Below are 57671 nucleotides of genomic sequence, written 5' to 3'. Positions count from 1 at the left end.
GCGAGTCCGCGAGGTCCAGCATGCGGCCCCAGAAGGGGGAGAGCCCCTTCTGCGGGACGATCAGCGCGATCGCGATCAGCAGCAGCACACCCGCCGCGACCGAGGCGCCGAGCCACAGGGTGCGTACGTCGACGGGGCCGGTGTTGCCCTGGACCAGTTCGAGGATGATGTCGGCCGGGGGCGAGATCGCGAGGCCGAGGATCAGCAGACCGAGCGTGCCGACACCGGCCACGAACAGGCAGGTGACCTGGGCGGTGTACCGGAACAGGCGCGCCCGCAGCATCGCGGCGACGCCGGTGCACAGGGCGAGCAGCTGTGCCCAGCCGCTGTCGCTGAAGCCGAGCACCGCGCCGCCCGCGCCGACGATGACGGCGGCGCAGCCGCCCACCAGGCCGAGCAGCAGTTCGTGGCCGCGGCTGGTCTGGGCGACGATGCGCTGGACGTCGACGGCCTCGAGGTCGCCCTCCTGGCCCTCGCGACGGGCCCTGGCCAGGTCCTCCGGGTTGCGGAAACCGATCGGCAGCTTGGCGAAGCGGGCCGACCAGCCGGGCAGGAAGCCGACGACAGCCAGGGCGACGACCGAGGTGCCGGCGGCGATCTCCCGCGGCTCCGCCTCGGTGAGCACACCGCAGAACACGGCGAGCGTGCCGATCGCGGAGGCAAGCGCGGCGGCCACGAAGGGGGCGTCCCCCTGCGGCAGCAGCATGATCAGGATGACGGAGAAGAGCAGGACGGCGACACAGCCGACGAGGAACTGGATCCTGCCCGGGCCCTCCCCCGGGTCCTGGGAGATGACGCCGGAGCCCGCGATGAGGGCGTGCGGCAGCGCCGAGATACCGAGTGCGACCGCGCTGCCGCGGTCGTCGTACACCCGGGCCCGTACGCCGGCGAGTGCCGTCAGGGTCACCGCGGCGACGCCGGCGAGGATCCCCTGCAGGCCGTGCATGTCGTGCCGTACCGGGTCCGCGAACCAGAAGACGAAGCCGAGCATGACCAGCAGCAGAGCGCCGGAGACAAGACCGGCGATCCGCATGAGGTTGTCGTTCCAGCTGCGGCTGTCCTGCTTGACCGCGGCGGCGATCGCGTCCACCACGTCGTCGTGGACGGCCGGCGGCAGTGAGTCGGCGAAGGTGCGCAGCAGCAGCACCTCGCCGTCCCTGACCCTGTGCTCCAGCAACGAACGGCTCGCGTCGAGGACTTCGCCCTCGCGGCGTACCAAGTGGTAGCCGGCGGGGCTGGTGTCCGACTGGACCAGGCCCGAGAGCCTGACGATCTCAGGAAACAGGTCCTGGATCGGCAGATCCTCAGGCAGAGCCACATCGACTCGGCTGTCCGGCGCTGCGATGGTGATTCGGCAGAAACCTGTCGAAGTCCCCGTGCTCACCTGGTACATCCCCCTGTGGAAAAGGCTTCTTCGCGCCGTTCGTACGACGCGGAGCGCCACCATATCCGCTACGGCAGGCGCAACAGGGCCTGCCTCCCTCAATTCTCCCCGGACCCCCTCGGCATCTCCATCCTCCTGGCGCCCTGGCGCACTGCTCGCATCAGTAGGATCGTCGCTTACGCGGACGACGCCTAACGCGGACGAGAACACGTCGCGGTACACGGGGGCGTCACACCAGGACGTATCAGACGTAGACGTATCAGACGTATCAATCGCGAAGGATGAGTGCATCGGTGAGCGTCGTCATCATCAAACGGCCGCCGCGGATAGCGCCCCCGGTGGTACCGGACGGCGAGGTCAAACTGGAAACGCCGCCCGAGATCCCGCGCGAGGGCGACGAGAGCATGCTGATGAACCTGCTGCCCATGATGGGCATGCTGGGTTCAGTCGGCTTCTTCTTCATGCCCAGCCTGCCCTCCTACATGAGGGTGGTCGGTGGGCTGATGCTGGCCTCGACCCTGGCCATGGCCATCGCCCAGTTCGCCAAGTCCCGGCAGGGCGGCGGCGCGGGTATGGCCCAGGACCGGCGTGACTACTTCCGCTATCTCGAACAGGTCCGCAAGGACGTACACAAGACAGCTGAACTGCAGCGGCGCAGCCAGCTCTTCCAGCACCCCGACCCGGAGCAGCTGTGGGCGGTGGCGGCCGACGGCAAGCGGCTGTGGGAGCGGCGCCCGACCGACGCGGACTTCGCCTCCGTGCGGATCGGCCGTGGTATCCAGCAGCTGAACACTCCGCTCGTCGCGCCGGAGACGGCTCCCAAGGACGAGCTGGAGCCGCTCACCGCGGCGGCCATGAAGGCCTTTCTCGACGCGCACGGCAGTCTGTCCGACCTGCCCGTCTCCATCTCGCTGCGCGCCTTCTACCACGTGACGGTGTGCGGAGAGACCGACACGGTCTACGGCAACGCCCGTGCGTCACTGGCCCAGCTGGCGACGCTGCACTCGCCCGAGGACCTGATGATCGCCGTGGTGGCGCACCCCTCCGCGGCGGCCGACTGGGACTGGATCAAGTGGCTGCCGCACAGCCAGCACCCGAAGGCCAAGGACGGGGCGGGCTCGGCCCGGCTCCTGTTCGACGACCTCGGCGAGCTGGAGGAGGCCCTGGCGGACCAGCTGGACGACAGGCCCCGCTGGAACCGGGAGGCCAACCCGGTCTACGACCAGCCGCACCTGATCGTGGTGCTCGACGGCGGCACCGTGCCGCCGGACTCCGAACTCGCCAGCAGCGAAGGGCTCCAGGGCGTCACCTTCCTGGAGATCTCCCCCGGCGAACTGGAGGAGGAACTGCGCGCGGGTCTGACGGCCTACGTGAAGCCGGACCGGATGCGGCTGTTCGTCGGCCACGAGTCCGCGTACACCGGCAAGCCCGACGTACTGAACCCGGCGCAGGCCGAGTCCCTGGCGCGGCAGCTCTCCCCCTTCCGGGTCGGCTCCGCGGAGGAGGGCGAACCCCTCCTGTCCAACCTGGACTTCACGGACCTCATGGGCATCGGCGACGCGGGTTCCGTGGACGTCTCCCGCACCTGGCGTCCGCGCACGCTGCACGAGCGGCTGCGGGTGCCGATCGGTGTCGGCGAGAACGGCGAGCCCGTCATGCTGGACCTCAAGGAGGCCTCGCAGGAGGGCATGGGCCCGCACGGCCTGTGCGTCGGCGCCACCGGCTCCGGCAAGTCCGAGGTGCTGCGTACGCTGGTGCTCGGTCTCGCGGTGACGCACTCCTCGGAGACGCTCAACTTCATCCTCGCGGACTTCAAGGGCGGTGCGACCTTCGCGGGCATGGCGGACATGCCGCACACCGCGGCCGTGATCACCAACCTCGCGGACGACCTCACCCTCGTCGACCGTATGCGTGACTCGATCATGGGTGAGACGCAGCGCCGCCAGGAGCTGCTGCGCTCGGCCGGCAACTACGCCAACCTGAACGACTACGAGAAGGCACGGGCGGCGGGCGCCGCACTGGAGCCGATGGCCTCGCTGGTGATCGTGCTCGACGAGTTCTCCGAGCTCCTCACGGCCAAGCCCGACTTCATCGACATGTTCATCCAGATCGGCCGCATCGGCCGTTCGCTGGGCATTCACCTGCTGCTGGCGTCGCAGCGCCTGGAAGAGGGCAAGCTGCGCGGCCTGGACACGTATCTCTCGTACCGGATCGGTCTGCGGACCTTCTCCGCCGCCGAGTCCCGTACGGCGATCGGTGTCCCGGACGCCTACCACCTGCCGTCGATCCCCGGCTCGGGCTATCTGCGGTACGACACCGACACCATGGTCCGCTTCAAGGCGGCGTACGTGTCGGGGGCGTACCACGGCGAGGGCCCCTCGCGGGTGAGCCGCTCCACGCAGCTGCGGCCCGCGCTGTTCTCCGCGGAGCATGTGGCACTGCCCCCGCAGCCGGTGATCGAGGAGCCGGAGCCCGACAACCGGGTGGACGACGCCCTCGCCGACACCGTCCTGGACGTCCTCGTCAGTCGGATGATCAATCAGGGACCGCCCGCCCACCAGGTGTGGCTGCCCCCGCTGGAGGAGGCGCCCTCGCTGGAGCAGCTCCTCCCGCAGCTCGCCGTCACCCCGGAACGCGGCCTGACCGCGCCCGACTACACGGCGCTCGGCCGGCTCAACGTCCCGGTCGGCATGGTGGACAAGCCGTTCGAGCAGCGGCGTGACGTGCTCTACCGGGACTTCTCCGGCGGTGCGGGTCACGGTCTGTTCGTCGGTGGTCCGCAGTCCGGCAAGTCGACGCTGCTGCGTACGCTCATCTCGTCGTTCGCGCTCACCCACACGCCGTCCGAAGTGCAGTTCTACTGCCTGGACTTCGGCGGTGGAAGCCTGATCGCGATGGAGGACCTGGCACACGTCGGCGGCGTCGCCAACCGTCTCGATGCCGAGAAGGTTCGCCGTACGGTCAGCGAGGTCGAGGGCATCCTCAACGCGCGCGAGGAGTACTTCCGCGCGAACAACGTCGACTCGGTCCAGACGTACCGTCAGCGCCGGGCCGCGGGCCAGCTGCCGGACCAGCTCTGGGGTGACGTCTTCCTCGTCATCGACGGCTGGGCGACGTTCAAGACGGACTACGAGATGCTGGAGTCCACCGTCACGGAGATCGCGACGCGCGGCCTCGGCTTCGGTGTGCACGTGATCCTGAGCGCGAGCCGCTACACCGAGGTGCGGCCGGCGCTCAAGGACATGCTGCAGAACCGCATCGAGCTGCGGCTCGGTGACCCGACCGAGTCGGAGATCGACCGCAAGGTCGCGCAGAACGTCCCCGCCACCGTGCCCGGCCGTGGTCTGACCCCGGACAAGCTGCACTTCATGACGGCGCTGCCGCGGGTCGACGGCTCCTCGGAGACGGAGGACCTGTCGGAGGCGACGTCGATCCTCATCCGCGGCATCAACGACAACTGGCAGGGCAACCCCGCTCCGGCCGTGCGGCTGCTGCCCACGCTCTTCCCGGTGGACCGGCTGCCGAAGGGCTTCGAGCACCCGGACCGCGGTGTCGCCATCGGCATCGACGAGTCCTCGCTCTCGCCCGTCTTCGTCGACTTCGAGACGGACCCGCACTTCATCGTGTTCGGTGAGAGCGAGTCCGGTAAGTCCGCGATGCTGCGGCTGCTCATCAAGCAGATCTGCGAGCGCTACACGCCGCAGCAGGCGAAGATCGTCATGGGTGACTACCGGCGTGCCCACCTGGAGGGAGTGCCGGAGTCGCACCTGTCCCGGTACTGCGCGTCGGCGCCCGCCCTGTCGGAGACGCTGGAGGGCCTCGCCGGTTCGCTCAGCCGCCGTATGCCGGGCCCGGACGTCACGCCCGAACAGCTGCGCAACCGCAGCTGGTACAGCAGCCCGGACGCGTTCGTCATCATCGACGACTACGACCTGGTGGCGACCGGCATGAACCCGCTGTCCCCGCTCCAGGAGTACCTGCCCTTCGCCCGCGACATCGGCCTGCGCATCATCATCGCGCGCGCCTCGGGCGGTGCCAGCCGGTCGCTCTACGAGCCGGTCATGCAGCGCCTGCGCGAACTCGGCGCCCAGGGCATCGTGCTCTCCGGCGACCGCGCTGAGGGCGCGCTGCTCGGCAACATCACCGCCTCGCAACTGCCGCCCGGGCGTGGGTACTTCCACACGCGTCGGCGGGGTGGGCAGCTGATTCAGACGGGGTGGCTGCCGGCTCGGTTCTGATCGGGTGCGGGATCGGTAGTAGGGATTGAATTGAGAGGGGCGGCACCCGGGTGGTGCCGCCCCTCTCCGTTGCGTGAGGGGTGGGTCCGGGCCCGGTGTCCCCGCTAGTCTGGCGTTGCGACAGAAAAGGCGAGCCACGGGGGGCAGTTGTGTCGTCGGACTACACGATCTCCGATCCCAAGGTCCTCAAGGACGAGGGCTTCAACATGTTCACGGTCGGCCAGGACTTCGCAAAAGCCGCGAAGAGCCTGGAGGACGGACTGACCGCGCTTGAGAAGGGTGACACCCCGCCCTGGGGTGACGACGACATCGGCTCGAAGTTCGGTGTCGTGTACGAGGGCCTGCGTGACGGCATGTACGACTCGATGGGCAGTCTGGCGGAGCGGCTCGCGGGGATAGGGCTGGCTTTCACGAAGATGGGCGTGGCGCAGGAGAAGAACGAGGCCAGGGAAGAGGAGATCTGGCGGGCGACGACCGCCGAGTACGACGGTCAGGTGAAGATGCCGTCGGGCGTGCAGGCGACGCTGACGCCTCGTCAGGATCTCTGAACTCTCAACGGGTCTGGCGCGCTCAGCGGGTCTGGCGCGCTGCAGGAGGTCTGACGCTCAACGGCTCCGACGTTCAACAGATCTGACCTGCAAGAGATCTCCCTTGCAAGAGACTTGCGAGGGATCTGACTTGCAGCAGATTTGTGACAGCAACCCCCTGAAGTTGTCCGCGGGTGTGTCCGTACACTCTGTGCACTGCTGTGCTTCTGTCTGATTTTCCTTGTGAGTGGGGACAGTTGTACGGCCGTGTCGGCTGACGGGGGTGCTTTAGCTGTGTCGATGATGCTGCCTGACGAGCTCGAGTGGGTTCTCGAGATGCTCGGCTACAACTGGCCGACGGCAGACGAGGACAAGCTGAGAGACTCCGCTGAGCTGTGGCGGAAGTTCGGCGATGACGTCGCCAAGCTGCACGAGTCGGCGAACTCCGCCGCCAGGAACGTGACCGCGCACAACGGCGGCGAATCGATCGACGCGTTCACCAAGACCTACGCCAAGTTCGACAACGGCGGCGACGGCTACCTCGCGAACGCGGCACAGGCGGCGTACATCATCGCGAACGTGATGGAGGCCTGCGCCTACATCGTCGAGTTCGCCAAATGGGCGGTGATCGCCCAGCTGATCGCCCTGGCCATTCAGATCGCCGCCGCACAGCTCGCCGCTCCGTTCACCTTCGGCCTCTCCGAGCTCGGCGCACTCGGCGCCACGCAGGCCACCCGGCTGATCGTGCGCCGCCTCCTCGACGAGCTCAAGGACGCCCTCATGGAGGCGATCGTCGAGGCGATGAAGGAGCCCGCCGTCTCGGCGATCGAGGCGATCATCACCGACCTCGTCCGCCAGACGGTGAACGTCGGCTTCGGCGCCCAGCAGGGCTACGACCTCAGCCAGACCGTCAAGGCCGGGGCCCAGGGCGGCTGGGAGGCCGTCCAGCAGACCCCGCAGACCCTGGCCGAGGGCGTGCGCGACAGCCTGGGGTCGAAGGCGGGCAGCCATGCGCGCAACTCGGTCGAAAGCCGTGTCGATGGCTATGGCCTGGGGTCGGGCACGTCGGGTACGTCGGGGAGTGATGGCAGGGACGGGGGTTCGGACTCGTCTTCCACTTCGTCCTCCAGCTCATCCGGTTCCTCTTCCGATTCGTCTTCTTCATCCTCGTCTTCGTCTTCGTCCAACTCCGGCTCGTCGGGGTCGGACTCGTCTGCGTCGACGCGTTCGGGGAACGGCGCGGGCGTGAACATAGGTGGCGGGATATCCGCCGACGGCGGTGGTGGTGGCATAGGCACGCCGGACGTGGGTGCGGGTCCGAGCTCTGACTCAGGATCCGGGTCGGGGTCCGGGTCCGGCGCTGGGCAGAATTCTTCCGCCTCGGACGCCGCGTCTCCGAGGCCGACACCGTTGCTGTCAGGGCCGACGCTGTCGGACTTCGACGACCCCGCGCCCGGCGGAACGTCGTCCGGTGGCTCGAACTCGGGCGGCTCGTCCGGCACTCCGAGTACGTCCAGACCGTCCCACACCGGCGACGGCCCCTCCGTGTCGAGCATCTCGTCGCCGAGTCCGCAATCCGCGCCGACTGCCGCACCGTCCGGCGGTACGTCGTCCTCGTCGCCGGGTGGCGGAGCGATCGGCACCTCGATCGACAGCCTGGCCGCCACTGTCCCCACCCAGTCGAACGCGGCGCCCACGCCGACGGCGACCGATCCATCCTCCGCGAGCACCGGGGGCCGTACGGATGGCGGCTCAACCACACCGACATCTCCGGTGGCGCCTTCCACGGGGGGTGGTGTGTCCGGCTCGCACCAGGGCGCCAGCGCCTCTGGCGGTACGCCCTCCGCCACGAGCCCCACCAGCCCGGCCCCCAACTCGGGTGCGGCACGGAATCCTTCCGCCAGCACGCCCGGTACGCCCTCCCCCACTGGAACCGGACCTGCCTCCACTCCGAGCGCCACGTCACCCGCGACGACGCCACGGAGTACCCCGACTCCGACGCCGGACGGTCGCACGCCCGGTACGGATGGCCGTACTCCGAGCACTCCAGCCACGCCGGACGGTCGAATACCGACCCAGCGCACCCCTGGTACGGCCCCGGGTGACGGAACCACGCCCCGGAACACGCCCGGTACGACGCCGGGCGACCGCACTACGCCCCGCAACACCCCAAGCACCACGCCGGGCGACGGGACGACACAGCGGAACACCTCGGGTAGTACCCCGGGCGACCGCCCCTCGCCTCGCACCAGCCCGGACCCGACCGGCACGCGCACGTCCACGCCGGGGCAGAACCCGGGCACGAGCACCCCCACGACGACGCCCTCGACGTCCACCGGCACGGGGACCGGCACCGGCTCCGACCGGACCTCCACGCCGAGCAGCAGCAACCCGAACTCCTCGACACGGCCGGGCCCGGCGCAGACGCCCAGCACGCCCAGCACGCCCAGCACATCCAGCACACCGGGAACGCAGAACCAGCCGAGCGCCGGTACACCCGCCACTCCCACCAGGCCGCCCCAGCAGCCCCAGCAGCCCCAGCAGCCCCAGCAGCCCGCGGGCAGTACCCCCAACACGCCCAACACCCCGCAGCAGCCGGCCGCGCAGCCTCACACACCGCAGAACACCCCGCCCAACCCGCAGCAGCAACAGCAACAGCAGGTGACCGCGGTCCCGATCCACACGGTGGTCGCGACCCCGAGTTCCTCGACGTCACCGTCACACGCGGCTCCCGCCACACCACACCCGCCGGGCTCGCCCCAGACCACCCCCGGCGACCCGAACCACCAGCAGCCGCCGCAGCAGGACAGCCTGGAGGACATCCGCTCCGACCTGGACCACTACCCGGGAGGTCTGTCCGAACCGGACCCCGCCGACCAGCAGGCACTGGTCGACGCCGTTCCGCACAACGAGGACGGCACCCCGGAACGCTTCCCCGACCCCTTCGGCTCCTGGTCACAGCTCCAGAACGACGGCGGCATCACAGTCCCCGGACGCAGCAACAACTGCGCCGACTGCTCCCGCTCCTTCCTTGAGACCTGGTACGGAAACCCCCAGGTCTCGGCCGCCCGAACCCCCGACTACGACGAAAACGGCAACCACGACCCGTTCACCCCCGAGGACAACGCCAACGACAACCAGATCCGCTGGACAGGCGCCGCCCACACCTACGCCGGGCCCGGCGGCGACCCCGAGACCGCCAACAACATCGCGTCGGTCCTCCAGCAATCCGGCCACGGCTCAGCGGCCATCGTCCAGGTCGACTGGCCGAACAATGGGGGCGGCCACGCCTTCAACGTCGTCAACCACAACGGCAACATCATCTGGATCGACACCCAGAGCGGAGAGGTCAGCAGCCAGCCTCTCCACATCGACAACGCGGAACACGTCTGGCATATCCCCCTCGACGCGGACCGGAACCCGATAGACACCACCCAGTCCGGCGCGGAGGACTCCGAGAGCCACAACGACGAGACGCAGAACCAGAACGACGACGAGTCCCAGCCGGAGAACTCCGAAAACAACGGACAGCCGGAGAACAACCAGAACCCGCAGAACGACGCCTCGGGCGACACCTCAAAGCAGGGCGGCGACCCCGACACGGGTACCGGCTCTTCCAAGTCGGCGGACCCCAGCACACCTGATGCAGGTGATGGCCGGGAGCGCTCCCGGGACACCCAGGAAGGCCGGCAGCCGTCCCCGGACGACAGCGACGCTGATCCACGGCAGCAGCCTCAGTCGCAGCAGTCTCCCTCCCCCGAGACCACCTCGGTACAGAACCGCCCGTCAGCGGCCGAGACCCTGAACACCCCGGATCAGCAGTCACGCCCGGACGAGGCGACGCACCCCGACGAGCAGGACCGCACCCCCGACAAGGAGTCCGAGCAGCCCACCACGACGACGGAGAGCGCGTCCAGGCCCGACTCCCCTTCGGAGCACCGGGACCCGCCCACCCACACCACACCGGACAGCGCCGACAACGGCACGCCGGACAAGGGCACGCCCCCCACCCGGACCGCGACGGACGCCCCGAGCGACCCAACGACCAATCGGGACACACCTTCGCGGACCACCGCTCCCTCGGACCCCCGTACGTCCATTCCGCACCAGCAGACCCCGGACCCCCGGCCCGCCGACCCGCGCATTACGGACCCCCGCACCACGGATCCGCGCACGGCCGATGCCCGCACGTCAGACCCGCGCACGTCAGACCCGCGCACGTCGGACCCACAGCGGGACTCTCCGACGCAGAAGAGGCCGGAGGCCAACGAGCGCCCCTCCGGAGAGCGCCCGAGCACCCCGCCACGGCCGGACCAGACGCGTCCCGATCACCTTGAGGACCCGCGGTCGGAGACTCCGGACAGGGACCGGTCCGAGGCCCCGGACCAGACGCGTCCCGCCGGCCCGAACCAGTCGCCGGGCGACGACCATCGCGACCGCCCGCACGACATGCGCAGCGACTCGGCGGTCCCCACGCGCGAGAGCCTGCCGGACGGCAGGAACGCCGAAGCGGCCAATTACGTCAAGGACTCGGTCAACGGGAAGAAGCCGCTGTACGGCGACATCGCGGCCGAGAACCCGGCGCAGACATCCCGGCCGACGAGTCCGGAGCGACCCTCCGGTCCGGCGGAGCCCGCAGGCAACGATTCCACTGACGCCAACGAGCAGGCACGGCGCCGGAAGCGCGATCTGGCGATGCTCGCGCGCGCCAATTCGAGGGACCCGGAAGACAAGGACTGGTTCGAGAAGTGGTACAAGCCGAAGAACGGGTACCGCAGGAGCGCGACCAATCCGGCCGAGGACGGCCGTCCCGTTCCCCAACTGCATCCGACCGACGATCCTGACAAGCCGTGGATGCTGGCCAGTGATGTGCCGGACGCCGATCGGGAAGACTATGTCGACGGGAGCAAGAAGACTGGCGTCCGGGACGAAGGGATATCCGAAGACAACCAGAAGCGGCTGGACAAGGCCGCAGTGGCACGCCAGAAGGCAATCGACGCGGACCGACAGCCACACGTGGACCGGAAGGCAGCCAAGGACGCCTACGAGGCGAACGCGACTCCCGAGAACAAGAAGAAGTTCGAGGAAGCAGACGCGCTGCACAGCCCGCTGCACGGGAAGATGACGCGGGCCAGCGAGACGTACGGCGATATGGTCGCCGAGTTGCACGCAATGCCCGAGCACTTCTCGGAGTACAGCAGTCGCGTCGACGACCGCGGGACCGGAAACAACCGGTTCGACCAGATCTGGACGATTCCGGACAGTGACCCGCCCCAGTTCGTCGTTGTGGAGGCCAAGGGTTCACTGGACGCCAGTCTCGGTGAACGGCGAGGGCTCGCCCCGGAGGAAGGCTCCGGTCAGAGTCCATCACCCATCGACCCTAGTCAGGAACAGGGCGACGGGACCCAGGGTGATGCCGATCAGGACGATCCGCGTCCTGGTGTGCCGAAGGTCCGGCAAGGCACTCGCGCATACTTTGAGACGATCCTTCAAGAAATGCAGGATCGCGCGGACCGGAACGAGCTGAAGGCCAAGACCGACGCCGAACTGGAGGCCGCCAAGGCGGAGCGAGCGCTGGCAGAAGCCCTCGACGAGGCCCTGAAGGCGAATCCGTCGCGGATCAAGTACGTGCTCGTCAAGGGAAATGGCGAGGGTTCCCAGCACACTGGTTACGAGATCGCGCAGTTCGACATCAGAACGAAAGCGGAGAAGGAAAGAGATGCAGATTCCGCGACATGAGTTCCCGACGCGAAACGTCGCGTCGGTCCTGGAATCCAGGGGCAAGCGCTTCTGGCGCGACGTTGGAGCCCTCCAGGACGAACCCTCATGGTTCTCGAACGCTCTGGCTTCCGGCGTCCAGCTCTTCGGCCTGCACTGCTCCGTGGACCCGGGGGCCGACAAGCTCGAGACCTGGGAATCCTGCGTTACCGCGATGCAGGTCGGCTCCGCCCTCTTCGCGTCGGCCCAGGCCACGACCAACAGCATCGAGTACCGCATCGATCACGAGATGCGTCCCATCCGCGCCGGTGCCCTACCCCGGGCCCATGCCGGAAACTGGCTCACTGCCTTCTGGCTGGCATGCGTCTGCCGTGAGAAGAAGCGGATGACCGAGCTGTGCCAATTCCCGGTCTCACAGCTGCGGGAAGCCGACGGGGTTTTCGACGCGTACATCTACGACTGGGTGGAGGCGCTGCAGGCCTACTGGCTCAAACGCCCGGACTTCGGCGACAAACTGGTAACCGCGGTGGAGGGCACCGACCCCGATGTGCTGCGGCACGCACCGCGCGACAGCGTCCTCCTGATCATGTATCCCCCGATGAACCTCCTCACCCAGCTGGCCCGCGGAGACCAGGAAAAGTTCAACACTGAACTGGCCAAGGCCCTGGAGTGGCACAAGGACTACTGGACCCGCGACGAGGACCGCGAACTGGAAGCCCGTGGCCTCGTGGCTCTGGGCCCGCTGGCCGTGTCCTGCCTCGCCGTTCAGGCCGGCTTCACCATCAGCGTCGAGTCCGAATATCTCCCCAAGGCACTGCTCGACGGCAGCTGGGTCAACGAATTCCCCACGTAGCCCCCAGCCACGCACCCCAGGCAGCAGAGAGGAAGCCCATGGCTCCCGACACCCCCACCCCAGCAACCCAAGGCCCGCCCACCACCCCGGACGAAGCCGTCGACATCGTCCGCGCCCGCTACGCCCAGCCCAAACTCCCCGACGGAACCCCCGCCGAACTCCAGGTACACGAGTTCGACATCGGCTACCTCGTGTACCCCACGTTCCCGCCCCGCCCCGAGGCATCCGGCCCCCGCCAACCCGCCCCGCCCGGCGGAGCCAAGATCGTGGTGTCGAAGGAGACCGGCGAAACCGTCACGGTCCCCAACTACCCCACCGAACAGGCCATCGCGCTGTACCGGAAGAACCGCGCGCGGAACACCTGACGGCCGGGTGAGCCGCCCGCGCGGGCCCCACAACACCGCTCTCCCCCGACCGCCTCACCACTCCGACACAGGACGGACACTCATGGCCGGCGCAACCGATGCCTACGCACCGCATCCCTACGTAGGCGGCCGCACGGCAGTGTTGCGTGCCCTGGCTGCCTGGCGGGTGGAGTGGCCGGGCACCCCGCGCGTCCTGGTCATGACGGGAAACCCGGGCAGCGGTCGATCGCATCTGATCACCGGGTTCCTGATGCTTTGCGACCCGGAGTACCGCAAGCGGCTTCCCCTGGACGAGCTCGACCCGTCGACCGTGCCGCCCGAGCTGCCCGCACCTGCTGTGCCGGGGGCTGCCGGGATGACCGCGGCCCAGGTCGCTTGGCTCCTCGCCGATCATTTCGGTCTGGAGGCCGACGGTGTGTCGGAGGTGTTCACTGAGCTGGCCACCGTCGCCGGCCCCGTCGCCGTGGTCGTGCCGGACGTCGACCGGGCCGGGCCAGTACGCACTGCGGACGAACCAGCTCGGCTCACGCGAGAGGTACTCAAACCTCTTGCCGCCATCGAGACGGTCCGCCTGCTCACTGAGATGCCCCGCAACCTCGCGGAGGAGTTCACAGCCGACTTCCCCGCCGGCACCGTGCAGGTCATCGACCTCGACGCACCGCACTGGACGGACCCTCAGGGCCTGATACTGCAGGCCGAGGCGCTGCTGAACCCGCAGTTCGGCGCGCCGGAGGCGCCCTTCACCACCGACCCACCGGCTAGACGGTCACTCGCCGAGGCCATCGGACGCCAAGCCGGGACCAGTCCGCTCGTCGTGGAACTCGCCGTACGGAGCATCCTGACGAGTCCGGGCACTGTCGTCCCGCACGACGAGACGCACCTCCCTTCGTCCGTCGGAGAGGCACTCGACCTGCACGCCCGCCGCCTCGGAGCGGACCCGCAGATCCTGCGTCAGCTGCTGGCCCCCTTGGCCCTCGCGGAGGGCGACGGACTGCCCGTCGGCATCTGGGAGAGGCTCGTCAGCGCCCTTGCGGGCAAGGACATGAGCGGAGTCATCGCGAGCAGCGGTGCGCTGACCGGACCCTTCGTCCAGGCGCCTCAACCGGACGGGGACGGCAGCGCACGCAGGCTCCTCCAGTTGCTCCACCCGGCCGTCGGCGACGAGATCCGCGCCGGCCTGCCGAACGTCCGCGCCGCTCAGACACAGATCGCGGTGGCTCTGCTGGAGGCCGTGCCCGAGCAGGACTGGGCCCAAGCCGATCCCTACGTACGCGACCACATAGCGGGTCACACCCTGGAGGCGGGGCTACTGCCCCAACTCCTCACGGACCCAGGGCTTTTCGTGCACGCCGACCCGGTGCCGCTGCGAGCCGCCGTCGAGGCTGTGCCGACTGGGGAGCTCGCTGCGCCGGCCCGCACGTACCTCCGCACGGCACCCCTTCTGACCCGTACCAAGGCCCCCGCCACGCTGCGCGCCGCGCTTCTCGAGACCGCGTTCGTCGAGGACGGCCTGCCCGAGTACGCCGATGCAGTACAACAGCGGCTCGGCTTCGAACTGCCCTGGCTGACCCTGTGGAGCGTGCCCCTCCCTGGGATCAGCGCCGTGACCGTCGCCAACCTGCCCCGCCACGACGGGCCGGCCATCCCTGTGGCCGTTCTCGCCGTGCCAACGGACACGCCTGGCGCCCACCCGGTCGGCGAGACGGGCCCGGAGAACGAGGCGAGCCGTTCCGCGGTGCTCGTCCACGGCCTCGTACGACCGGACGACCTCGGCGAGACCGGCACCGCCCCCCACCCGACGCAAATCCTGCGCCCCTCCGAGGAGGAGCGTGCCGCCGCCCCGCTGGGGCTGAGCCGCGGCTCCGACTACGTTCGTGTCTGGGACCGGGCAAGTCAGAAGGTCGTGGCCGAGTTGATCTCCGACGTGCCCTTCACCGCTGCCGACCTGTCCCCCGACGGCATCCTCCTCGTCGGCACCGAGCGCGGCGCCAAAGCCCTCCGCATCCGCCCGACGGGCCCAGCGACAGCCTCGTAGACTCACGACACACGTCCCGTCAATGAGGTCCCTCGCCACTCGATCATCGTCGAGCAAATGTGGCACGGGGTGTGCTGACAGCGCCGGGGCGGCACGTCTACGGTCCGCCCCATCTCCCTGGCCCTGCCACCGCCGTGCCTCGTACCTGCCCCCAACGGCCTTCACGCAGCCCGCTCGGGCTCCGACGGGCCCCTCCGGAACTCACTGATAGCTTGCTGCCCCTGTCAGTTCACTCCAGGGGGATCGATGAGCCAGCCGCCGTTCCAGCCACCCCAGCAGCCATCCCAGCCACCGCAGCCGCCCCAGAACCCCTACAACCCGTACGGCCAGCCCGCCCCACCGCAGTACCCGCAGCAACAGCCGCCCCAGCAACAACCGGGGTACGGCCCGGCGCCCGTTCCCGGGCAGCCACCGATGCAGGCGGGCCCGCCCCCGGTCCCGGGGCAGCCACCTGTGCACCCGATGCAACCCGGACCGCCGTACCAGGCACCCTCTTTCGGGCAACAGCCGAACCCGGCTGGCGGGAACCCCGTCGGCGCGGTCCTCCTCGGGTTCTTCGCCTCGGTCGTCGTCTCCCTGATCTACAGCGGGGTCATTTTCGCCACGTACAAGGACCAGTCGGAAACCACGGCCCACACCTTGTACATCGCGCACGCGCTGCTCAACGGTGTCGCCGTGGGCGCCCTGGCCGGCCTGGTGGGTGGTCGCGGCAACGGCGCCCTGATCGGCGCGGCCGTCATCGCCCCCCTCGGGGCCTTCTTCGGCTACACGAATGCCGTTCCGCTCGTCATCGCCGACAGCCAAACACCCTCTGTCGTGTGGGACATGCTGGAGAACGAGCCCTTCTTCCCGGCCAAGGCCTGGTGGGGCAGCGCGAGCGACTCCACATGGATCTCACTGCTCGGTCTCGTGGTCGCCGCAGCCGCTGCCTGGGGGCTCGCCTACGTCGCCGGCAACAGGGGCCGCCGAGCCTGACGCGGGCTCCGACGCGGGTGCCGGGCGGAGCCACTGCCCGGAGGCATCTCCGCCACGTGCGTCGGAGCCCCGTACGTCGACACGTCGTACTCCGTGGTCTCAGTGATCTCAGTGATCTCAGTGATCAGTACAGCGAGAACCCACCGCTGTGCCGTCCCGGGCCCTTCTTGCCTGACTGCCCTGGCTGTCCTGACTGGCCGGGTTGACCGGACCGCGAGGACTCCCCCGTGGAGCGCCCCCGCTCGGACGGCGATCCCGAGGACGGGTCACCGCTCGCCGGCGTCTCTCCCCTCCTGATCCGCTCCCGTTCCTCCTCGGAGAGCGACTCCCACTGCCCGCGCAGGGACGCCATGCCGCCCCCGCCCAGGGTGCGTGCCACCGCGGGGTCGTCGAGGGCGTCGCGCAGGGCGAGGCGGCCGGAGAGCAGCCTCTTCGCCGCGTCCTGCATCTCCTTGCTCGCACCTCCGTCGGATGCGGAGAGCCTGCGCAGGGCGGAGTTCAGGGAACGTATCTGCTCCGGTTCCAGTGCTTCGTCCAGCACTCCGCGGTCCGGCGAAGAACCGTCCGGGTTCGGGGAGTTCTCGGGTCGCCTGGCCATCTCGCTTCTCCTCGTCTCTCCTCGCTTCGCGTCACCCGCAGTATCTCCCGCCGCCCCCGCGAGTCGCTGCAGTGGTGCAGTGGTGCACCAAAGACACACCCTCCCCGCCGTACTCATAGGCACGGGTGCCATGCTGACTGACCGCACCAGCCGAAGAGCAAGCCCAAGAGCAAGCCGAAGAAGAGAAGGACGGCATCGTCATGGCTCGAAAGGCTCGAAAGCAAGGCACCGGGACAAACAACTTCCTCGTCGGCCTCGTCAGCAGAGCCTTCGGCCGCCTCGGCCGCGCGGGCGGCCTGGTCTTCCTGGTCGCGGGCCTCGCCCTGAGCGGATGGGGCGCATACGAGGGGGCGTACGCGGCGGGGTGGACGGGCACGCACGGCACCCTCACGGTCAAGGAGTGCGAGGTGAGCTACCCGAACAACGCCTCGCGGAGCAGCCGTAAGAACCGCCGCCCCATCCGCTGCGACGGCACCTTCGTCTCCGACAACGGCAGGAGCGAGGACGCCAACGCCGCGGTGCAGGTCAGGCATCGGTACGAGCCGGGCACCGAACTGTCGGTGCAGCAGACGGACCCGCCGACGACGGATGGCGCCACGGACGGCGCCACGGACGGCGACTACATCCAGAGCGGCATGGACCGGGCCTGGCGCTTCCTCGGCGCCTTCTTCGGTGGCTGGGTCCTCACAGGCCTCGGCGTCTTCTGCCTCGTCACGGGTTACGCACCGTTCGGCCGGAGCCGCATCTCGTACAACGCGGCCTGGGAGGCGTCGGGGCGAGGAGTGACGCGCCCGGCCGTGCTCGGGATGATCGGTGTGGGCCTCGTCGGGGCCGGGGTGTCGTTCCTGGTCAGCTACTTCTTCTGACACTTCTTCCGACGGCCGCCGACACCGGCACCGACACCGACGATGTCATCACACGGGCCGCTGAACCTCTCCCACACCTCCGCACGGTCGAGGAAAGGTGCAGATCCTCTTCAGAGCCGGTGGAGGCGGTGGCGGCGGACACGGCGGTGGAGGTCGGGCCGCCGCTCAGAGACTCCAGCCACGGCCGCTGTGCTTGCCCGGCCGGTTGCCCGAGCCGCCCTCCGAGCGGCTGCGCTCACGCGCCTCCTCGTCCAACTCACCCCGCACCGCGTCGAGTTGGCGTCGGCCTTCTTCCTCGGCCTCGCGGCGCTCCGACTCGGACATCGCCTCGTAAGCGCGCAGGCCCTGCTGCATGCCGGAGCGCATGGCCTCGCCGTACGCGGGGACGTTGGCGGCGTCACGGAGACTCAGCCGACCGGACAGCACCTCACCGGCCATTTCACGCAAGGCCGGATCGTTGCTGCGATCGAGGATCGTCTGGAGTGATTTGCGCAGTTGACGCGCTCTGACCGGATCGCCGGTCATCTCCGTGAACTGCTCGTCAGGTTGTGGACTTGTGCTCATTTTGGACACGCTCGTTCATCAGGGCGTACGTGATGGCAGGCTATGGTATCCAGCCATCAGCGGGTCAGACAGGGGGACGGCGGCAGTGTCATTCGATGTGGAGCCGGACGACGTTCGCAGCTTCGGCAAGCAGATCGGGCGCGCTGCCGAGGACGCCCAGGAAGCGAAGAAGTACGCCAAGACACACGGCGACGCGGTGGGCGGCCAGTCCCAGGATGGGCTGATCCTGCACCTGCTGGGGCTGCACCCGTCAGCGGTGGACAGGGTCGACGACACGCTGGAGCGCGTCCGTAAGCTGCTGGACTCCAGCTCCCGAGAACTGGACCGCTCCGCCGGCCTGTACGAGAAGACCGACCACGACGAAGCGGCACGCCAGGACGCCACCTACCCGGCGTCCAAGCGCTGACCAGGGGAGCGCCCGTCCATGTCCTTCACCGACACCGTAGAGCCCACGTCGTATCTGAAGGCGCCGCAGACGAAAGAGCCCGAGAAGGGCCCCGTCAGCGACGTCATCGGTGCGGTGAGCGACCTGCTGAGCCCGTCCGCCTGGGCGGCGGAAGCCCTGAAGGCGGCCTTCGACTTCGACCCGTTCGAGGAAGTGGCGAAGTGGTTCGCCGGGGACTGGGAAGGCTATGCCAAGTGCGCCGACGCCTGGGCCAACATCGGCAAGCTCACCGCCGGCATCGCCAAGAACCTCGACAGCGGCAACGGCACCCTCGACCAGACCTGGAACGGCAACGCCGCCGACAGCGCCTTCGTCTACTTCGAGCAGCTCGCTGACAAGATCGAGGGCCTGCAGGACGACTTCGACCAGCTGAAGCAGCACTACGACGAGTTGTACGCGGCCGTGTGGGCCGGTGCCGACCTCATCTCGGGCCTGTGCAAGCAACTGTTGGACGAGGCGATCATCGCAGGGGTCGCGTTCGCGGCGGGCACGCTCCTCGCGGAGACAGGGGTCGGACTGATCGCGGGTTACGCCGTGGGGGCACTTGAGATCATCCAGATGATCAAGACGTGGGGCCGCATCACCGAGGCCTACAGCGCGTGCGAGCAGGCGGTGATGATCTCGGTAACGGCGTCCGGCGCCATCGTCGGCGGCCTCGGCACGGCGCTGCAGAACTTTCCCGAGGTGGGCGGGGCGTACGACCACCCGGGAGTGTGAGCGGGCGTCCCGCGCCGGGGCTCCTCCGGGGCTGCTTCCGGCGCGGGGCGGAGGCTACGGTCCCGCCCCGCCTCAACTCACGGTCACGTACGTGAAGTACGAGACGAGCATCCCCGCAAGCCCCACCAGCAGCAGCGCGTTGCGCACACGGCCGGCGGTCGTCCCCTTGATCCCGAACGTCACCATGGCCAGCACCCGCGTACGGTTCTCGCCCCGCCCGAACCAGCGCGGCTGAATCCCCGTCGCGAGGAACGGCACGGCCAGCGCCGAGAAGGCCAGCCCTCCGAAGACCGCCATCACGCCCTGCGCGAGACCCTTGCCACCGGACAGCTTGTAGGTCGCGCCGTCCTCGTGCACGTCGAGCTTCTGACCGACCGCGACGTCGGCGGCACCGCCGCCCCGGTACTCGGCGTTCTCGACCGGCTCACCGCCCCCGTCCGGCCGGAACGTCCCGGAGCAGCGCGGCTCGTCGAAGGCCTTGCCGCTGCGGTCCTGCTTCCAGCACCGCTCCACGGTCAGCGTTCCCTGCACACCCTGCACCCCGGCGGCGGTCAGCATCATGTTGACCCCGGCCGCGCAGATCCCCAGCGCGACGAGGAGCAACAGGACCCCGAACAGTCGCCCGCCCACACCGCGCTCAGGCAGCTGAGCAGGGTCGCCGAGCACGGTCTCCCTGAGTTCCGTCACAGCCCCTCGCCTCCCACCGAGCACACCCACGAAGGCGCCCATCTTCCCACGCATGTTCACGGCCGCAATCCATGTGGCTCGCACCACGTCCAACGCCCCGTGCCAGTAACTGCCACCCTCACAAAACCCCGCAGTATGCGCTGTGCACGGGCGGTGAAGCCTCTCGAACGAAGCGGTAGAGATCATTGACTACTGTGGATCTTGCCGTGAAGTTGAAAATCTCAACTGTCGGGACACGGGGGACCGAATGAGTCAGGGATTTGGCGTAACGAGCGAAGCGCTGCGGACGTATGCCCGCAACACCGAGCCGGACGTCGAGCGGATACAGCGGATACGCAACCGAATCCAGCAACTGGAGCTGTCCGACGGCACCTTCGGCAAGCTGCCCCAGTCGGACGAACTGAGCGCCGACTACGACACGAAGCAGCAGGACGCGGTCAAGGACCTGGGTGACGCGGCCGACGCCCTTCAGGGCATCGTCGACGCGGCGCGGGTGACCGCGGACCGCTACGACGGCAATGAGGACGACACCGCGGCCGGCTTCGGAGGCGCGTGATCATGGACATACTCAGCCGTCTCGGCGTCAGCATCAGCGGGCCGTTCTCCGACACCCTCGACGAGATCATCCGGGGGATCATCAAGCAGTTCGGCCTTGAGGACGACCTGGAGAAGGTCAGCGGCGACAACGAGAAACTCGTGGAAACGGCCGCCCAGTACCGGCAGGCGGCTCGGGACCTGCGCGGCGTCGTCCAGGACCTGGAGGCCGAGCGCAGGACACTCCTCAAGAAGTGGAGTGGTGAGGCCGCCGACGCGTTCCGCGCGAAGTCGCTGGCGTTCGAGAAGGCGCTGGACGGCGAAGCCGACGACATGGACACCATCGCCACGCTCCTCGAAACGGCTGCGGAAGCCTGTGCCATGGCCGAGCAGCTGATGATCGATCTCATCGTCGAGATCATTGAGATGGCGCTGGCCGCGGCGGCCACGACGGCGATTCTGTCGCTCCTGACGGCCGGCGCCGCCGCCGCGATCGGACCGCTGATCACGGCTGCCGGCATCGCCCAGAAGGCCCTGAAGGCCGTCAGGATCACCTCCAACCTTGCCGACAAGCTGAGCGACCTGGCGAAGAGCCTGAAGGCGATCAAGCGAGCCGAAAAGCTCGCGACCGAACTCAAGAAGCTGGGCGCGGGAAAGAAGAACGCCCAAGAGGCCTACCGCATGGGCCTGGACCGCTACCGCGGCAAGGTGGACGGCATCGCGGGCGGCAACCAGGCCGACCTCGCCCAGTACGTCGCGTTCCAGGCGACCAAGCGCGGCATCAAGAAGGGGATCGTCACCCCCATCATCGGCCAGGATGTGGGCGAGCCCATCCGGCAGGCGTACGACGAGTTCGCGCCCAGCGACGCGCCGGGCGTGACACCGAGGGAACCGACAGCCTACGACCGGCGGCCCGAGTCGCAGAGTTTCGACCAGCGGATGTCCATGGCCGAGACTGCCACTCAGAAGAAGGTACGAGAGGACTTCGGGTGACCTGCGGCAGGGTCGAGGTCGACGGAACACGACGAATGGAGGGGCTTGTATGACAACGGCCAGGACGGACGCCGCCCTCCGGGAGCTGGCGACGACAGCGCTCCAGGGCGACCGCGTGGTCCACCTGCAGCCGGTGGTGTCCCACTCCCGGGTGCCCAGGCCGCCGAGGCGACGACGGCGGCACCCCGGCGTCCTGCCCCATGGCGGACGCCGCCCCAAGCCCTCCGCCGGGGTGCGGGTGCTGGCCGGGCTGACCGGCTTCCTCTCGTGGGTCACCGCCCCGCTCGATTTCCTCGGCGACCTGCTCCTGATGCCCTTCCGGGGGCTGTTGTGGCTCTGCCGGAGCAAGGAGAAGCGCCGGCGGGAGAAGGGACTCAACGGCGGATGGGACAGTGCAGCCGGGGGCCTCGCGATCGCTGTGCACGTCTGGGGCGACCGCGTGCTGGCCGTCGGAGAGCGACAGGTCGGCCTCGTGTACGTCGGTGAGCGCGAGGCGGAGCTCGCCTGGACCGTCCCCCGGGAGGAGGTGGCCGGTGTGGAGCTTGCCGACTGGGACACCCACGACGAGCAACGGGCCACGCTCCGGTGGCACTTCCGGGACGGGTCCTGGTGTGACGTGGTGGCACAGGGCGCCGGGTGGAAGTACCTGGTCGACGCTCTGCCCGTGCGCTGAACGGCTCCGTGACGGTCGGGCAGACGTGGCGGTTCAGCCGAAGTCGTTCGTGCCAGGCGTGGGACGGGTGCTGATGGTCTCGTCGTACGTCGGCATGTTGGTGCCGTACGAGGTGCGCGGGTCCGGTAGCGGTGCGTCGCCGGACGGTCGGCCACCCGGGTCGAAGCCCGGGGCTGCGCCGCCCGGGTGCCCGATGGGGTGGTTCTCGCCCTCGCGCGGGCGCAGTGCTGCGGGCATCTCACCGGGGGTGGCCTGCGTCGCGGTGTCCGAGCCGGTCTTCTCGAAGTCCTGGGAGACCCGCTCTTCGTTCCACTCATGGCCGTCCGCCGACGACCTGAGGTTGTCCCCGCCGGCCTGGACGCGGGCGCGCAGGCCGTCGAGGGCGGGCTTCCAGCTGGTGGCGATCTCCGTCAGGGCGGGCCCGATCGACCAGCCGGTGAGCGAGCTGCCCGCAGTCCTGGCCTCCTTGACCGCCTTGTCGGCGGGGTCCTTCATGGTGCGGGCCATGCCGTCGCAGGCTCCGGCTGAGGCGCGTAGTTCGGCCGGGTCGACTTTGGTGCGCTCGGACACTTCCGTCTCCTCTCAGGCGTTCAGAACTGCTGCTGCTTGGCGCCGGGCGGGAGCATGCAGGGGGTGCGTACGGAGAAGGAGAGGGCTTGCGGCTCCTTCTTGCCGGAACCAACGGTGTCGGCCTTGATCCGATAGGAGTTCTTCTTGTTGCGGGCACTGAAGATCGCCGATGAATAGGCGTCCTGGAACTCCCGGTATCCGGTGACCTCGTACCCTTGCTCGGACAGTTCCCGGCGGAGCGTCCGCACGACGCGTGTGTGTTCCGTGACGGGAGCCGGGGAGTAGACGTAGTAGAAGAGGCTGTACCGCCCGTCCTCAGCCACCTCGTCGTTCTCCCCGATACACGCCTCGAAGTTCACCTTGGCCGTCGAAGGGGTGAGTTCGACATCGGTGAGCCGGGCCATATACGCGGTGTAGTCCTCGGCCCATTTCACCGCGGCGTCCTTTTCCATACGGGGCAGCGGGGCGTTGGGGTTGTCGCTCTGGGACATACAGCCTCCAGTCGAGAGCAGGGCTGCGGAGACAGCGACGGCCGTGCGGAGAAGGGGATTACAGCCCGGGGACAATGGTGGCCTCCGGCGGCAGGTCGCTGCCCTTCTTCGGAACCTCCCCTGGCCGCTTGCCCGCGATGATTCTTCCCTGGTTGTCGAGGGATTCACTGTCCTTGTCCCAGTAGCCGCTGTGGCCGTGGGTGTCGACTTCGAAGTTGTTGCCACCGAAGCCTCCAAGCATCGGGTCGCGGCCGAGGGTGTAGTCGGAGAAGTGGTTGATGATGGGGTCGTCCTCCGCTCCGCCGATCCAGACGTGTTCTGGATCCATCTGCAGATCGTCCGCCTCGTCCACCGTCATCCCCGGACTGCCGACCACCACGATGTCGTCCGCGCCCAGGCCGGAGCCTCCTGCGGCGGCGGCACCGACCACGGTGGAGCCGTAGCTGTGCCCGAGGACGGTGGTGTGACTCGGCGACCCGTCGTGCGAGGCCTGCGTACCCGCCACGAACTGACGCAGGTCCGGAGCGGCGTCCTCGGCCCGCCCGGTCCCGCCGACGCTGTTGAAGTCGGTCGACTTGGCCTCGGGAGCGTCGTATCCGAGCCAGGTGACCATCGCCACACTCTCGGCCTTGGACTGCTCCTCCGCCGCCGTCTGCAGCTTGCCGATGCGCTCAAGCTGACCAGGCACACCGGTCATGTCCGTATTGGTGCCGGGCACCAGGATCCCGGTGTGCGCGGCGGTGTCCGGGTTGCCCATGGCGATGACGGCCCGACCGTCGTCCTTGGAGTCGTAGCCGAGGAGGTACAGCTCCTTGCCCTTGGGGGCGCTGTCGCCGGCGTTGAGCCGGTCATTGAGCAACAGGGCGTTGTTCAGGCGTTGGTTGACCGTCTCGTCGCTCTCGCCCGGGAATCCCTCGTCGTAGTTGCCCTCCTGGAGCATGTTGAGCTCCTGGGCGAGGGCCGTGCGATTGGCGTCGTTGCGTACGTCCGTCGGCAGACCGTCGGTCGCGCCGATCTCCTTCGGATAGAGCGTGGTGTAGGTCTGGCGCTCCTCGGGGCTGAGGGCCTTCCACCACTCGGCGGCGGCCTTCGGGTCGTCCTCGGGGATCTGCGGGGGCTCCACGCCGAGAGCTTTCATCGCTCGCTCGGTGTCCTGGGCGGATTCCGCTGCCGCGTCATGGTTGAACGGATCGGTGAGGATGTCGCCGTTCAGCTCCGTCAGGGCCCTCACGCCGTCGTTGCTGGCTTTGTGCGCGTCGCTCAGGGCCTCGTCGATACGTGTGCGGTGCTCCTGGAGCAGAGCGCCGCGCTCCTCGGCGATCACCTGATTGCTGCGTGGAAGGTCCGCGATCACTCCATCGCTGATCCCACCGTCGGCGTCGACCTCGAAGCCGTCCTCCTCCGCACGCCGTACCGCGTTGCGGAGTTCCGTCTGGGCCTGCTCCATCCAGAACTTCGTGGATTCCAGGGCGGAGGCGATGGCCATGGCCTCCGTCTCGACCACACCGATCCGCGACTCGACGTCCTCCAGGTAGTAGAGGGCCGATTCGGCGTCGTCGCCCTGCCAGGAGTGGCGCAGCGGTCCGGTGACCTGCCGGCGGTGGCGGTCATTCAGGGAGTCCATCGTCGACGACAGTCCATGCCAGGCCTTGGCCGCGGCTTCGATGTCGGAGAAGTCCTGCTTCATCAGCCGCGAGAAGTCAGAGGCCACTTCGGCTCCCGCTCGACCTGAACCCGAGCGGTTCAGAGCATGACAAGCCGATTACGCTTCCCGGCGACATAGGACAACCCCCGTTGCTACTGCTCGCCCATGAGTTCGAGGCGCCCAGGCTAGCCGACATCGTCGCCGCAGAGAGGGCGTCCAGGTAATGACCTGGCAATGACGGACAGTTCGACCGGCAGTTCCGCGATCGCCCAGCGACCGGTTCCCGTTGTCGTCCGTGAACGCCGAGGCCTCCTCGCGGTGAGCCGGTGAAGGTCCTGCGAACACGAAGACCCTCGACGGAGCGTTCGATTCCTGCTGGATAACGTGTTGCGACAGCACATGATGCGCGTTGCGGGACAGGGGGATGCCGGCGCCATGGGAGCGGGCTTCAAGGTAGAGATATCGGAGTTGGACGGTCTCGTCAGGGAACTCCACCGGAGTCAGGACGAGATGCGCGCGGCGCTGAACGCGCTGCGCGACACCGGCCCGAAGACCACGGGGAGCAAGGAACTCGACAACGCGTGCGACGAGTTCCACGACAGCTGGGACGACGCGATCACGAAGATCGCCGAGGGCACGCAGGCCATCGAGGACGGCCTGAAGAAGACCCGCGACACCTACCGGGACGTCGAAACGGCCCTGCGTGACGGCTTCGCCGGAAAGGGCGGCACCCAGTGAGCAGCGACACCTACCCCGCGCTCGGCTTCGACCCGGCCCCGGGCAACCCCGGCAACGTCGACTCGCTCTCCGCCCGCACCAAAAAGGCCGCGGACGCGCTCGACAACGCCCAGAACAGCATCAAGCGCCTCACAGGAAACGTGACCTGGGCCGGGGACGCCGCCTCCGCGTTCTCGAAGAAGGTCGGAGAGCTGCCCCGCTATCTGAAGGACAGCCACGAGGCGATGCGCACGGCGTCGTCGGAACTGTCGAAGTGGCGCGAGGCGCTGACCGACTACCAGAGCACGGCGCGTACGTACGAGACCCAGGCCAAGGAAGCCAAGGGCCAGGTCGCCTCCGCGGAGAAGACCAAGAGCACCGCGACCGACCGCTACAACCAGGCGGCCTCCGATCCCGCGTTCCGCCTCAGCGGCCAGTACTTCACCGGCACCGCACTCCAGGACGCCCAGGCGAAGATCGACGCGGCCAGCACACGGCTGCAGCAGGCTGACGGCGACCTGTCGGCGGCCTCCTCGCGACTGGACCAGGCCGAGCGCGAACTCGAAGAGATCATCAAGCGGGCGGAGCGGCTGTACGAGGAGCACCAGGCCCAGGCCCGCGGCATCGCGAGCCACCTGCGCAAGGCGACCGACGGCGCACCCGACCCGGGGTTCTGGGAACGCCTGGGCGATCAGTTCCAGAAGCTCGGCCACGCCATCCAGGAGTGGTGCGCCCGCAACAAGGACCTCCTGAAGTCCATCGGCGACTGGCTCGGCAACATCTCCGCCGTCCTCGGCATCCTGTCGCTGCTGACCCTGTGGTGCCCACCTCTGTCGGGCGCCCTCGCCCTGGCCAGCGCGGGGTTCTCGGCGGGGGCGCTGCTTGCGCACGGGGCGGCGAAGATCGGTGGGGCGGACATCGGGCTGATGGACCTTGCGGGTGACGCGCTCGGGATCATTCCGGGGGCGGGGTTCGCGAAGACGGCCGTCACCGGGTCCGTGAAGGTCGCCGTACGCACGGAGCGGATCGGGGAGGCGATCGTCTCGAACGTCGACGACGTGCAAAGGATGGTCCGGTTGAACCGACTCGTCGGCGATGGAGTCGCGCAAGCGAGCGACTTCACACGAGAAGGCGGCCGTATCCTCCGCGCGGCTGAGGGCCAAGTCTTCAAGGCCACGGGCGGCATGGGGAACCGACTGCAGCTTGCCTGGGAGAACTCGGTCGCCAAGAACCTGGGCGCCTCGATCAGCGAAGGCGGGCTCGGGAAGATGATCTCCAACACCCCGATACTCAAGGACCTGGACTCCCTCAAGGCGGCCATCCGCGTCGACGGCAGCCTCGATCCGACCTCCTGGTGGTCCAAGGGTCCTCTGCTGGCCCAGTCGGTACCGGGTGCCGTGACCGGCATCTACGACAGCATCACGGGAGAGTAGGAATGGCTGCCGCACCGCACACCGAGCAATCCCCGGATCCGGTCCTTCGCCACCCGTCGCGGCTGGGGCTCCTCACGTGGTTCGTGGTGCAGTGGATCCTGATCCCGGTGGACTTCATCGCGCGGACCCTCTGGCTGCTCGTGCTCTTCTTCGGGGACGGTACCCCGGACCAGCTGTTGCGGCTGCTGGATCCCCCGTCGCGATTCCTTTCACCGGGCAAGCTCCTGGTGCGGATGTCGCACAACCCCGCCAAGCACGAGGCCTATCTGGACCGGGAGTTCGCTCGCCTGGCCCAGGAGATCGACCGAGGGAAGTTCAGCTGGCGCACACGGGTGTTTTACGGGGTTGCGCACGAGGTGCACTCCGACGGATACCTGTACCGCATCGGGGTGCATCCCCGCGAGTACCGAGGCGTTCCGCTCAGCACACTGAACCGCCTGGCTTCCCCGCACGCCCTCACCGTCGAGGCTTCATCGGACCTCAAGCACGGTGTGGCCCTTCGACCCGCACACGTAAAGGATTCTTGGTGACGCAGTCCGCAGCCGACGAGCTCCGGGGCGGAACGGATGAGCCCCGCTCCGCCGAACCGGAACTGCACCTGGACATACCCGGAGGGTTCAATTCCCTGGGCCTCGACCTCGACGGCGAGGAACGCCTGGAGCAACTCTGGTCCATCGCAGAGAAGATCTGGCCGACCGGCAGCGACTTCCAACGCGAGGTCGCCTTCCACTCCTACCGCGAGATGGCCGACCACGCCCTCGCCGAGAACTCCTTCTACGCCGGCTTCTGCCTGGACGAGGCACCGGACGGCCGCCTCACCACCGCCTCGCTGCTGGCCCGCCTCGACCCGTTGGACGAGCCGGACGCCGAGCTCTCGGCACGCGGCCTCTTCGAAGCGCTGTCCGCGAATGACAACAACACGGTCGAGGAGATCCGTGTTCCAGCTGGGCCAGGCGTTCTCGTCCTGTGCGGGCTGCAATGGCAATCGGAACCGGGGGACGACACCGCCCCGTCCCTTCCCCTCGCACGGGCCGATGTCTACCTCCCGCTTCCCCGCATGGGCCACCTCCTGGTCCTGAGCCTCGCCACCCCGTCGCTGCCTGATCTCCCCTTCTACGTCTCGCTGTTGTCGAAGTCCGCCCACGACCTGGTGGTGTCCGGCGGAGCAGGGGCCGGGCCCGGCCCGGGCAATGGGGGCGGCGAGGAGACGGGGCCGATCGCCGAGCATGTCAGGGCGGACTTCGGGTAGCAGGGCATCCGCACAGGTAGGCGTGCGTGTGGGCTCAGCAAGGAAGGACGGGTACGCAGACCCGGGCATCTGTCGATCAACCCACACGCAGGAAGCTCAGCGCCGACTCCTCGATTCGAGAGGCGCGTGCAGCACGCGCACTACGTGCATCACGCGCATTAGGCCACAGGAACACCCACGGGCTGTTCGGGGCTGCCTGTCAGTCGGCGACGCGCGCACCGATAGCCCGGGCGCGTCGGCGGGCTTCAGGGCTGAGGCCTTTGCGGCGGGGTGAGGTGCGAGGGTTGAACGCGGTGGGCTGTGCAGCGTAAGTCAGCGCCTTCAGGCCGGGTTTGGCGATGACGCAGGCGAAGCGGGCGTCGCCCGCGTACCACAGGTCACCGTCGAAGCCCTTGCGTGCGATGCGGTCCCAGGGCCGGAAGAAGAATCCGGAGATTTTCGGCGACACCGTCTTCTCCGGCCGGTCGGGGTCGGGCAGGACGAAAGAAGCCTTGCGCCCCCGTGCGTCGTACCGAACGCCACCCGGCTGCTGACGCCAGGGGTAGACCGTCAGGATCCGGCGCATCCGCCCGAATCTGCGCAGCTTGATGAGTGACATGACGGCGTTGTACATGAGCACAGCCAGCACGAGCGTCATGGGCACCACTGCCCCCACGGGCAGCAGCCCGACCGTGACGAACACCGCCCCCCACCACAGCGCCACCCAGCCGAGGAACCTGGTCAGCTGCCCTGCGGCCCAGCGGGACAGGGCACTGGCGGTGCCGGGACCATCCCAGGCCACGGGGCCGTCGAAGCCGCCCTTGTTGTTCAGGTTCAGGTTCACTCGTCACTCACCTCGGTCAGCCGAAGTCGGCCGTGATGCTGTCCTTGACGCCGGCGGTGCTTCCGTCCAGCTCGTCCCCTCGTACGGTCCGCTGGATGCCCGGGGGCGGACTGTGGAAGGCCACCGTCATCTGCGCGTTCTTTCTGCGTTCTCTGCGTTTGCCGTCATCGCAGCACCGCCCGCAGCGTGGCCTGGATCGGGCCGATCGCCCCGGGTGCAACGAAGATGCCCACGCGGCCGCTGTCGACAGCCATGGCACCGTCCCCCGTGCGCATCACGCACGGCCGGTCACCGCAGATGGCAGAGGAAGGCGCTCCATGCGCGGTGACCGAAGGAGAGCACGGGGCCAGTGGGGCGCTTACTGTCGCGCACGGGCAACACGCCGGACAAGCCGCCGGCAACCTCCACGCAGTTGCCCTGTCCGCCGCTGTAGCTGCTCGCACGCCATGCTGCTTCCGCGAGGGCGGTCGGTATGTGGTTTTCACGACTCATGGACGGTACTCCTTCGCGACGCGGTGGATCAGCGCGAGCGACTCCGTCGGCGGCAGCGCAGCAGTGCGTGCGTCGTCGAAGAGGCCGCGGTAATAGGCGACTTCGGACTCCCGCTCCACCCAGACATTGCCCGTAGGGGTCTCCGTCAGTACGAGATCGAGTGACGCGACCTGCGGGAAGCTCAGCACCAGGTACGGGCCGAACATACCGGAGTGCGCACCGCGCGAGAACGGCATGACTTGGACGGTGATATTGGACAACTCCGCCATCGTGAGCAAGTGCTCCAGTTGGGCACGCATCACGGATGCACCGCCGACGTGCTGGCGTAGAACGCCTTCGGCCAGCACGGCCCAGAGTTCGAGGGGAGTCGTGTCGGTCAGCCGTCGCTGTCGGGCGAGCCGCACCTCCACGAACTGATCGATCTCCGCGGCCGTCTGCCAAGCGCGTGAAGCGACCGTCACCGCGCGCCCGTACTCGGCTGTCTGCAAGAGCCCAGGAACCAGCTGGACTTCATACGTCCGAACGTGATCACAGATGGCTTCCAACTCAATCTGATCCCGGTAGGCATCGCCGAGAACGGAACTGTACGGATGCCACCAGCCGTCTCGGCGGCGCCGGTTGGCCCTCCGCGACAGCGCACTGAGGCGATCGCGGGTGTCAAGGTCCTCGATCTTGTAGGCGCGCATGAGGGCGTCCAGGTCTGGTGCGCGAACCGGCACGTGACCGTTCTCCAGACGACTGATCTTCCCTTTGGTGCAGTCGAGCGCCTCAGCTGCCTCTGCCATGGACACACCTGCGGACTCGCGGATTCTCTTGAGTTCGTCGCCGAGCTGCCTGCCGAGGACGGTGGATGGTTTCACAGAAGGCATGTGCAACTCCCTATCAGGCGCGCAGTGGAGGAAAGCAGGCGTTACTCGAAGGAGTGAACGGAGCTTCTGAGGCTCCGTGCAATTTTGCATGAAGCCTATGCTGCGAGTGCCGGAGTCGGTGAACGAGGCATGACTCTCTCACCGCACCGAGGGCAATCCGTCTCAGCCACGAACTTCAGGGGTCGCTTTGGCTATGCAGCCCGAGCTGTCAAGCACTCACGAGATCACTTGCCGCCTCCCCCGCCACCGCAGCACCGTCCCTAGAGCGCGGGCGCTACTCAAGGCCGTGCTCGGCGGCCGACACATCGATCAAGACTCCCTCGACACAACAGAGTTGGTGCTGTCGGAGCTGGTGACCAACGCCCTGCGAGCACGGGCTCCTCATGACCGCCAAGTTGGCGTGCGCATCGTGCACTGGGAGGAGGACGGGCTGCTGCGGCTGGAGGTGAGCGATGCCGGGGAAGGCCGGCCCGAGATGCAGAGCCCAGGAGAGGATGAGACGGACGGACGAGGGCTGCTCCTCGTGGAGGCGTTGGCCCACCGATGGGGCGTTCAGGAACGCGTGGGCGGCATCGGAAAGACGGTGTGGGCGGAGCTGAAAGCCCCGGGCATCGGGGCTGTTCCGGTCGAGAGGGAGATCGCGGCGGTAGCGCTCCAGCCCAGGGACGTGGTCAAGCTACGGGGGGCATGGCGGACGGTGCGGGGTGTCCGGGGCGAGCGTTCTCCCTCGGGCGGGTTCGTCATGGCGCTGGTGCTGGACGACGGCCTCGTGGTGCGGGTGGACGCGGCTGAACCGCTGACTGTACGGAGTGCAGGGCGAAATGGTCACTGTGGTGTGGCGGGACACCGTGAAACATGACTTGGCCCATCCACTCCGGTACTTCGCCACCTCAATGCGTAATGCCTCGGCATAACAACAGCGAACCAGGCAGGCCTTCCGGGCAGCGGCCCAACCTGGGGTGCAGCTCGATCAGTTTCTGTTTGCCACGCCTACGCGTGGGCCCTTGTCCACCGGCCCCGGCACCCTGGGCAACCAACCGCCGGACACCACCACCGAGCTTGACGACATCAATTGGAAGTAATCGACTCCACGAGATTAGCGACCCAGCCCAGGACGCCCACAGCGACGCAGACGAGGACACCGCCGCCCACTTGCTCGGCAGCCTTCTCGCGCCCCGAAGGCTCCCGGCTCCGATTCGGCTTGTCCGACTTGGGCGGCCTGATCACCAGGTACGCGAGCCAGCCGAGGGCGGCCACGGCAAAAGCGACCTGCCACAGTTCGCCCACGACACCCCGGATCCCGGCCCGCTGAATCGTCTGCGGCTCAAGCCCTTGCCGCGCGTCAAACTCGGTGCCGTCCGGGTAGTCGTGCCCGGTGCCCTTGAGGTGGACATAGACGGCGTCATCGGCCATGCCTCCGTCCGGCCTGAAGTCCCCGTAGCAAGAGATGTCGGAGTACTTACGGCGGGGGTTGGTGTCGTGGCAGCTCTCCACCTTGTATGTGCCCGGGGTGCCGTAGACGCCCGCGGAAAGGGCGAGATCAGCAGTCGCGGTGACGGCCCAGAAAGCGGCGACGAACGTGGCGATGCCTCCGCAGATCCAGAGGAACACCCGGGTCACGGGACCTCGGGTACGGGAGTCGGTGCGGGAGCCGGTCATGAGGAGCTAAATGATCCTTCGCGTGAGGTCGGCCTCCTGGGCCCGGGTGAGGCGGTCGGGGACCGCCAGCTTGCGGTCCCGCGCGGCCGTTTCCCAGTCCTCTGGCTGCATGAGGAAGAACGCTCCGGAACTCGGCACATAGCCGACCGCGCCGAAGGGCAGGTCTCCCGCGACGTACACGCCGCCCTCGATGCCTTCGGGCCATGGGTTACGCCACGGGGCGCGCCGTGGGACCGGGTTCATCCGCATCAGCGGTGACTCCTGCCCCTCGGCGATGCGCAGCGTGAGCGTCATGTTCTTGGGGCGGCCCTTGGTCGCTTCGGCACCGTCGACCTTGGTGATCTGCGGCCAGAACGTGTCGAAGGAGTACTGCGCGAGCGTCTTGCGGCAGCTGCGCGTGACGATGACCGCGACCGGGATGCTGTGGAGCGTGGCGAGCAGGCCGATGATGCCGACACCGGTGAACGGGGCGACGATGTAGACGAGCCAGGGCAGGCTGCTGTCTCGGACGACGCCGGTCAGGGCCGGTGCGCCGAAGGCCATGATCGCGTAGATCCCGCCGTTGCCGATACCGGTCCACCAGACCAGGCCGGTCACCTTCCGTCGCAGTGCGGCGGTGTCCAATGTCCCTGGTGCGTGGGCACCTTGAGTGTTCCCCGACACTATTCCTCCTGCAATCCGCCCCAGCCCAGCTGGCGCTATCCGAAGTCGTTCCGCATGGCAGCGGCGGCGCCTGTCAGCGCCTCCGGTTCCTGGTCCTCGTCGTCGGCCGCGGCTCGTGCGGGATCGGCGAAGGTCAGCGTGCGGGCGATCCCGAGCAGGATGTCCCGGTAGGCGTCGGCGGAGTCGAGATTCGGTGTCACCATCTGGAGGACGATGAGTTCCGGCGTGCTCGGTGCCGCTACCGCGACGGTTCCCTGCCAGATGTGACTCGGGGCCGCGTCGCTAGCTTCGGGCCGTCGGGACGACCGCGGGGCAGGTGACCGCTTCTCAGAGAAGAAACCGATACCGCACGGCAGCTCCAGCGGGCGCATTCCCTCGTCCCGACCGTCCGCGGCGCTGCCCGCGAGGCCAGCCACCACGAGTTTCGCGCTGTTGCCCGCCGTCAACATCGTCGACACGGTGAACACCGACGTCGTGAAACCACCGGAATCGTCGGGATGGACCCCGAGCGCGCACTCCTGCACCCGGTTCGTGTTCAGCAGACTGACGATGCCCGCATACAGGCGCAGGGCCCGGTCCGCCTCGTCCCGCTCCTGGTCGGGTAGCCCACGGAGCTGGTTGACGATTCCCATGAGCCGCTCGGCTGGCGGATGGAGGTCCAGGGACACATACCCGACGGGCAGCCCGTACCAGAAGGACGCCTTGCGGGTGTCCTGCGGTGCGAAGGTCACTTCACTCACGTTCATGCGTAGCCTTCACTCTCGCCGTGGCCGGTCACAGGAGGCCCAGCAATCCGGCGATGCCGTGCGCCGTCGCGGCGGCCTTCGTGCCCTCGGCGACGTTGTGCTCGGTGCCTTCCTTGTCCACGGCACCGAAGCTCTCCGCAGAGGAGACAGCGTTCGCGGCCACATTGAGGCCGTTGACACTGATCTCCGCCATCAGCAGCCCTGAGCCCTTGGCAGATTCACCGGCAACCCGCCAAGCGTCGTTGGTTTCGTCCAGCGCCGAGCGGCCGACGCCGAAGAACCCGCCCTTCATGCCGGCCCAGGTCTTCGAAGCGATGTTGGCTCCGTCGGCTGCGCTTTCGAAGCCCTCCTTGGCTGCGAGGCCCAACGCCTTCCCGCCTGGAATTATGCCGACCGCGTCACCGGCCAGCGAGGCCCAGGCTGCGAACTGATCCATGCCGCTGCCTCCGCCGAACAGATCACTCCGGAACTTGTCGTCGAGGAGGTTCTTGCCCATGGACACGGCGCTCGCCACGAGCGCGATGGGCGCCATGATCGGGGTCAGCACGGGAAAGAGGGCAAGTAGACCGGCAATAGCGCCGATGGTGCCCGCGTGCTCCGCCAGGAAGGCGCCAACGGACTTGAGGACGTCGCCGACCTTTTCCCAGAAGCCCGGCTCGGGGGCCTTGTTCGCCGAGCCCTCCAGAGCCTTGGCAACGATCTCGGCATCGTCGGTGTGCTCTGTCTCCAGCTCCTTAATTTTGCGGTTGAGAGACTCGTACTCGTTGTTGGCCTTCGTGAGGGCCGTGTTCGCCTCGTTCAACTCCCGCTCGGCGGTGCGCAGCCGCGCGGTAGCGGCGTCGGCCTCCTCCTGCGAGGGGAAGGTCTGGTTGGCGAGCTTCAGGTCCGGGTGCTGGGCGGCCTGGTCGTACGAGCTCTTGGCCTTGTCGGCTGCGGCCTGCTTCTCGGCCATCGCGTCGTCGTACTTCTTCGCCAGCCCCCGGTTGGAGGTCAGGTGCCCTTCCCACTTGTGCAGTTGGGTCGCGGCGGTACGCAGGGAGGAGGCGGCATCCTTGATGTACTTCGGCAGGTCGCCTTCAAGGGACTCGCGGAACTTCTCCGCAGCGTCGCCCTCCCAGTAGCTGCTCTCACCGGTGAGCTTCGCCAACTGCCGGTGCGTGTTCTCCAGCGCCGTCGCGGCAGCGGCCACCTTCTGCTGCAGCTTTGTGACCTCAGTGGGGATGCCCGGTACGGGGTTCCAGCCGATGTTGGGGTACGGGTTCGCGGCCATTACTTACCGCCCCCGTTGCCACCCGAGGTGCTCTTGTCCGCGATCTGCTTGAGGGCCTTCTCCAAGGCTTCCTCGACCTCTTCGTAGCCCTTCTTGTTGGACTGCACGCCCTCTTTGATCGCGTCGATCATTTCCTTGGTCTTGTCGGACCCGTACTTCCATTCCTCCTGGAACTTGTCACAGGCCTCATCGAGCCGGGCGGTACCGATCTGGTCGGCGCGCACGTGGTCAAGGGCGGACCGCGCCTCGTTCAGCTCGTCGACGCATCTCTCCAGACTCGTCAGGAACTGTTCGAGTTGCCCGATGTCCGTCTTGAAGTGGTCCCCCATGGGCCGGTTTCTCCCCGCTCGGCTCCGGATGCATCGGGCCCAGGCGACTCAAGTGGTCACCCAGGCCTCCCTGGCACCATACATGCACTGACTTTAGGCGTTCATTACCGAGTCCCTGCGGCCTCATGGCCGTACGGAAAACCGCCACAGGAGCGCCACGCGATCACCGCCTGCGTGTGACTGGGTCGACGCCCGGGAGCCGTCGTCAGGGCGTCCTACGCCGGCCCGCTTGCTGCGGCGGGTGGTCATGCGCATGCCGCGCCGAAGCGGTTCCAGGCCGGTTGATCGTCGTGATCGCGGCGATGCACACCGCTCATTCGGTTCTGCCGCTCCCGAGCGAACGAGTGCACCGCCTGCACTGCCTCCTGGTGCTCGGATGGATTCAATATCCACGGGCGGTCCAGGAGGCTCCAGGCCGCGGGGAGATCACCCCACCGGGGAAACCTCAGCTGACCACTCAGGCTGCAGCTCGCTGCCTTTTTCCCGTCCGGAACAGCAGCAGGCCGCACACCACGAGCAGTACGCCACCACCGGCTGCGCCGAGGCCGATCGCGAGCATCTCCATCTCCATGGGGGGATGGGAGATCTTGCTCGTGCCGGTCGGTGACGCGAAGTGCTCGGTGCCTCCCTTGTACGGCTTCGGCGCCGTGTCGATCTCCGGCGGGTTGGCGGCCGCTCGCAGCGCGGCCGCAGCGTTGATCTGGCCGGCACCGACGAGCGCGTTGTGCCCGCCGGCCGGACGGTCAGCCGTACGCATCAGAATCGCGCGGGTCTGAGCCGGGGTCAGATCCGGGTTCTCAGCCAGCAGCAACGCGGTGACACCGGCGGCGAGCGCACCGGCCGGGGAAGTTCCATTGACCGATTTGTAGCCCCCGTCCTTGTCGGCGCTGATGATGCCGACCCCGGGGGCGGCAATGGTGTTGTGGGTGCGCACCGTGGAGAAGTCGGCGCGCTCTCCTCCGGGCTGGGTCGCGGCAACGGAGATCACGGGCGCGTACCCAGCGGGAAAGTTGCCATCGTTGAGCTCGTCTCCGCTGTTGCCCGCGCTGGCCAGCAGCGTGACGCCCTTTTGCACAGCACGGGCGGCGGCGGCAACCTCCTCACCTCTCAGCTCGCCGAACATGCCTCCGCCGAGGGACAGCGAAATCACGTCGGCGCCGTTCTCCACCGCGAAATCGATGCCTTCCGCGAGTGGATTGGCGCGGTTCCCCAGTCGCTCCAGCTTCTCCTCACGGCTGTCGTTGATCACTCGAGCAGTGATGATCTCCGCTTTGGGAGCGACCTTGAGGACGTCCGAGACCATGGCTGTGCCGTGCTCGCCATAGCCCTCGTCTCCGGGCTTGAGGCCGTCCAAGTCGTAGAAATCGGGGCCGACCTTGGCCACCCGGCCCTTGAGCGCCGGGTGATCCGGATTGATACCGCTGTCCAGCACCGCCACGGTCACGCCTTCACCCTGGGTGACCTTGTGCGCCGCCGGCAGGCCGAGTGCGGCCGACTCCCAGCCGGCCGGGGCGTTCTCGGCGGCCGACGCGGAAACGGCACCCCAGGAAAGCCCCATACCCATCAGGACCGCCAGCGCGGCACCAGTGACGATGGTATTGCGCAGGGATCGGGTGCTCACAGCGGGTCTCCCATCTGCATGCGGTCCATGTGGACGAGAAAGATCTCGACGAGGTTTTCGGCGTTGGCGCTCCAGGACTCGCGGTCTACGTCGTTGCCGTCGATGTCACCCCACTCGCCGGGTAGATCGCCGGCGATGTAGCCGTCCACGGAGCCGCTGCTGGCGCCTACAACGTATGGCAGGTTCTCACCGGAGGCTGTCGTGAGGTAGGAGCCGTTGCGGGACTTCCACTTGGAGGCCGGAGTGCCGGACACCGCGTACGGAGTAACAGCGCCGTCCGAGAGGCGGTGGTCCTGGTATGCCGTGAAGATCTTCTCCTTCGCCCCGCCTGCGTTCGGGCCCTCGGGCAGCACCACGACCGCGACCGTCGCGACCATGTTCGCGGTGGTGTCGACGTACGTGGCGCGCAGGACTGCCTTGCAGCCGTTGTCCTTGGCAGCCTTGAGCGTGAAGCGAGTGAGGCCCTTGTCGCAGTCGGTCTCCGGTGAGATCCCCACGCGGTTCCACAACGCTTGCTTAGGGTCGTCGGGCTTGCTGTAGGCACCGGCGCCGCCGAGTGTGATCGGGAAGAACTTGTCCACCGGTTCGTCCCGCCACATCACATTGCCGTACTCGTAATTCCGGATCTCCTGCTGGGAATTACTGTACGCGTGCGCGGTGAGCGCGCCACCTGCGAGGAGCAGCACCGTTCCGACGACACCGAGCAACGAGCCGAACACCTTTCGACCCGTGCCACGTCCAGAAGCTCCGCCCTGTGGGTTCTGCGGCGGCCAAGGCGCCTGTCCATAGGGCGGGACGGCCGCACCAGGTGGTGGTGCCACCGGCACCGGCGGCTGCTGACCATACGGATTCGCGCCACCTTGCGGACTCTGCGCCGGCCAAGGCGCCTGTCCGGGAGGCGGAACGGCCGCACCAGGCGGTGGAGCGGCCGGCATCGGCGGCGGCTGGCCATACGGATTCGCGCTGCCCGGGCTGCCGGGCGGCGGGTACGACATGTGTTTCCTACTCCCCCATGCAGAGACCAACTCTTCTTACGGAAGCGGCCGACCGCCTTCTCGGCTGGAGCAACGCCCAACTCGTCGCTTCGGTCGCGCCGTGCTCGGCGCAGAATACGACAGGCCGTGGCAACCGAGCGTGTTGCCTTGACTCTTGCCTGAATGGGGGAAACCGGCGGGCGGTCCTGTGGGCAACGTTGGAGCCCCGGCCAACGAGGCGGCAGGCTGCGTCGTTCGCGCTCCGGTGACAGTGTCCGCCGGTGGCCTGGCCTCTTTATCGATGGAGGCAGCCGTGCGGGCCTCGACCCGCAGGGCGTCGATCACGTCCGATGGCGCACCCTCGCCACGTCACGCTCAACCCCCCGGCCGAATCGGCGCCACAGCCTGCGCGACCCATCCCCCGTTTCCGCTACTCCTTCACAACAGGGCCAGCAGTATCCACCGTTGGGAAACCGAGTGTCCGTGCTGCTTCGCGACTACGCGACAGGAGTCGTGAAGGGGTAGTGCGGGCAGGCCTCCGGGACCGATCCTGGTGATAGTGTCCGCAGGCTGGTTGCCAACGCGTGTGCGTACAGGCGGAGTTAAACAAAGGGATCTTGCTGTGACTGATCTCGAAGTGAGCCCCGAGATCCTCAAAAAGGGCGCTTCGAACATTCTGGAATGTCTCACGCCGGTGGAAAAGGTGGACCTGGAGCCGCTGGCCAAGCAGGGTTCCTCGCTCGGGGTTGATTCGGCCGCCGCGGCATTGATGACATTCTGCGCGACGTGGCAGTCGGGCGCCGGGTTCCTCGCCGACTGCGCGGCGACGCTGGCAGAGGGGCTGAACTCGGCCAGCAACAACTACGCGGCGACGGATGAGGTCATCCGTGACGCAGTGAACTCGGTCAATTCGGACTTGAGTTAAGAACGGGGAATCCGTATTCATGGCAGCCGCGCTCGGGGAGACGACTGACCCGAAGGAACTCATCCCGGGAGACGTCGAGAAGCTCGGCGAACTCACCACCGCCCTTACCAACTGGTCGGACAAGTTCGACGGAATCGGCGACGGCCTGCAGGGCCTGCGCATACCGGGCTGGACGGGTAAGGCAAGTGACGCCTTCTGGCCCACCTTGTCCACAGAGAAGACCAACTGGTACCTCGCTTCCGACGCGATGTCGGGGGCGGCCAAGGCAGTCACCTCGTATTCCTCCATGCTGAGCTGGGCGCAGCAGCAGGCCGCTACAGCGATTGCGCAATGGGAGAGCGGGCAACGCGATTCGGCGGAGGAGGTACTGAAGACCGCGCGCCAACAGCTTCAGCACGAGTCCGAGGCGTTGGCCAAGAAGCTCGACAACCTTGCGGGGGGTTCCTCCGACAGCCCCAGTTGGCTCGCAGAGGCCAGGGACTGGGTGGACGCCAAGCAGTGGGCCGACGAGCACGGGGTCGGCAAGACCACCCAAACCCACTGGAAGTGGGAGAACGAGAGGTGGCGGCCCAGAGGCGAAGACGGCCAGTGGCGCACGGACAAGGAGTGGGGCAAAGACGAGAACGGTAACTGGTATATCCGGGACAAGGCTCCAGGGCCCGAGGACGGGGATCCGGCGGATCCGGCCACTGGCAAGAAGGCGGATGTCAACATCAAGCTCGCCGAGTGGTCGGGCAAGGCCAGCGCCTGGTCGGCAGGCACTCCCCCGGGCGAGACGACGGTGGGTGGCGCCACGTTGAAGGGCACAGCAGGGGTTTCGGCGCTCGGGGTGGACGGATCTGCCACTGCCAGCGTCACCAACGGGCGAGTACAGGCCGGCGTTTCGGGCAGTGCCTACCTGGCGCAGGCGTCCGCGAACGGCAGCGTGCAGTACGGCATCGCCGGAGCCCAGGCGGAGGCAAAAGCCTTTGCGGGAGCCGAGGCCTCGGCGAACCTGTCGGCCGGCAAGGACGGACTGCACGCCGGGGCAGAGGCGTTCGCTGGAGCCAAGGCCACAGGGTCGGTCTCCGCCGACGTCGGCGGCGTCGGTGCCGGTGTCGGGGGCGAGGCCTGGGCGGGGGCGGGGGCTTCCGCCAGTGCCGACCTGGGCATGAAAGACGGCAAGTTCACCATCGGCGGAGAGGCCGGAATCGGTCTGGGTATCGGCGGCAAGGTCTCCGTTGATATCACCATCGATCCCGGCAAGATGATCGACTCGGCCGGTGACGCGGCTGACGCCGTGGGAGACGCCTGGGACAGCACGGTCGGCAGCTGGTTCTAGCCTGAGTTGACGCTCATCAAGGAAGTGGATTCACGATGACCACCACGTTGCCGATCAAGATCTCGTTCGCACTGCCGGACGGCTGGCAGGCAGCCCCGCCGGACGAGGTGGGGGCGCCTGGCGTGGCCTTCGTCGCGCTTCATCCCGCATCCATGGACGGATTCACGGCGAACATCACCATTGCCGGGCAGATGCGCAACGACAGCGCGGGCATTTGGCAGATCGCCGAGGAGTCGGTGCGGCGGCTGCAGCAAGCAGGGCCCGTAGAGGTCATCAAGAAGACCGAAGTGGGTACCCCGGACGCCCCGGGTCTGACGGATGCCCCTGGCGTGGTGCAGAACCTCCGACTCTCCACCACCCTGAGGGGAGAACCTCTGGTACTGCTCCAGAGCCAGGTCTACCTCGGCATGGAGGACGTCAAGGACCCGTCGAAGCGCGTCGTCATCGAACTCGTCCTCACCGCGAAGCCGAGCCAACTCGACCAGGTCATCGAGGACTTCAAGGAGTTCATCAGGACAGTACGCCCGGCCGAGGAATCTCCGGCGTAGCCAAACCGAATGCCCCTTGCCCCGCAAACCTTTCACTCCGGGGCAAGGGGCATTCTGGTTGCTCAGGCAGCAGTCCAGGCCTGGGCCGGAATCCGGTCGAGCACATCGCACAAGTAGTTCAACTTTTCGTCGACGGTCTGTGGTGACAGGGCGCCCGTGTACCACGTGATCAGTTCGTTGTCGCGGAACCGAAGTGGGGACTTCTTGGCCCGGGGGTCTGCGACTATGAAGGGCACTACACCACCGCTGAGGGCGTTCCGGAAAAATGCCTCGTCCTTGGCAAGGACCTTGAATTCCTTGTCGAACTCCGGTATCCCGACCCGCTTTCCGGGCCGCCCGTCCAGCACCGCCCCCAGCTTGTTCCTGCGAAGGATCTCCATATACGACCCCGAGCCAGGCGCTGTGACGATGAAGACTGCCTTGATGACGAGACGCCTGTGCTCCCCAAAGTCGTTGACGTCACCGTCCACCGTGGACCGTTTGTAGCGGTACTCGAAGTACGTGAAGGGACGGCCCCGGAACTCTCCTGTGGTGTAGTGCCAGGCGGCCTGATTCTCACCCTTATAGAGGATGGGGCCCATACCGCCATACTGATCGATCTGCCCTCGCGTACAGGGATGGTACGTCCAGCCACGTTCCGGAGCGATCTGGGCAATCTGCTCCCATTCATTCCTGATCCGTGCATCCTGCCTGCGTCCGCGCACGGACATGGTGATCACCAAGGTGAACATGCCCGCGATGACAGCGAAGAGCAACACCTTGACGAGGATCCCTACCAGCAGCTCCATGACCCAAGATTATCGCGGACATGCGACTGCAAATAGAACAGGGGGAATCCTGATCGCGGAAAATACGTGGATACCTGAGAGCCCCTCAGCGGCATCCTGCGGCGAAGCGTAACGGCCGCGAGGCCCTGGCGCAGACGTGCGTGAAGTCCCTGATGAGAACTGACCTGCCATGAACCCCTTCCGGAAGGTTCGAGTTGTCGCCGAGGTAGTTCACAGGGGCTCAAGCTCCACCATCCGTGTGGCCAGGGGCGCGTTCTGCGCCAAGCCGCTCGGACCGCCCAGCGAGCAACGGCGTTTTTGCTCAAGGCGAGCGCCTGGCCGGCGCGGTGCGGTGCGGCGCGGTGCGGTTGTGGGGGGGGCGTAGCTCGATCTCGGGTTGCCCTCACAGTCAGCGACTGACTTCCATCTGCCCTTCATAGGTGAAGACCGGCCGCAGGCAAAGTGAAGGGATCACGATGCACCGTCAGTTACACAGAGCGGCCTGATATTTAGTTGTGCTGACGCATGCCATCTCCTGAGCGCAGCGAGGGGCACTCCCGGGGCTTGCCGTGCTGGCAGGGTTTACTGATCCGGCTCAAGTCTGGAGCAGTTCTGTCGGGCGTGCTCCCGACACCTTGACTATCTTGATCACACGAAATGGAATCCATCATGGCCACAGCTCGCTTGTTCGGAGCAACTTGCGGCCTCTCGGCCGTAGCCGTCGGCGCGTTGCTCGTCGGCTGCTCGGCCTCGGTCAACGTTGAAAAGGCCGAGCCGAAACTGTCTGCGGACAAGCTATCCACCACTGTCGCCGAGAAGCTTGCCGCCACGACGGGCCAGCCGAAGCCCGACGTCACCTGCCCCAACGACCTCACCGGGAAGGTTGGCACCACCACCCGTTGCACACTCACAGCAGACGACGGCAGCACCCTGGGCGTGACGGTCACCGTTTCCTCCGTCGACGGAGACAAGATCAACTTCGACATCAAGGCCGACGACACGGCTTCCCCGGCTGCGAACTGACAAGCGGACCTTGCCGACCTGCTCCCGCGCGAGCGAGGATCGCGTACATCGAGATCACGAGCTGGCCAGCTGCCGCTTCCGTAACACCACCGCGGCAGCCCTGGTGAAGGTGCTGGTCGAAGCGGCAGGCGATAGGCAACTCGGCAGGACCAACGCCCGGTTGGCCGTGTCGACCTCTTGGAGATCGACGAACTCGGTAGCCGCGAACTCGACCGTCGCGGCGCCGCTGAAGATGTGGCGTGCATGAGGCGCCCGTCCAGTCGGAGGGTGATCGTGCGACTGGAGAGGGTGAGCCCGACCCGGTAGCGGCCCCACCAGGGCGGACGATCCCGTCGCGAAGGACCTTGCGGTCGACCTCAACCCGGCGGCGAGGATGACCGTGTCGCTGCCGGATCAAGGCAGGGCGACCGATGTGGGCTCGAGAGCGGGCCGGACGGGCACCATAGCGCATGGCCAGGTGGGCGATGTCCACCGGCCGTAGCCGGGAGTGGACCGTAGTGACCCGATGCCCGTCGAGGAGGAAGCGGATGCTGCGATAGTCCGCCCAGACCTGAGCGCCCCGCCGACTGGTGTCTGGTGGATGCCGACTCGCTGCCTGCCTGTCACCAGGATGATCTCGCGACTGGGAGGCACCCGCACGTCGAACACGACCGCGGTGTGACGGCAAGACCGACGGCGCGACAACAGCGACGGACAACTCCCGCCCGGCGACGGTCTGTTCAGGATGCGCGTCGACTCGGCTAATGCCGGTGTGGGGCCGGAAGAAGTGGCCTTCCGAATGACGGCATCAGTCACGACGTCGCGGAGGGCACCAAGGCGGGAGTCGCCCTATCCGGCGCGCCAGGCGCGCTGGGGACCTTCGGCACCGATATCGCTGAACTCGCAAGGAGCGTCCGGCTGTGAACAATCACCTCGGCGTCGCGGGCTCCGAGTCGAAGCCGGTTTTCTGGCACGGCGCTCCCGCACCCTCATGCCAGGGGCCGCCACGAAGGGGGCAGGCGTACTCGTGGACCCGGAGGAGAGCCGATTCCGCTGCACGGACACCACGCACGTATGGGCAGTGCTGACATATGCCGGGCCCACGGCTCGGCTTGAGCGGAGCAACCTCTCACGCCGGGCCGCTGGGCGATGTTACGGAGCAGCCCCCCTGGCCCCCTGCCCGCTGCTCAACTGCCCCTGCGCCGCCGGGTCCTGGCTCACGACTACGTACAGGCCATACACCAGAAGACCGACCGTGCCGGCGATTCCGACGACCAGGCGCCAAGTCGCCGAGGGAACGGGAAGCGCGAGCGCCACGACGCAGAGCGTCCAGAGCAGGAGGACGTTCATCAGCCGGTTCGGGATGCTGAGGATCCAGCCGCCGTCGAGGTCGAGCAGCCGCCTTTCGCCTGTTGAGCCGACAGAAGCCTGGTGACCAGCTTTCGCCCTCGCGGACTCCTCATACTCTGGGGCAAGCCCGCCCGGGATGAACCAGCCGGCATCGCTGATGAACACCGCGCCCGTACGATGCGGCCCCTTCCGGCCTCCGTGCCGGTTGCGGTCCGGCGCCCAGACCAGATGGCCTTCCGCACGCCCCACCGTGTCCACGTACCTGGCATTGTCCCCATGCACGTGCAGCTTCACGGGGCCCTTGGAGGTATCCAGGCAGATGTGTGCCTTCCCCGCCCCATGACCGTCGTACCCGGAAATGCTCGCCCGCAGCACGCGTTCGTTTCCGCGCAGCCTCCGAGGAAATTGCTGGTCCCTACGGCCCGTGAGATAGACGAAGAAGAGTACCCCGATGAGAAACAGCCATCCCGAACGCAGAATCCAGGTCCACCAGTTGCTCATGGTACGACCGGAGAGTTGACGGTCGACATCGGCCCTGTCGTTGTCGCCCACGGCTCCCAGTTCGGGTCGGTCGGGGGCGTAGGCGACGTAGGCCTTGCCGCCGACCACCGCGGGATCTGGCCATTGCGACCGGAAGGCGACGCGCCTCCCGCTCCCGGCTCCGTCGGCCGGAGGCAGCAGCACCGTCACTGTGCAGTAGTACGTGCTGCCGTTCCTGTGTCTGTCCCTGACGACATCCCGCACCGACTCGACCGGCAACGCCCGCACAACGGCGCCCGAAGAAGCGATCTCCGCTGCCTTGCCCGTGGGCGTGGGCGCACCCACCCCAAGGGCGAGCGGGAGGACCAGCGCCATAACTCCGCCGTAGAGCTTCAGGGCCTCTTCGTTCAACAGAGCGGAGGCGCCTCGCAACCTCCCGGGGAGCGCCCCGGGTCCGCTCTCTCCTGCTTCCGATGTGCGATCGGCCAGGGCGCGATAGACCGACGTGGAGTCAGGGTTGCCCGACGCGCGTCGCAACGCCCATGCTGAGACGGCAAGGACAGCGAGTACGACCGCGCAGCCCAGCACTAGAGCGTCCCGCAGCGTGGACTTCACCAGGAAGAGCCAGCACCCGAGGAGCACCGTCATCAGGAGGCACGCCACCCAGGCCACCACCTTGCCCAGGAAAATGGCCGGACCGAGCATGCGAAGGCCGCCGTCGTTCATGGCACCTGTTCTCGTTCCGTCCGAACCGTTCATCCGAAGTCGTCCACCAGACTCGTGTTCTTTCTGTGCTCGCGGAGTTGTTGGGCCGTCGTCTGCTGCCCCTCGTCGAGGTCGTCCTCGATGCTGTCCGCCTCTTTGAGCCGGTTTCCGGCCGTGGTTGTCTCTGTGCACACTCGGCTGTTCGTAGCCTTGTCGCGAAGCGCGTTCCGCTGCTCCTGTGTCAGCCCCTCGGTATCGGCTCCGGTGTCGGGCGTCGCCTGATCGCCGCTACCCTCGCTCGCCCCTCCAGCCCCAGACTCAAGGACAGCCCTTGCGGACCGGGGGGCACCATCCCGTCGCAACCGTCGCGATCAACGCACCGAATTGATGCGGGCTCAGCCCGGTGAACGCGGTGTCCAGCACGGCTCCGACGCCATGAACGCGCCAGCCACGGCAAGATCATCTGCCCGTGACCAAAGAAATCCGGACCGCCACTGCATGCACCGCGAATGACAGCACGATCAGGACCAGGCCGAGAGCACGGCGCCTTGTGACATGCCTCGCCCATGCCCTCTTTGTTTGCCTTCAGCACTTGCTCGATATCGGGTGCCCCGTTGGGCTGGTCATGTGGTTCTCTGTCCTCACCCGAAATCGCTGCGCACCGAGGTAGCTCCTCCCGGATGAACGGGGAACACTCCCCTACTGGCCTTGGTAAGGGGGCTGCTGGGTGTAGGGATTGGGGTTTTGCTGGGGCTGTCCCGGAGGGGTGGGATAACCCTGGCTGGGGGCAGCATTCGGGTACGGCTGTTGGGCGGTCGGATACATCGGCTGCTGAGGAGGGTAACCCATGTTCTGCGGGTAAGTTCCGCTGACGGGGCCGCTGTTGCCGGGGGTGCGCCGGCTGCGGATTACGACAAAGGCGACGACTGCGGCAGTTACGGCTCCTACGCCGATAATGCCTACTACAAGGACGGTAACGAGCATGGAGGAGGATCCCTCTCCTTTTGGCCTAGTTCACGACGTTGTCGATTTCCCGGCTACGGAGGGCTGCTGTCTACTGCGGACGGCGGCGGCGTAGCAGCGCGATCGCGATTCCGCCGACGACGAGGACGGCTGCGACGCCTCCAGCGATGACGAGGATGTTGCTGGAGGAGGAGTTCTCCTCTTCGGCCTGGGTTGAGGTGTCCTTGCCCTCACTTGCCTCATTTGAAGACCCTGAATTAGACGAAGAGATTTGGCCGAGAGGATTCTCCTTAGGGCCATCGGGGATATTCATCGTAAGTGCCGAGTACGGCCTGACGATCCCGTATCCATATTCTTCGTCGGGCGCTTTCAGTCCCTTGTGATGCGCAAAGGTGGCCGACTTGATCAGGCGGTTGATGACTTGGCCTGCGGAGAGGTCAGGGTACTTTGCGCGGATCAAGGCAGCAGTGGCGGACACAAAGGCTGTGGCATCCGAAGTGCCGCTAGCCTCACCATACCCGCTGGGGTTTGTCGGATTTGCACCAACAATGTCTACACCCGGAGCTGTAAGCGTCAGCCCCTTTCCCGCATTCGACTTCTCCCAGAGATTAGCGTCTTTATCGACAGCGCCGACAGACACGACTCCAGGCAGCGCCGCTGGTTCACTTACAGCAGAATACCCATCATTACCTGAGCCCGCCACGACTACAACATCGTGAGCTTGCGCATATGCAATCGCTTCGCGGCCAGCACTTAGAGTTTTACTGCCGCCATCGCTTGCGAAGGAGAGATTAATTACCTTGGCGCCGCGGTCTACTGCATATCGGACTGCAGCACCCCATGTCTCATCAAGATTCCTATCGGAATTCGTTTGAAGCGTACGCAAGGGAAGAATCTTAGCTTTCGGCGCGAGACCCATCACACCGGAGGAATTTCCCGCACCGTGGCCACGGCCAGCAATGATACCTGCCATCGTTGTCCCGTGGCCAAGGACATCCTCCTGGGCGTTCCCACCATCGGTGAAGTCTTTGCCCTCAAGGACCTGACCAGTCAAATCAGGGTGATTGGCATCCACTCCGGAGTCGACGACAGCAACGGTGACGCCTTCTCCTTGAGACTCAGCCCAAACATCTTCTGCTGCGAATACATTCAAAGGCCACTGTTGATCTCTAATGTAGTCCGCTGAGGCAGTGGGGGCCGCGGTGAGGAGCAAAGCTCCTGCCAGTGCCACGACTCCCGTCGTGGACCAGAATCGCTTGAAACCCAATTCCTTGCTCCTCACTCAACTGTGACTGGTTCCGCCAGCCTTCATGCAAGCGAGCCGCACGTGGTTCGCCGTGCGGCTCGCTCCTATGCCTACTCGATGGTCCGCGGCACGTTCCGGTTGCGGTCCTCTTCCGAAATCCAGGTCTCTTCGTCCTCGACCAGGTAGTCGGGACGGTCCCCCTGGCTGTTCTCCTCAGACCGTCGGCCGTTGCGACCGCCCATGCCACCGGTCATTCCACCTGCCCCGGCGCCACGCTGAGTGCCGCCCCGGCTGCCGTGCAAGCCCGCGCCGCCGCCAGCGCCCTTGCCCGTGACCCCCTTGGCTGCGCCGACCACGCCGCCACGAGACTTCGCGAGGGCTCCACGACCACCTGTGCCCGCACCGCCTCGGCCAGCCGCGCCAGCTCCGGCGCCACCCATGCCGCCCATACCGGCTCGGCCTCCGGCTCCGCGGCCTGTTGCCGCTCCGCCACCGGCCAGACCACCGCGACCACCCGCAGCTCCGATGCCGCCTCGTGCGGCAGCACCGCGCCCGAGACCGGACGTTCCGCCGGCAGCCACGATGCCCTGTCCCTGAGCTCCACCGGTGCCAACTCCGCCGCCACCGCCGCTCACTCCAGCGGTGCCCGTGCTAGGGCCAGTCCCCGTCAAGCCGGGGGAAATACTGTCCACCTTCGTCTTGGTTGTCGGCAGCTGCGAGCCTCCCGTAACGCCCGGGTCACGGGGCACAGGGGGTGCTGGCTTGACGCTGGTGGTCGGACCCGCGCTCCACGGCTTACTACCAGATCCCGAAACGCTTGGTCGCGAGGCACCAACGCCGACCGGGGTGACTGGCGGCGGGTACTCCACTTCCCGGTTTGGCTCCTTGACATGGCCGGGGGGCTCTTGGACTACCTCGTTGTTTTTCAAGTTGCGGGTGATCCGCGCGTACTGAGCGCCCAGGTTCTCCATGACGGCAACACCGTTGAGCTGGGCTTCTCGGCTGGCGCCGATCTTGCCTTCATTCTTCTCCGCGATCTGAGCGGCCGTCAGATTTCCTTCACGGAGATCACTAGCTACTGCTTCGCCGTTGTCCCACTTCCAGTCGGTGAGACCATCACCGATCTTGTCCAGGGTGCTGGGTTCCTTGATGGCGTCCAGTTGCTCCTTGAACCTACGCAACTGTGAGCCAGCATCGGTCATCTGCGAGCTGTTGAGGTCCGCATGCCAAGCTGCGTTTCGAAGGCTCTGCGAGATTTCGCGAGCCTTCTTCGTGAAACTTCTGGATGCTTCACCGTCCCAGTGCTCCAGAACATTGTCGACCGCCTTGTCGAGCAAGCCAGCGATCCCGCCTCCCTCACCAGCGGCGAGGATTTCGTTGACCTTGCCCCAGTGGCGGCCGACCTCCTCGATCGCCCCCGGGTTGGTACCCTCAAGCATCTGCTTGAGCTCTTTGAGCGAGTAGTCGATGAATTGAGTCTTGGTTTGAGGACGCCCGACAGCGCACGTCTCTTGCTCGAGGACTGGCTTTGACGGATCTTTGTCACCGGCCATTTTGAACACTTCCCCTCTGTAGGTGATCCTCGATCGGTCTACTTGGCCCAATCACCGTTCGAGCCCCCGGAACTACCACCCATTTGCTGCTTGTTCGCGTACTCCTGCTCGGTGTACTTGTCTTTCACCTTGGAAGTGCTCGTGCCGAACTTGTCGATCAGACCGTGAAGTCCCTCGATCGCGCTCTCAAGCTGGGTCTTCGCGTCGTTGTGGGCAGCATGGAGATCACCCGCCTCAAGGAACGTGCAGGTGTTCCCGAAGGCGTCCATCGGGATCTCCGTGTTGTACCGCGACGTCTGCCCAGCCTTGTCCATGTCGTCCAGCAACGTCCAGAGCTTGCGGATGACCTCATCCAGCGCGCTCAGATCGACCCGCATTCCGTCGCTCATACCCCGTTGTCCTCTCCCCTGTTTCCAAGTTGTCGGCACCCCCCGGTGCCCAGCCATCGCCTAGCTCGACTGCCCAGCCCGTCGAGGCCGACCAACCCGCTTGCTCCTCCAGTCCCGCACAGCCACCCCGCTTCCCGCAACCACCAGGGCGAGCACAAAGCCCGTGCCCAGCACGTAAATCGCGACTCGGCGGTCCTTCTCCGCCTCGCTCTCGCCCATGGTTACCGCCATGGGGACGACTCCGCTCGACCGGAGCGCCTTCGGCGGGTCCGGTTGTGGGGAGTTGCCCGGGGTGGAGTCGTCCGAGAGGGCGGCCACCGGGTCGACGACGCCCCAGCCGATGAAGGGGTTGGGGCCGCGGGCCGGGCGTTGGGCGGTTTCCTGGATGCGGGTGGCGATCTTGGCCGCCGACCAGTCCTCGTGCTTCTCTTTCAGCAGGGCCGCGACGCCCGCGACGTACGGGGCCGCGAAGCTCGTGCCGTCGGCGGTGCACTGGCCGCTCTTCGGGACGGTGGAGACCATGCTGACGCCCGGTGCCGCGACGTCCACGAAGTCGCCGGCCTGCGAGAAGAAGGCCCGTTCGTCGTTGCGGTCGGAGGCCGCCACCGCGAGGACGCCCGGGTACGAGGCGGGAAACGTGTCCGCCTTTTTGCCGTCGGCTCCGTCGTTGCCCGCCGCAGCCACGATCAGCGCGCCCGCGTTCACGGCGAACGCCACGGCGCTCGCCAGGCCCGCGTTGTCCTCCTTGTTCGCGGTGTCCGAGGAGATGTTGATGATCTCTGCGCCCTTGGCGACCGCGTCACGGATCGCCTGGGACATGGTCGCCGAATTGCCCTCCTTCTCCTCACCGCCCGTGTAACGGAAGGAGAGGATCTCGGCCTCCGGTGCGATTCCCCGGAAGCCAGTGTCCTTCATGGGGCGGGCGGCGATGATGCCCGCAACCCGGGTGCCGTGGCCGTCGATGTCCTCGGTACCGGAGCCGCCCACATAGGACTTGCTGCCCGAGGCCATGGCCTCACGCAACTGAGGGTTGGAGTCGTCGACGCCGGTGTCGATCACCGCGACCGTGACGCCCTTGCCCGTCGCCTGTTCACGCAGCTGGTCCAGGAGGATCCGCTGGAGTGACCAGGGCGTGGACGGGATCACTTCGCCGCCGAAGACGCATTCCGAGCTGGCCGACAGGCCGAAGTCCGTCGTACGGCCGGAGTTACCGGAAGTGCCGGAGCCGTCAGAACTACCCGCGTCAGCGTGTGCCGGCGCGATCGATGCAAGGCAGACCCCGGTAACCGCGAGCACGCCAAAAGCCCGCTGCAGTGCGCGGGTTCCACTCGCGTGGCTACGCGACCGGGCTGTCAGGCCCCCCATTTCAGGCCCCCAGGGCTTCCTTGCTTCCTTCGAAGCTGGATCATGTGTCTGTGGTTGTGTCTTGTGCGTTGTGAAATTGCGCCAGGGAGTGTGGGGATTCCCCGGCCCTCGTGTGCGCGACCCCGGACACGGGGTCGGCCCAGCCGACGCTGTGGCGTCGGCTGGGCCGATCCGTCTCACGTCACGCCCTTTGGGCAGCCGACGGCTCAGCCCCAGGTCGAGGCGTTGCTCTTCTCAGTGGCCTGGTAGCTCTCGGCGGCGCTCTGCAGCGCCGTGGAAATCTTCAGCAGGGTCTGGTGCAGGTCCTGCGCGGTCTGGTCCCACTCGCGCTGCTTGCGCTGGTAACCCTCCTGCGCCTCACCTTCCCAGGTGTTGGCGACGCGCTTGACCGCGGCCTCAAGGTCGTCCAGCTGCTGCTTGATGCGACCGGCGGTGGTCTTCACGTCCGTGGACGCGTTGGTGATGGTTGCGTAATTGACGAGGATCGACATCGTCGCTTCCTTTCAGGAAGATTCGTTGGAAGTCAGCGGAGGCCGACGAAACCGATGCGAATCAGTGAGAGTCGGCCTGAATCAGCGTGAAACGGTGGAGATCACGCAGAGAAGAGCTGCGAACTGCAGCCCCGCGGCTCGATCAGCCGAAGTCCGACATGATCTTGCTGATCTCGGAGTTCTGCTGCTCTTCCGACGCGGAGTAGTTGCTCCGCGTGGCGTCCACGGCTTCCTTGATGTCGTTGAGGATGTCGCTCATCTTCTTCGCGTCCGCGTTCCAGCGCTCCTGCAGCTGGTTGTAGGACTTGGCCGCCTGGCCCTGCCAGCCGCCCGCGATCTGGTCGATCACTCCGTTGAGGCGACGGATCTCGCTCTGCAACTGACCGTTCGCGGTGTTGATGTCACCGGAGAGCTTGGCGAGTTCATCCTCTGTTACCCGGAACTGGCCGGCCATGTTGAACCTTCCCCCATGTTGTTGTTGATCCGGGAAGCCGTACTGGCGCCCGGAGAAGCTTCGCACCCTAAGAGCGCTGTAAACACTCTATCGTCCGCCCGTCGCACATCTACAGGCAAGAGCAATCAGTTACACGCCTCACACACTTGAGCGATCAATCTGTGACACAAGCGCCGTCTTACATTCAAGTGCCCCTAGCGGCAGGCCCGTTGGACGCCCGAGGGCAAGCCCGTCGACGGCCACACAGGCCTGTTGTCCCCCGGCTCAGACCCTCCGCACAGGCCCTCTCGCCGGTCACACACAAGCCACAAGCCGGCCACACGCAAGCCAGTGGCCGGTCAACCACAAGCTCGTTGACCGGCCACTGGCCTCACATCCGCACCTCACCGGTCCCACAGCCGGGCCCTGGCCCGCGGCAGTCACGCCTCACGGGCCCTACGTCCACACCTCACCGGCTCCGCAGCCACTGCCTCACTGGCTCTGCGGCTGCGACGCGCTACCCGTGTCCAGCGTGGGCCCCTTCGGGATGAACGTCGCCCACGTCTGCGGCACGATCGCGGGGTTCGAGACCTTCTCGTACCCCAGTCGCGTACGCGCCTTGTCCGTCTCGCTCGCCCCGCCCTCCGACGATGAGGCATCCCCCGAGGAAGAGGACGAACCACCGCCGCTCCCCTCCGCCCCCGCCTCGCTGTCGTTGTTCGCCGGCAGCGAGTAACGCAGACCCGTGTCGGTCAGCAGGTACGTCGCGCCGCCGCCCGCCGCGCCGCCAATGACCTCACGAAACAGAAGCCCCGAGCCGGACGAGACGTACGCGCTCAGCGAGTCGGCGATGACCTTCTTGGGGTAGTCCGCGCCCGCCCAGGCGGAGAGCTGCGGCTTCTTGTCCGGGCCGATCTTGCCGCTGTAGACGCTGCACGAGGTGTTACGGGGCGCGTCGGTCTCCACCGCCGCGGGGTTGGCCTGCTGCGGGGGCTCCTGGGGCCATCCCTTGTCGCCGTAGAACTTGTTGGCCTCGCCGCCGTTGGCCTCGATGATGGCCGAGGTGTCAGCCTTGATGTAGTCGATCTCGTCCGTGCCGTACGCCAGCTTGGCCTGGGGTGAGCTCTTGAGCAGGTTGGCCACGAAGGGCGTGATGGCAGCCACCTCGTCCTCGAGAACGACGTAGTACTGATCGCCCTGCGCCTCACTCGCCTTGAGTACCCGGCCCACCGTCCGGGCCTCCTCGGGGAGGCCTTCGACCGAGGTCGTCCCACCGATGCCCGGAATCGTCGGGAAGGTGATGACGCCGCCTTCGTGGAGCGTGCGCAGCCACTCCCGGCTCACCGGCTGCGGCGTGGCACCGCTGCCGAGGACGGCGGCGCGCAACTGCTCCATGGCGGTGTCGTCGAGACCGGGCTGGCCGGACCGAACGGACCGGGGGCCCAGCACGAACGCGTTTCCCTTGCCGTCGACCAGATATTGCTGGTCGGTCTTGGGGTCGACGACGTACAGGGCCTTGCGGTTGTCGACCTTCCTGCTGTCCTCCAGCACCTTGGCATCGTCGGAGTCGAGGACAAAGACGGCACGGTCGATGGCGCCGTCCGACCCGGGGGCCGGGCGCTCGCACACCGCCCAGGTCTTCGCCTTCTCCGCGTCGTCCTTGGCGGGCAGCCGGTCGGGGGCGTACGGGATGCCGAGCGTGGGGCCGTGCGGGATACCGCTCTTGTCGATCTCCTTGCCGGGGACCTCGATGACGCTGCCCTTGCCCTTGTCGAGGAGGAGCTTGGCGGAGGCGTAGTTGAGGACGGGGTGCAGCGTCTTGGCCTTCGTCTCCTTGTCGGGGAGGACGACGTAGCGCGTCGTGGAGTCGCTGTCCACGATGATGTACTCACCCGGGGTGTCCCAGCCCTTGGGCGCCGTCGGCTTGATCACGCCCCAGGCGATGAAGCCGATCACCAGCACCACACCCACCGCGAGGCTGGGCATCACCGTGCGAACGGGACGCGGCGCGCCCTCTTCGGAGCCTCCCGGCGACGGCGCAAGGAACGCCGCGACGGTGCGCTTGCGAGCGAACGTGTAGGCGGCTAGCTCGTCCCGACGCTGCTGTGCCATGGTCCCCGTGTCTCCCGTTTTGTGGTGCTCGATCGTGTTTTGTGGTGCTCGATCGTCCGTGGCGCCTTGGTGCCGTGGTGCCTCATCGTTGGCGATGACGACATCGTCGTCGACGCGCGACCGTACCCGGAAGGCCACTTCGTCCGAGCAGGCAAGTGATGCACGCAAGTGATGCGTGCAGCCGATGCAGGCAACTACTGCCGGCACTGCTGCCAGCACTGGTGCAGACAACCGAACGGGCACCCCGCCAACACCTACGCACGCGCAGGCGCAAGCGCAGGCACCTACTATGCACTGCATCGCGCGGCGACGATCCATCAGGTGTACGGCCGCCCCCGCATCTTCACAGAGCTTCACCACAGCGCTCCACCATGCGGGGCCCGTCCGTGAAAGGCTGGCCACCTGGGGTTTCGGTGTCCCCTGTGTCGCCCTACCAGTCTCAGCGGGTACCGTGAGCCACTCGCACTGAGATGACTGAGATGTGGGCCATCGACGCCCCTGGCCCGTCGCAGGGAACTCCAGCAGTCCGGCAGTCCAGTAGTCCAACAAGCACGAGGATCGCCGAGCCCCTGGGTCTCCGCCGACGTACGGCCACTACTTCGCGAAAGGGATGTACCGGGGGATGAGCAGCGCTACGAGCACTCGGCGCGATCGCCGCGCACAGCAGCAACAAGGTCCGGGCCGCAGACGTTCGTCGCGCCCGCCGGCTCCCGTACCCACCGCCGCGTCGCCGCGTACGCTGCCCCGTCCGGGCGGTCTGGGTCCGGTGCGGCTGCAACAGCTCATTCTGGTCGAGCTCGCGGCCGCCGTCATGCTGGCCGCCTGGGTCACCGACGTGTCCTGGCTGCTGGCCCCGGCCGGTGCCGTGGCGGCGCTGTTGCTGCTTCTGGCGGTGCTGCGCCGGGGCCGCCGGCCGCTGCCCGAGTGGTACGAGACGACGCGCGCCCTGAGGCGTCGCAAGCGTGACGCCAAGCTGCCCGTCCCGCCCGGAACGGACCCGATGCTGGCGCCCACCGTGGAGTGCGACCCGGCGCTGCGGACGTACAGCTTCGTGTCCCGTGACGACCGTTCGATCGGCATGATCGGTGACGGGACCTTCCTGACCGCCGTGCTCTTCGTGCAGCCGGCGGACCAGCCGCTGCGTCCCGAGTCCGCGGGGCGGCAGTTGCCGCTCCAGCTGATCCAGGACGCCCTGGAGGTCGACGAGATCCGTCTCGCGTCCGCCCAGGTCGTGCAGCACACCCAGCCGGCGCCCGCACCGCACCTGCCCGAGCAGTCGCTCGCCGCGCGGTCGTACGGGCCTCTCCAGGCGCGCGCCGGTTCTCCCGCGCTCCGGCTCACATGGGTCGCTCTCAAGCTCGACCCGGAACTGTGCCCGGAGGCGGTCAAGGCGCGCGGCGACGGCGTTCCCGGTACGCAGCGCGCACTGCTGCGGGCGGCGGACCAGTTGGCGAGCCGGCTGGCCGGGGCGGGCTTCAAGGCGACCATCCTGGACGAGAACGAGCTGGTGCAGGCGCTGGCGACGTCCAGCTGCCTGAACCCGCGGGCCAACGCGCAGCACGGCCAGGACGGGCGGACCCAGCGCCGTACGGTCGAGGCGGTGCGGACCTGGCGGGTCGACGACCGGTGGCACACGACGTACTGGCTCTCCCGCTGGCCGCAGTTGGGCAACGGCGGAGTGGCGCTGCCCGAGCTGATCACGCGGTTCACCTCGCTGCCGGTGCTCGCCACGACGTTCAGCGTGACCCTGAGCAAGGCCGGCAACCGGGGTGTCGCGCTCGCCGGGCACATCCGCGTCACCGCCCGCGGTGACAGCGAACTCGGCCAGGTGGGACGCGAGTTGGAGCGGGCCGCGAGTGCTGCGAAGGTCGGTCTGGTACGCCTCGACCGGGAACAGGTTCCCGGAGCCCTCGCCACTCTGCCGCTCGGAGGTACGTACTGATGTCCTACCCCGCTTCGACCATGCCCCCCGGACAGGGACAGGCACCAGGACAGGGGCAGCAGGGCCGGGCCGCCGCTTCCGGGCGCACGCCGTCGCACGTGGCCTCGCCCACCGACACCGGCATGATCCCCATCATCCGTCAGCCTCAGCCGGGGCAGCAGCAACGGCGCATCTTCAGCCCGGGGTTCGGGCTGCGCGGTCCGCGCCGGAACCGCCATGTCGTCACCGCCGACGAGCTCGCGGCGATCAGCATGCCGATCGGTGACGACGGCGTGATCATCGGCACCGACCCGGAGTCGCATCCGGCCGTGCTGGGCCTGTCCCGTCCGACCGCCTTCGACGTGGTCCTCGTGGGCGGTCTCTGGCTCGCCCAGGTGCTCGCGCTGCGCGCCGCCGCTACGGGTGCGCGCGTGGGCGTGGAGACCGGTCGTCCGCAGGCCTGGCAGCAGCTGGCCCAGGCGGCGGGCGGCGGCCAGCAGTGCGTGACGGTGTATCCGGTGGGACGGGTGCCCGCACAAGGTCCCTCCGTATCGAGCCCCGTGGTGCTGATCCGGGACTGCGGCATCCGCCCGCCCCGCGGACGGGTGACCTCCCTGCCGTGGCAGGCCGTGATGACCGTTCTGCCCTTCGTCGGTGAACACGCGCCGCGTTGGCTGGCTCAGGCCGATCTGGTCGGGATCCAGCGCATCTCGCCCCAGGAGACCGAGGTCGTACGCGACACCCTGGGCATCCCGAGCGACAGCCTCCAGCATCTGCCGACCCTGCATGACGGCGTCGCCCTGTGGTGCACCCGTAAGCACCGCAAGTTCGTCATGACCGAACCCACGGACGCGGAGACGGGCCTGCTCGGCGTGGCCCGTCGTATGGACTGACGCGTCGTCGTCTCCACGCGCGCGGGACGGAGCGAAAGGATTGCGCCTACGGGTGCTTTTCCGTACCGCGATACGAGTGATTAGTCTTCTGGTGATGCGGTGACGATCGCAGCCGCGTGGACTTGCCACCCGGTCCGTCCGGCCGCGATGACGACCAACTCAGCAACAGAGGCTGACCAGGAGGCATGCAGTGAACAGGGATCGGTCCGAGTACAACGGCGGCAGCCCGTCCTCGGACGGGGACGAGCCCGAGGTGGATCTGACAGGCGAGTTCGAAATCGTCTACACGCCGCCCGCCTGGTACGCCCAGAGTACGCAGAGTGGTTCCGCCGCCGGCGGACAGCAGGACGCCGGGCAGTCGTCACCGCCACCGCCGACCGGGGCGCCCGTCGGGTCGCCCACCGGTCCGCCCAGCGGGCCGCCAGGCGTTCCCGCGCCACCGGCTCCGGCGTCGCAGACTCCCCCACCGCAGGCTCCCGTTCCAGCGCAGCCGAACCCTCAGGGCACCCCCGAGCAGCCCGCGCAGGGTGCGCCCGGTGCGGGTCAGTACGACACGGGTCAGCACAGCACGGGTGGCTACGGATTCCCGCAGCAGCAGTCCGGTCCGGGCGCTCCCCCGGCGGCCGGTGGGTACGGCTACCCCCAGCAGGCGGGAGCGGCCGCGCCGCCTCCGTCGAACCAGGACACGTCGGGTGGTTACGGATTTCCCCAGCAGCAGGCGCCTGCCCAGCCGCCCGCGCCGCCCGCCTCGCCGGGTTTCCCCGTGCTGCGCCCGGTCGACGAGGACGCCCAGGGCGCCGCGCCCCAGCCCGCGTCCCAGGCCGCCACTCCGGCGGCGGGCGTTCCCGTACAGGCCACCCCTGAACAGCCCGCCCCCGAGCAGCCGGTGGGCGACCTGAACCATGCCGCCGCCGATGCCGAGGCGGCGAGGCTGTTCGGCGGTGCCGACGAGGAGCCGGAGGAGGAGCCGCGCGCCGAGGCGCCGACAGGTGACTCCGCCGGGTCCGTGTCCGGGGCGTCCGGTGCGGGCGGTACGGACCGTTCAGACCATGCGGACGGTGCGGACGGCGACGCGTCCGCGGACGTCCGGTCCGATGCCCGGCCCGATGCCCGCTCGGATGGGGAGTCCTCCGCGCAGGCCGAGGCCGAGTCCGCGCCGGCGACCCCGGCCGTACAGCCGGAGGCGGAAGCGGAAGCGGCGGCAGAGCCGGCGCCCGCCGTTCCCGAACCCCCGGCCGCAGCTCCCGGACCCCTGCCCGCCGCACAGGGGCAGCCGCCGCAGGCACAGCCCGCCGCGCACGCCCCGCCGCGCCCCAGGGCGACCAGGGGCTCCCCGCTGCCGCAGGGTTACGTGCCCGCGCAGCAGCCCGTCCAGGGAGGTCCGCAGCAGGCGGGGTACCCCGACCAGCAGGCCGCGGCCGCCGCGCAGGCGGCAGGCTACGGCTACCCCCAGGCTCCGCAGGCCCCCCAGGCACCCCAAGTCC

At 67.6% G+C, this 57671-nt stretch carries 52 protein-coding genes (2 of these 52 cut by a window edge); 25 read left to right on the top strand and 27 right to left on the bottom strand.

Annotated elements, in window-relative coordinates:
- On the bottom strand, positions 1 to 1384 hold the 5' portion of the coding sequence (gene eccD, locus E0500_RS19000) for a type VII secretion integral membrane protein EccD (protein ID WP_131566351.1). 74 nt of this gene lie to the left of the window's left edge; 1384 of the gene's 1458 nt are visible here — the first part of the coding sequence; the start codon lies at positions 1382 to 1384; the stop codon falls past the left edge of the window.
- A 293-nt stretch (positions 1385 to 1677) separates the two neighbouring features.
- Here eccD and eccCa point away from each other — a divergent pair, with 293 nt between their 5' ends.
- The 7 genes from eccCa to E0500_RS18965 all read left to right on the top strand — a co-directional run bounded on the left by eccCa (position 1678) and on the right by E0500_RS18965 (position 16095).
- Entirely contained in the window at positions 1678 to 5622 is a 3945-nt protein-coding gene (gene eccCa / locus E0500_RS18995; RefSeq protein WP_131566348.1) for a type VII secretion protein EccCa, read from the top strand.
- A 149-nt stretch (positions 5623 to 5771) separates the two neighbouring features.
- Positions 5772 to 6170 (top strand): hypothetical protein, encoded by a 399-nt coding sequence (locus tag E0500_RS18990; protein ID WP_131566344.1) that lies wholly within the window; start codon positions 5772 to 5774, stop codon positions 6168 to 6170.
- 279 nt (positions 6171 to 6449) lie between these two features.
- Entirely contained in the window at positions 6450 to 11888 is a 5439-nt protein-coding gene (locus E0500_RS18985; protein ID WP_131566341.1) for a toxin glutamine deamidase domain-containing protein, read from the top strand.
- Positions 11869 to 12720 (top strand): immunity 49 family protein, encoded by an 852-nt coding sequence (locus E0500_RS18980; RefSeq protein WP_165935088.1) that lies wholly within the window; start codon positions 11869 to 11871, stop codon positions 12718 to 12720. Before E0500_RS18985 ends, E0500_RS18980 begins: the two co-directional genes overlap by 20 nt.
- 38 nt (positions 12721 to 12758) lie before the next feature.
- On the top strand, positions 12759 to 13085 hold the full coding sequence (locus tag E0500_RS18975) for a hypothetical protein (protein WP_181587050.1): 327 nt from the start codon (positions 12759 to 12761) through the stop codon (positions 13083 to 13085).
- 82 nt (positions 13086 to 13167) lie between these two features.
- On the top strand, positions 13168 to 15120 hold the full coding sequence (locus tag E0500_RS18970) for an ATP-binding protein (RefSeq protein ID WP_131562103.1): 1953 nt from the start codon (positions 13168 to 13170) through the stop codon (positions 15118 to 15120).
- Positions 15121 to 15366: 246 nt separating this feature from the next.
- A complete protein-coding gene (locus tag E0500_RS18965) occupies positions 15367 to 16095 on the top strand; it encodes a hypothetical protein (protein WP_131562105.1) in 729 nt (242 codons plus the stop codon).
- Between the two features lie 124 nt (positions 16096 to 16219).
- Here the strand turns inward: E0500_RS18965 and E0500_RS18960 are convergent, their stop codons facing one another.
- On the bottom strand, positions 16220 to 16693 hold the full coding sequence (locus E0500_RS18960) for a hypothetical protein (protein ID WP_131562107.1): 474 nt from the start codon (positions 16691 to 16693) through the stop codon (positions 16220 to 16222).
- Between the two features lie 200 nt (positions 16694 to 16893).
- Here E0500_RS18960 and E0500_RS18955 point away from each other — a divergent pair, with 200 nt between their 5' ends.
- Positions 16894 to 17559: a hypothetical protein gene (locus tag E0500_RS18955; protein WP_131562109.1), complete on the top strand. Its 666-nt coding sequence runs from the start codon at positions 16894 to 16896 to the stop codon at positions 17557 to 17559.
- A 165-nt stretch (positions 17560 to 17724) separates the two neighbouring features.
- Here E0500_RS18955 and E0500_RS18950 read toward each other — a convergent pair whose 3' ends face one another.
- Entirely contained in the window at positions 17725 to 18123 is a 399-nt protein-coding gene (locus tag E0500_RS18950) for a hypothetical protein (RefSeq protein WP_131562111.1), read from the bottom strand.
- An 85-nt stretch (positions 18124 to 18208) separates the two neighbouring features.
- Between E0500_RS18950 and E0500_RS18945 the strand changes: the two genes are divergently transcribed.
- The gene (locus tag E0500_RS18945; protein ID WP_165934944.1) at positions 18209 to 18529 is read left to right on the top strand and encodes a type VII secretion target; all 321 of its coding nucleotides are present in this window, start codon (positions 18209 to 18211) and stop codon (positions 18527 to 18529) included.
- An 18-nt stretch (positions 18530 to 18547) separates the two neighbouring features.
- Positions 18548 to 19285: a hypothetical protein gene (locus tag E0500_RS18940; RefSeq protein ID WP_131562115.1), complete on the top strand. Its 738-nt coding sequence runs from the start codon at positions 18548 to 18550 to the stop codon at positions 19283 to 19285.
- 72 nt (positions 19286 to 19357) lie between these two features.
- Here E0500_RS18940 and E0500_RS18935 read toward each other — a convergent pair whose 3' ends face one another.
- Positions 19358 to 19972: a hypothetical protein gene (locus E0500_RS18935; RefSeq protein WP_131562117.1), complete on the bottom strand. Its 615-nt coding sequence runs from the start codon at positions 19970 to 19972 to the stop codon at positions 19358 to 19360.
- 247 nt (positions 19973 to 20219) lie between these two features.
- Here E0500_RS18935 and E0500_RS18930 point away from each other — a divergent pair, with 247 nt between their 5' ends.
- Genes E0500_RS18930 through E0500_RS18920 form a run of 3 tightly spaced genes read left to right on the top strand, consistent with a single transcriptional unit; the run spans position 20220 to position 22172 of the window.
- The gene (locus E0500_RS18930) at positions 20220 to 20528 is read left to right on the top strand and encodes a hypothetical protein (protein WP_131562119.1); all 309 of its coding nucleotides are present in this window, start codon (positions 20220 to 20222) and stop codon (positions 20526 to 20528) included.
- Between the two features lie 2 nt (positions 20529 to 20530).
- Positions 20531 to 21499: a WXG100 family type VII secretion target gene (locus E0500_RS18925; RefSeq protein WP_131562121.1), complete on the top strand. Its 969-nt coding sequence runs from the start codon at positions 20531 to 20533 to the stop codon at positions 21497 to 21499.
- A gap of 49 nt (positions 21500 to 21548) precedes the next feature.
- The gene (locus tag E0500_RS18920; protein WP_131562123.1) at positions 21549 to 22172 is read left to right on the top strand and encodes a hypothetical protein; all 624 of its coding nucleotides are present in this window, start codon (positions 21549 to 21551) and stop codon (positions 22170 to 22172) included.
- Between the two features lie 33 nt (positions 22173 to 22205).
- Here E0500_RS18920 and E0500_RS18915 read toward each other — a convergent pair whose 3' ends face one another.
- Genes E0500_RS18915 through E0500_RS44985 form a run of 3 tightly spaced genes read right to left on the bottom strand, consistent with a single transcriptional unit; the run spans position 22206 to position 24944 of the window.
- Entirely contained in the window at positions 22206 to 22742 is a 537-nt protein-coding gene (locus E0500_RS18915; RefSeq protein WP_131562125.1) for a WXG100 family type VII secretion target, read from the bottom strand.
- Between the two features lie 20 nt (positions 22743 to 22762).
- Positions 22763 to 23233 (bottom strand): hypothetical protein, encoded by a 471-nt coding sequence (locus E0500_RS18910; protein ID WP_131562127.1) that lies wholly within the window; start codon positions 23231 to 23233, stop codon positions 22763 to 22765.
- Positions 23234 to 23291: 58 nt separating this feature from the next.
- A complete protein-coding gene (locus E0500_RS44985; RefSeq protein WP_131562130.1) occupies positions 23292 to 24944 on the bottom strand; it encodes an alpha/beta hydrolase in 1653 nt (550 codons plus the stop codon).
- A 369-nt stretch (positions 24945 to 25313) separates the two neighbouring features.
- Here E0500_RS44985 and E0500_RS18900 point away from each other — a divergent pair, with 369 nt between their 5' ends.
- The 4 genes from E0500_RS18900 to E0500_RS18885 are packed head-to-tail and all read left to right on the top strand — an operon-like array spanning position 25314 to position 28277.
- Positions 25314 to 25616 carry a WXG100 family type VII secretion target gene (locus E0500_RS18900; protein ID WP_131562131.1) on the top strand — a complete coding sequence of 101 codons (303 nt, stop codon included), beginning with the start codon at positions 25314 to 25316 and terminating at the stop codon, positions 25614 to 25616.
- Positions 25613 to 27028: a putative T7SS-secreted protein gene (locus E0500_RS18895; RefSeq protein WP_131562133.1), complete on the top strand. Its 1416-nt coding sequence runs from the start codon at positions 25613 to 25615 to the stop codon at positions 27026 to 27028. The genes E0500_RS18900 and E0500_RS18895 overlap by 4 nt, the downstream gene beginning before the upstream one ends.
- Before the next feature lie 2 nt (positions 27029 to 27030).
- The gene (locus E0500_RS18890) at positions 27031 to 27558 is read left to right on the top strand and encodes a hypothetical protein (RefSeq protein ID WP_131562135.1); all 528 of its coding nucleotides are present in this window, start codon (positions 27031 to 27033) and stop codon (positions 27556 to 27558) included.
- The gene (locus E0500_RS18885; protein ID WP_131562137.1) at positions 27555 to 28277 is read left to right on the top strand and encodes a hypothetical protein; all 723 of its coding nucleotides are present in this window, start codon (positions 27555 to 27557) and stop codon (positions 28275 to 28277) included. Before E0500_RS18890 ends, E0500_RS18885 begins: the two co-directional genes overlap by 4 nt.
- Before the next feature lie 199 nt (positions 28278 to 28476).
- On the opposite strand, the gene E0500_RS18880 is transcribed toward E0500_RS18885, so the two are convergent.
- The 3 genes from E0500_RS18880 to E0500_RS18870 form a co-directional block, all read right to left on the bottom strand.
- Complete coding sequence (locus E0500_RS18880) at positions 28477 to 29100, bottom strand: hypothetical protein (RefSeq protein ID WP_131562139.1); 624 nt, start codon at positions 29098 to 29100, stop codon at positions 28477 to 28479.
- 288 nt (positions 29101 to 29388) lie between these two features.
- Complete coding sequence (locus tag E0500_RS18875; RefSeq protein ID WP_131562141.1) at positions 29389 to 29592, bottom strand: DUF397 domain-containing protein; 204 nt, start codon at positions 29590 to 29592, stop codon at positions 29389 to 29391.
- A complete protein-coding gene (locus E0500_RS18870; protein WP_131562143.1) occupies positions 29589 to 30461 on the bottom strand; it encodes a helix-turn-helix transcriptional regulator in 873 nt (290 codons plus the stop codon). The genes E0500_RS18875 and E0500_RS18870 overlap by 4 nt, the downstream gene beginning before the upstream one ends.
- A 193-nt stretch (positions 30462 to 30654) precedes the next feature.
- Here E0500_RS18870 and E0500_RS18865 point away from each other — a divergent pair, with 193 nt between their 5' ends.
- Positions 30655 to 31320, top strand: a complete 666-nt coding sequence (locus E0500_RS18865; protein ID WP_131562145.1) for an ATP-binding protein — start codon at positions 30655 to 30657, stop codon at positions 31318 to 31320.
- Between the two features lie 209 nt (positions 31321 to 31529).
- On the opposite strand, the gene E0500_RS18860 is transcribed toward E0500_RS18865, so the two are convergent.
- The 7 genes from E0500_RS18860 to E0500_RS18830 form a co-directional block, all read right to left on the bottom strand.
- Complete coding sequence (locus E0500_RS18860) at positions 31530 to 32120, bottom strand: hypothetical protein (protein ID WP_131562147.1); 591 nt, start codon at positions 32118 to 32120, stop codon at positions 31530 to 31532.
- A 6-nt stretch (positions 32121 to 32126) separates the two neighbouring features.
- Positions 32127 to 32744 carry a hypothetical protein gene (locus tag E0500_RS18855; RefSeq protein ID WP_131562149.1) on the bottom strand — a complete coding sequence of 206 codons (618 nt, stop codon included), beginning with the start codon at positions 32742 to 32744 and terminating at the stop codon, positions 32127 to 32129.
- A 74-nt stretch (positions 32745 to 32818) separates the two neighbouring features.
- Positions 32819 to 33529, bottom strand: coding sequence for a hypothetical protein (locus E0500_RS18850; protein WP_131562151.1), 711 nt, complete (start codon positions 33527 to 33529; stop codon positions 32819 to 32821).
- A 28-nt stretch (positions 33530 to 33557) separates the two neighbouring features.
- On the bottom strand, positions 33558 to 34799 hold the full coding sequence (locus tag E0500_RS18845) for a putative T7SS-secreted protein (RefSeq protein WP_131562153.1): 1242 nt from the start codon (positions 34797 to 34799) through the stop codon (positions 33558 to 33560).
- The gene (locus tag E0500_RS18840) at positions 34799 to 35128 is read right to left on the bottom strand and encodes a hypothetical protein (protein WP_131562155.1); all 330 of its coding nucleotides are present in this window, start codon (positions 35126 to 35128) and stop codon (positions 34799 to 34801) included. The genes E0500_RS18845 and E0500_RS18840 overlap by 1 nt, the downstream gene beginning before the upstream one ends.
- A 457-nt stretch (positions 35129 to 35585) precedes the next feature.
- Positions 35586 to 36749, bottom strand: a complete 1164-nt coding sequence (locus E0500_RS18835) for a S8 family serine peptidase (protein ID WP_131562157.1) — start codon at positions 36747 to 36749, stop codon at positions 35586 to 35588.
- Positions 36746 to 37456 (bottom strand): hypothetical protein, encoded by a 711-nt coding sequence (locus E0500_RS18830; protein WP_131562159.1) that lies wholly within the window; start codon positions 37454 to 37456, stop codon positions 36746 to 36748. Before E0500_RS18830 ends, E0500_RS18835 begins: the two co-directional genes overlap by 4 nt.
- An 889-nt stretch (positions 37457 to 38345) precedes the next feature.
- Here E0500_RS18830 and E0500_RS18825 point away from each other — a divergent pair.
- The 3 genes from E0500_RS18825 to E0500_RS18815 are packed head-to-tail and all read left to right on the top strand — an operon-like array spanning position 38346 to position 40517.
- Positions 38346 to 38648: a hypothetical protein gene (locus E0500_RS18825; RefSeq protein ID WP_131562161.1), complete on the top strand. Its 303-nt coding sequence runs from the start codon at positions 38346 to 38348 to the stop codon at positions 38646 to 38648.
- Positions 38649 to 38667: 19 nt separating this feature from the next.
- Positions 38668 to 39969, top strand: coding sequence for a putative T7SS-secreted protein (locus E0500_RS18820; protein ID WP_131562163.1), 1302 nt, complete (start codon positions 38668 to 38670; stop codon positions 39967 to 39969).
- Positions 39970 to 40004: 35 nt separating this feature from the next.
- Complete coding sequence (locus E0500_RS18815; protein ID WP_181587049.1) at positions 40005 to 40517, top strand: hypothetical protein; 513 nt, start codon at positions 40005 to 40007, stop codon at positions 40515 to 40517.
- Between the two features lie 62 nt (positions 40518 to 40579).
- Here E0500_RS18815 and E0500_RS18810 read toward each other — a convergent pair whose 3' ends face one another.
- A complete protein-coding gene (locus tag E0500_RS18810) occupies positions 40580 to 41305 on the bottom strand; it encodes a hypothetical protein (RefSeq protein WP_131562165.1) in 726 nt (241 codons plus the stop codon).
- A gap of 648 nt (positions 41306 to 41953) precedes the next feature.
- Here E0500_RS18810 and E0500_RS18805 point away from each other — a divergent pair.
- Positions 41954 to 42307, top strand: coding sequence for a DUF4333 domain-containing protein (locus E0500_RS18805; protein ID WP_131562167.1), 354 nt, complete (start codon positions 41954 to 41956; stop codon positions 42305 to 42307).
- Between the two features lie 1131 nt (positions 42308 to 43438).
- On the opposite strand, the gene E0500_RS18800 is transcribed toward E0500_RS18805, so the two are convergent.
- The 9 genes from E0500_RS18800 to eccB all read right to left on the bottom strand — a co-directional run bounded on the left by E0500_RS18800 (position 43439) and on the right by eccB (position 53373).
- On the bottom strand, positions 43439 to 44842 hold the full coding sequence (locus E0500_RS18800) for a hypothetical protein (protein WP_131562169.1): 1404 nt from the start codon (positions 44840 to 44842) through the stop codon (positions 43439 to 43441).
- Between the two features lie 29 nt (positions 44843 to 44871).
- Positions 44872 to 45015 carry a hypothetical protein gene (locus E0500_RS18795; protein WP_165934945.1) on the bottom strand — a complete coding sequence of 48 codons (144 nt, stop codon included), beginning with the start codon at positions 45013 to 45015 and terminating at the stop codon, positions 44872 to 44874.
- Between the two features lie 860 nt (positions 45016 to 45875).
- Complete coding sequence (gene mycP / locus E0500_RS18790; protein WP_309505099.1) at positions 45876 to 47015, bottom strand: type VII secretion-associated serine protease mycosin; 1140 nt, start codon at positions 47013 to 47015, stop codon at positions 45876 to 45878.
- Between the two features lie 125 nt (positions 47016 to 47140).
- Positions 47141 to 48592 (bottom strand): hypothetical protein, encoded by a 1452-nt coding sequence (locus E0500_RS18785; RefSeq protein WP_181587048.1) that lies wholly within the window; start codon positions 48590 to 48592, stop codon positions 47141 to 47143.
- Between the two features lie 29 nt (positions 48593 to 48621).
- Positions 48622 to 48972, bottom strand: a complete 351-nt coding sequence (locus E0500_RS18780; RefSeq protein WP_131562173.1) for a hypothetical protein — start codon at positions 48970 to 48972, stop codon at positions 48622 to 48624.
- 60 nt (positions 48973 to 49032) lie between these two features.
- The gene (gene mycP / locus E0500_RS18775) at positions 49033 to 50337 is read right to left on the bottom strand and encodes a type VII secretion-associated serine protease mycosin (RefSeq protein WP_131562175.1); all 1305 of its coding nucleotides are present in this window, start codon (positions 50335 to 50337) and stop codon (positions 49033 to 49035) included.
- Positions 50338 to 50543: 206 nt separating this feature from the next.
- Entirely contained in the window at positions 50544 to 50828 is a 285-nt protein-coding gene (locus E0500_RS18770) for a WXG100 family type VII secretion target (RefSeq protein ID WP_131562177.1), read from the bottom strand.
- Positions 50829 to 50970: 142 nt separating this feature from the next.
- Positions 50971 to 51282, bottom strand: a complete 312-nt coding sequence (locus E0500_RS18765) for a WXG100 family type VII secretion target (protein ID WP_131562179.1) — start codon at positions 51280 to 51282, stop codon at positions 50971 to 50973.
- A 471-nt stretch (positions 51283 to 51753) separates the two neighbouring features.
- The gene (eccB, locus tag E0500_RS18760; protein WP_131562181.1) at positions 51754 to 53373 is read right to left on the bottom strand and encodes a type VII secretion protein EccB; all 1620 of its coding nucleotides are present in this window, start codon (positions 53371 to 53373) and stop codon (positions 51754 to 51756) included.
- 622 nt (positions 53374 to 53995) lie between these two features.
- On the opposite strand from eccB, the gene eccE reads away from it, so the two are divergent.
- The 3 genes from eccE to E0500_RS18745 form a co-directional block, all read left to right on the top strand.
- The gene (gene eccE / locus E0500_RS18755) at positions 53996 to 55315 is read left to right on the top strand and encodes a type VII secretion protein EccE (protein ID WP_131562184.1); all 1320 of its coding nucleotides are present in this window, start codon (positions 53996 to 53998) and stop codon (positions 55313 to 55315) included.
- Entirely contained in the window at positions 55315 to 56187 is an 873-nt protein-coding gene (locus tag E0500_RS18750; protein ID WP_131562186.1) for a hypothetical protein, read from the top strand. The genes eccE and E0500_RS18750 overlap by 1 nt, the downstream gene beginning before the upstream one ends.
- Before the next feature lie 190 nt (positions 56188 to 56377).
- Positions 56378 to 57671, top strand: the 5' end (the start) of a protein-coding gene (locus E0500_RS18745) for an SCO5717 family growth-regulating ATPase (protein ID WP_309505097.1). The gene runs 1748 nt beyond the window's last position; only the first 1294 of its 3042 coding nucleotides appear in the window; the start codon lies at positions 56378 to 56380; its stop codon lies beyond the right edge, outside the window.

This window comes from Streptomyces sp. KM273126 (genome assembly GCF_004337435.2).
In the GTDB taxonomy this organism is placed as follows: Bacteria; Actinomycetota; Actinomycetes; order Streptomycetales; family Streptomycetaceae; genus Streptomyces; species Streptomyces acidicola.
This window is presented reverse-complemented; position numbering and strand designations above follow the sequence as displayed.

Coding starts and splice junctions, on each gene's coding strand:
- E0500_RS18940 (WP_131562115.1), top strand. CDS start 18,548: ATGTCCTTCACCGACACCGTAGAGCCCACGTCGTATCTGAAGGCGCCG.
- E0500_RS18765 (WP_131562179.1), bottom strand. CDS start 51,282: ATGGCCGGCCAGTTCCGGGTAACAGAGGATGAACTCGCCAAGCTCTCC.
- E0500_RS18820 (WP_131562163.1), top strand. CDS start 38,668: ATGGCAGCCGCGCTCGGGGAGACGACTGACCCGAAGGAACTCATCCCG.
- E0500_RS18845 (WP_131562153.1), bottom strand. CDS start 34,799: ATGGCCGCGAACCCGTACCCCAACATCGGCTGGAACCCCGTACCGGGC.
- E0500_RS18980 (WP_165935088.1), top strand. CDS start 11,869: ATGCAGATTCCGCGACATGAGTTCCCGACGCGAAACGTCGCGTCGGTC.
- mycP (WP_131562175.1), bottom strand. CDS start 50,337: ATGGGGGGCCTGACAGCCCGGTCGCGTAGCCACGCGAGTGGAACCCGC.
- E0500_RS18960 (WP_131562107.1), bottom strand. CDS start 16,693: ATGGCCAGGCGACCCGAGAACTCCCCGAACCCGGACGGTTCTTCGCCG.
- E0500_RS18900 (WP_131562131.1), top strand. CDS start 25,314: ATGGGAGCGGGCTTCAAGGTAGAGATATCGGAGTTGGACGGTCTCGTC.
- E0500_RS18975 (WP_181587050.1), top strand. CDS start 12,759: ATGGCTCCCGACACCCCCACCCCAGCAACCCAAGGCCCGCCCACCACC.
- E0500_RS18875 (WP_131562141.1), bottom strand. CDS start 29,592: ATGAGTCGTGAAAACCACATACCGACCGCCCTCGCGGAAGCAGCATGG.
- E0500_RS18925 (WP_131562121.1), top strand. CDS start 20,531: ATGGACATACTCAGCCGTCTCGGCGTCAGCATCAGCGGGCCGTTCTCC.
- E0500_RS18950 (WP_131562111.1), bottom strand. CDS start 18,123: ATGAGCACAAGTCCACAACCTGACGAGCAGTTCACGGAGATGACCGGC.
- E0500_RS18815 (WP_181587049.1), top strand. CDS start 40,005: ATGACCACCACGTTGCCGATCAAGATCTCGTTCGCACTGCCGGACGGC.
- E0500_RS18840 (WP_131562155.1), bottom strand. CDS start 35,128: ATGGGGGACCACTTCAAGACGGACATCGGGCAACTCGAACAGTTCCTG.
- E0500_RS18910 (WP_131562127.1), bottom strand. CDS start 23,233: ATGTCCCAGAGCGACAACCCCAACGCCCCGCTGCCCCGTATGGAAAAG.
- E0500_RS18985 (WP_131566341.1), top strand. CDS start 6,450: ATGATGCTGCCTGACGAGCTCGAGTGGGTTCTCGAGATGCTCGGCTAC.
- E0500_RS18850 (WP_131562151.1), bottom strand. CDS start 33,529: ATGAACGTGAGTGAAGTGACCTTCGCACCGCAGGACACCCGCAAGGCG.
- E0500_RS18800 (WP_131562169.1), bottom strand. CDS start 44,842: ATGAACGACGGCGGCCTTCGCATGCTCGGTCCGGCCATTTTCCTGGGC.
- E0500_RS18865 (WP_131562145.1), top strand. CDS start 30,655: ATGCAGCCCGAGCTGTCAAGCACTCACGAGATCACTTGCCGCCTCCCC.
- E0500_RS18930 (WP_131562119.1), top strand. CDS start 20,220: ATGAGTCAGGGATTTGGCGTAACGAGCGAAGCGCTGCGGACGTATGCC.
- E0500_RS18810 (WP_131562165.1), bottom strand. CDS start 41,305: ATGGAGCTGCTGGTAGGGATCCTCGTCAAGGTGTTGCTCTTCGCTGTC.
- E0500_RS18970 (WP_131562103.1), top strand. CDS start 13,168: ATGGCCGGCGCAACCGATGCCTACGCACCGCATCCCTACGTAGGCGGC.
- E0500_RS18870 (WP_131562143.1), bottom strand. CDS start 30,461: ATGCCTTCTGTGAAACCATCCACCGTCCTCGGCAGGCAGCTCGGCGAC.
- E0500_RS18805 (WP_131562167.1), top strand. CDS start 41,954: ATGGCCACAGCTCGCTTGTTCGGAGCAACTTGCGGCCTCTCGGCCGTA.
- E0500_RS18955 (WP_131562109.1), top strand. CDS start 16,894: ATGGCTCGAAAGGCTCGAAAGCAAGGCACCGGGACAAACAACTTCCTC.
- E0500_RS18965 (WP_131562105.1), top strand. CDS start 15,367: ATGAGCCAGCCGCCGTTCCAGCCACCCCAGCAGCCATCCCAGCCACCG.
- E0500_RS18890 (WP_131562135.1), top strand. CDS start 27,031: ATGGCTGCCGCACCGCACACCGAGCAATCCCCGGATCCGGTCCTTCGC.
- E0500_RS18860 (WP_131562147.1), bottom strand. CDS start 32,120: ATGACCGGCTCCCGCACCGACTCCCGTACCCGAGGTCCCGTGACCCGG.
- E0500_RS18750 (WP_131562186.1), top strand. CDS start 55,315: ATGTCCTACCCCGCTTCGACCATGCCCCCCGGACAGGGACAGGCACCA.
- eccB (WP_131562181.1), bottom strand. CDS start 53,373: ATGGCACAGCAGCGTCGGGACGAGCTAGCCGCCTACACGTTCGCTCGC.
- E0500_RS18770 (WP_131562177.1), bottom strand. CDS start 50,828: ATGTCGATCCTCGTCAATTACGCAACCATCACCAACGCGTCCACGGAC.
- E0500_RS18780 (WP_131562173.1), bottom strand. CDS start 48,972: ATGAGCGACGGAATGCGGGTCGATCTGAGCGCGCTGGATGAGGTCATC.
- eccE (WP_131562184.1), top strand. CDS start 53,996: ATGAGCAGCGCTACGAGCACTCGGCGCGATCGCCGCGCACAGCAGCAA.
- E0500_RS18920 (WP_131562123.1), top strand. CDS start 21,549: ATGACAACGGCCAGGACGGACGCCGCCCTCCGGGAGCTGGCGACGACA.